General features: G+C 49.4%; 40 protein-coding genes (1 of these 40 running past the window's edge). 21 read left to right on the top strand and 19 right to left on the bottom strand.

Annotation, left to right across the window (positions count from 1 at the left end):
* On the top strand, positions 1-1,853 hold a 1,853-nt coding region (locus ACO0LD_RS04290; protein WP_423004093.1), incomplete at its 5' end, for a beta strand repeat-containing protein.
* A 167-nt stretch (positions 1,854-2,020) separates the two neighbouring features.
* Here ACO0LD_RS04290 and ACO0LD_RS04295 read toward each other — a convergent pair.
* The 4 genes from ACO0LD_RS04295 to ACO0LD_RS04310 form a co-directional block, all read right to left on the bottom strand.
* A complete protein-coding gene (locus ACO0LD_RS04295) occupies positions 2,021-3,187 on the bottom strand; it encodes an IS4 family transposase (RefSeq protein WP_423004095.1) in 1,167 nt (388 codons plus the stop codon).
* A gap of 174 nt (positions 3,188-3,361) precedes the next feature.
* The gene (locus ACO0LD_RS04300; RefSeq protein WP_423004097.1) at positions 3,362-4,321 is read right to left on the bottom strand and encodes a GlxA family transcriptional regulator; all 960 of its coding nucleotides are present in this window, start codon (positions 4,319-4,321) and stop codon (positions 3,362-3,364) included.
* A 23-nt stretch (positions 4,322-4,344) separates the two neighbouring features.
* The gene (locus ACO0LD_RS04305) at positions 4,345-5,256 is read right to left on the bottom strand and encodes an EamA family transporter (protein WP_423004099.1); all 912 of its coding nucleotides are present in this window, start codon (positions 5,254-5,256) and stop codon (positions 4,345-4,347) included.
* A gap of 18 nt (positions 5,257-5,274) precedes the next feature.
* Positions 5,275-5,508 carry a DUF1272 domain-containing protein gene (locus tag ACO0LD_RS04310; protein WP_423004101.1) on the bottom strand — a complete coding sequence of 78 codons (234 nt, stop codon included), beginning with the start codon at positions 5,506-5,508 and terminating at the stop codon, positions 5,275-5,277.
* Between the two features lie 128 nt (positions 5,509-5,636).
* Here ACO0LD_RS04310 and ACO0LD_RS04315 point away from each other — a divergent pair, with 128 nt between their 5' ends.
* Complete coding sequence (locus tag ACO0LD_RS04315) at positions 5,637-6,311, top strand: reverse transcriptase-like protein (protein WP_423004103.1); 675 nt, start codon at positions 5,637-5,639, stop codon at positions 6,309-6,311.
* A 38-nt stretch (positions 6,312-6,349) separates the two neighbouring features.
* On the opposite strand, the gene ACO0LD_RS04320 is transcribed toward ACO0LD_RS04315, so the two are convergent.
* Complete coding sequence (locus tag ACO0LD_RS04320) at positions 6,350-7,213, bottom strand: LysR family transcriptional regulator (protein WP_423004105.1); 864 nt, start codon at positions 7,211-7,213, stop codon at positions 6,350-6,352.
* A 120-nt stretch (positions 7,214-7,333) separates the two neighbouring features.
* Here ACO0LD_RS04320 and ACO0LD_RS04325 point away from each other — a divergent pair, with 120 nt between their 5' ends.
* The 3 genes from ACO0LD_RS04325 (at position 7,334) to ACO0LD_RS04335 (ending at position 9,474) form a co-directional block, all read left to right on the top strand.
* Positions 7,334-7,747 carry a VOC family protein gene (locus ACO0LD_RS04325; protein WP_423004107.1) on the top strand — a complete coding sequence of 138 codons (414 nt, stop codon included), beginning with the start codon at positions 7,334-7,336 and terminating at the stop codon, positions 7,745-7,747.
* Positions 7,744-8,691: a 2-hydroxyacid dehydrogenase gene (locus tag ACO0LD_RS04330; RefSeq protein WP_423004109.1), complete on the top strand. Its 948-nt coding sequence runs from the start codon at positions 7,744-7,746 to the stop codon at positions 8,689-8,691. The genes ACO0LD_RS04325 and ACO0LD_RS04330 overlap by 4 nt, the downstream gene beginning before the upstream one ends.
* Positions 8,692-9,015: 324 nt before the next feature.
* On the top strand, positions 9,016-9,474 hold the full coding sequence (locus ACO0LD_RS04335) for a cache domain-containing protein (protein WP_423004111.1): 459 nt from the start codon (positions 9,016-9,018) through the stop codon (positions 9,472-9,474).
* A gap of 133 nt (positions 9,475-9,607) precedes the next feature.
* On the opposite strand, the gene ACO0LD_RS04340 is transcribed toward ACO0LD_RS04335, so the two are convergent.
* The 8 genes from ACO0LD_RS04340 to ACO0LD_RS04375 form a co-directional block, all read right to left on the bottom strand.
* Complete coding sequence (locus ACO0LD_RS04340; protein ID WP_423004113.1) at positions 9,608-10,984, bottom strand: hypothetical protein; 1,377 nt, start codon at positions 10,982-10,984, stop codon at positions 9,608-9,610.
* 309 nt (positions 10,985-11,293) lie between these two features.
* Complete coding sequence (locus ACO0LD_RS04345) at positions 11,294-11,998, bottom strand: GDSL-type esterase/lipase family protein (RefSeq protein ID WP_423004115.1); 705 nt, start codon at positions 11,996-11,998, stop codon at positions 11,294-11,296.
* Between the two features lie 37 nt (positions 11,999-12,035).
* A complete protein-coding gene (locus ACO0LD_RS04350) occupies positions 12,036-12,902 on the bottom strand; it encodes a rhamnogalacturonan acetylesterase (protein ID WP_423004117.1) in 867 nt (288 codons plus the stop codon).
* Positions 12,903-12,972: 70 nt separating this feature from the next.
* Complete coding sequence (locus ACO0LD_RS04355; RefSeq protein WP_423004119.1) at positions 12,973-14,223, bottom strand: rhamnogalacturonan acetylesterase; 1,251 nt, start codon at positions 14,221-14,223, stop codon at positions 12,973-12,975.
* A 188-nt stretch (positions 14,224-14,411) separates the two neighbouring features.
* Positions 14,412-16,826 (bottom strand): TonB-dependent receptor domain-containing protein, encoded by a 2,415-nt coding sequence (locus ACO0LD_RS04360; RefSeq protein WP_423004121.1) that lies wholly within the window; start codon positions 16,824-16,826, stop codon positions 14,412-14,414.
* Between the two features lie 120 nt (positions 16,827-16,946).
* Positions 16,947-19,730, bottom strand: coding sequence for a Tat pathway signal sequence domain protein (locus ACO0LD_RS04365; RefSeq protein ID WP_423004123.1), 2,784 nt, complete (start codon positions 19,728-19,730; stop codon positions 16,947-16,949).
* A 73-nt stretch (positions 19,731-19,803) separates the two neighbouring features.
* Positions 19,804-21,705 (bottom strand): rhamnogalacturonan lyase, encoded by a 1,902-nt coding sequence (locus ACO0LD_RS04370; protein WP_423004125.1) that lies wholly within the window; start codon positions 21,703-21,705, stop codon positions 19,804-19,806.
* Between the two features lie 22 nt (positions 21,706-21,727).
* Entirely contained in the window at positions 21,728-25,774 is a 4,047-nt protein-coding gene (locus tag ACO0LD_RS04375) for a beta-galactosidase (RefSeq protein WP_423004127.1), read from the bottom strand.
* Positions 25,775-26,254: 480 nt separating this feature from the next.
* Here ACO0LD_RS04375 and ACO0LD_RS04380 point away from each other — a divergent pair, with 480 nt between their 5' ends.
* From ACO0LD_RS04380 to ACO0LD_RS04440, 13 genes are all read left to right on the top strand, one after another.
* Positions 26,255-27,949, top strand: a complete 1,695-nt coding sequence (locus ACO0LD_RS04380) for a rhamnogalacturonidase (RefSeq protein ID WP_423004129.1) — start codon at positions 26,255-26,257, stop codon at positions 27,947-27,949.
* 80 nt (positions 27,950-28,029) lie between these two features.
* Positions 28,030-29,670 carry an alpha-L-fucosidase gene (locus ACO0LD_RS04385; protein ID WP_423004131.1) on the top strand — a complete coding sequence of 547 codons (1,641 nt, stop codon included), beginning with the start codon at positions 28,030-28,032 and terminating at the stop codon, positions 29,668-29,670.
* A 168-nt stretch (positions 29,671-29,838) separates the two neighbouring features.
* Positions 29,839-30,987 (top strand): galactonate dehydratase, encoded by a 1,149-nt coding sequence (dgoD, locus tag ACO0LD_RS04390; protein ID WP_423004133.1) that lies wholly within the window; start codon positions 29,839-29,841, stop codon positions 30,985-30,987.
* An 11-nt stretch (positions 30,988-30,998) separates the two neighbouring features.
* The gene (locus ACO0LD_RS04395; protein ID WP_423004135.1) at positions 30,999-32,000 is read left to right on the top strand and encodes a 2-dehydro-3-deoxygalactonokinase; all 1,002 of its coding nucleotides are present in this window, start codon (positions 30,999-31,001) and stop codon (positions 31,998-32,000) included.
* A 32-nt stretch (positions 32,001-32,032) separates the two neighbouring features.
* The gene (locus ACO0LD_RS04400) at positions 32,033-32,686 is read left to right on the top strand and encodes a 2-dehydro-3-deoxy-6-phosphogalactonate aldolase (RefSeq protein ID WP_423004137.1); all 654 of its coding nucleotides are present in this window, start codon (positions 32,033-32,035) and stop codon (positions 32,684-32,686) included.
* Between the two features lie 218 nt (positions 32,687-32,904).
* Positions 32,905-33,894, top strand: coding sequence for an SMP-30/gluconolactonase/LRE family protein (locus ACO0LD_RS04405; RefSeq protein ID WP_423004139.1), 990 nt, complete (start codon positions 32,905-32,907; stop codon positions 33,892-33,894).
* Positions 33,895-33,896: 2 nt separating this feature from the next.
* A complete protein-coding gene (locus ACO0LD_RS04410) occupies positions 33,897-34,925 on the top strand; it encodes an arabinose ABC transporter substrate-binding protein (RefSeq protein WP_423005021.1) in 1,029 nt (342 codons plus the stop codon).
* Positions 34,926-34,938: 13 nt separating this feature from the next.
* Positions 34,939-36,456, top strand: a complete 1,518-nt coding sequence (gene araG, locus ACO0LD_RS04415) for an L-arabinose ABC transporter ATP-binding protein AraG (protein WP_423004141.1) — start codon at positions 34,939-34,941, stop codon at positions 36,454-36,456.
* An 18-nt stretch (positions 36,457-36,474) separates the two neighbouring features.
* A complete protein-coding gene (araH, locus tag ACO0LD_RS04420) occupies positions 36,475-37,494 on the top strand; it encodes an L-arabinose ABC transporter permease AraH (RefSeq protein WP_423004143.1) in 1,020 nt (339 codons plus the stop codon).
* Positions 37,494-38,294, top strand: a complete 801-nt coding sequence (locus tag ACO0LD_RS04425) for an SDR family oxidoreductase (protein WP_423004145.1) — start codon at positions 37,494-37,496, stop codon at positions 38,292-38,294. The genes araH and ACO0LD_RS04425 overlap by 1 nt, the downstream gene beginning before the upstream one ends.
* Before the next feature lie 23 nt (positions 38,295-38,317).
* A complete protein-coding gene (locus tag ACO0LD_RS04430) occupies positions 38,318-39,265 on the top strand; it encodes a LysR substrate-binding domain-containing protein (protein WP_423004147.1) in 948 nt (315 codons plus the stop codon).
* 405 nt (positions 39,266-39,670) lie between these two features.
* Entirely contained in the window at positions 39,671-42,841 is a 3,171-nt protein-coding gene (locus ACO0LD_RS04435; protein ID WP_423004149.1) for a TonB-dependent receptor, read from the top strand.
* 154 nt (positions 42,842-42,995) lie between these two features.
* Complete coding sequence (locus ACO0LD_RS04440; protein ID WP_423004151.1) at positions 42,996-44,921, top strand: family 43 glycosylhydrolase; 1,926 nt, start codon at positions 42,996-42,998, stop codon at positions 44,919-44,921.
* A gap of 81 nt (positions 44,922-45,002) precedes the next feature.
* Here the strand turns inward: ACO0LD_RS04440 and ACO0LD_RS04445 are convergent, their stop codons facing one another.
* The 6 genes from ACO0LD_RS04445 to ACO0LD_RS04470 all read right to left on the bottom strand — a co-directional run bounded on the left by ACO0LD_RS04445 (position 45,003) and on the right by ACO0LD_RS04470 (position 52,055).
* Entirely contained in the window at positions 45,003-46,406 is a 1,404-nt protein-coding gene (locus ACO0LD_RS04445) for an FGGY-family carbohydrate kinase (protein ID WP_423004153.1), read from the bottom strand.
* A 17-nt stretch (positions 46,407-46,423) separates the two neighbouring features.
* Positions 46,424-47,440: an ABC transporter permease gene (locus ACO0LD_RS04450; protein ID WP_423004155.1), complete on the bottom strand. Its 1,017-nt coding sequence runs from the start codon at positions 47,438-47,440 to the stop codon at positions 46,424-46,426.
* Positions 47,437-48,444, bottom strand: a complete 1,008-nt coding sequence (locus ACO0LD_RS04455) for an ABC transporter permease (protein ID WP_423004157.1) — start codon at positions 48,442-48,444, stop codon at positions 47,437-47,439. The genes ACO0LD_RS04450 and ACO0LD_RS04455 overlap by 4 nt, the downstream gene beginning before the upstream one ends.
* Complete coding sequence (locus tag ACO0LD_RS04460; RefSeq protein WP_423004159.1) at positions 48,441-50,012, bottom strand: sugar ABC transporter ATP-binding protein; 1,572 nt, start codon at positions 50,010-50,012, stop codon at positions 48,441-48,443. Before ACO0LD_RS04460 ends, ACO0LD_RS04455 begins: the two co-directional genes overlap by 4 nt.
* Before the next feature lie 175 nt (positions 50,013-50,187).
* Positions 50,188-51,192 carry a rhamnose ABC transporter substrate-binding protein gene (gene rhaS, locus ACO0LD_RS04465; RefSeq protein WP_423004161.1) on the bottom strand — a complete coding sequence of 335 codons (1,005 nt, stop codon included), beginning with the start codon at positions 51,190-51,192 and terminating at the stop codon, positions 50,188-50,190.
* Entirely contained in the window at positions 51,192-52,055 is an 864-nt protein-coding gene (locus ACO0LD_RS04470) for a DeoR/GlpR family DNA-binding transcription regulator (protein WP_423004163.1), read from the bottom strand. The genes rhaS and ACO0LD_RS04470 overlap by 1 nt, the downstream gene beginning before the upstream one ends.
* Before the next feature lie 386 nt (positions 52,056-52,441).
* Between ACO0LD_RS04470 and ACO0LD_RS04475 the strand changes: the two genes are divergently transcribed.
* From ACO0LD_RS04475 to ACO0LD_RS04485, 3 genes are all read left to right on the top strand, one after another.
* Entirely contained in the window at positions 52,442-54,550 is a 2,109-nt protein-coding gene (locus ACO0LD_RS04475; protein ID WP_423004165.1) for a bifunctional rhamnulose-1-phosphate aldolase/short-chain dehydrogenase, read from the top strand.
* Positions 54,551-54,617: 67 nt separating this feature from the next.
* Positions 54,618-55,913: an L-rhamnose catabolism isomerase gene (gene rhaI, locus ACO0LD_RS04480; protein ID WP_423004167.1), complete on the top strand. Its 1,296-nt coding sequence runs from the start codon at positions 54,618-54,620 to the stop codon at positions 55,911-55,913.
* Between the two features lie 165 nt (positions 55,914-56,078).
* Positions 56,079-57,671: the 5' portion of a glycosyl hydrolase gene (locus ACO0LD_RS04485; RefSeq protein ID WP_423004169.1), read on the top strand. The gene runs 1,188 nt beyond the window's last position; only the first 1,593 of its 2,781 coding nucleotides appear in the window; its start codon is at positions 56,079-56,081; its stop codon lies off the right edge, out of view.

Consider the following 57,671-nt stretch of genomic DNA (forward strand, 5'->3'; position numbering starts at 1 on the left):
CACGCGTTGTAACAGACACGATCAACCTGGGTACAGGTAACGATACACTGGTTACTTACGGTGCGATCAACCTGGCTGGTGCACAATTGTCTGGTATTGAAAACATCACAGCGAACTCCGCTGTTGTAATCACTGCTTCCCAATACGCTGCTCTGGTTGCTGCCCGTGCTGCTCTGTCCCTGAGCACACCAGTGATCACATTCACAGGCAATGTTCCACATCAACTGACTATCGTTGATGACATCGCTGGCGCAAACAACATCGATCTGTCCTTGATCTCTGTTACTAGCGGCACATTGGTGATCGACACAACGTCTTCTTCCAATGCAACTGGTGGTGGCGTGAACAACACGACAACATCCAATGCAGTGACAGTATCTGGCGGCGCAACAGTAACAACAGGTGTTGTTGGTACATCCCCAATCAACGGTGGCGGTTCTGCTTTGTCTCCAACAGCATTCACTGCTGGCGGTACATTCACTAGCGCAGTAGGTGTGAACGACAACTTCACAGGTACAGTTGCTAACCTGAGCGGTACTACTATCAATGGTAATGTTGGCGATCAAGACACTATCAGCCTGACTGGTAACTCTACTGTTGTTATTAATAACGGTACAACTGGCGGTATTATCAGCAACATCAAGTCTTTGATCACTGATAACACTGGTGGCAGCGTCAGCTTCTTTAACGCTACTTCTGGTATCACTACAGTTACTGGCGGTACAGGTGTTGATAACGTTGATCTGACAGGTGCTGGTACTTCCTTCCTGGCTGGTAACGTCAATCTGGGTGCTGGTGCTGGTCAAACATTGACACTGGGCGCATTGGCTTACACTGGTACATTCAGTGCAGGTGCTGGTGTTACTGATACTCTGGCATTGGCAGCTGGTGCTAGTATCGCTGGTGCAAATATCTCTGGCTTTGAAAACCTGACATTGGCAGCAACTGGTAACTACACTCTGACAGCTGCGCAATACAACAGCTTCACAGGTACTATCTCTGCAGGCAATACAGAAACACTGACATTCACTACAGCCGGCACTATCGTTGCTAACGCAGCGATCGAACGTTTCGTATTGGCTAACGGTACTAACACATTCACTGCTGGTACTAACACAGTGAGCGTTGTTGGTGGCACAGGTAACGATACATTCAGCTACACAGCAACACAAATCGCCGGCGCAACAACGCTGGACGGCGGCTTGGGTATAGATACACTGAACATCGGTGCTATCGGTGCTAACTTGAATATCTCTGCTCTGGTAACTGGTGTTGAAACAGTGCAAGTTACTGGCTCTGCAGCAACTGGCTACACTTTCACTAACGAAAACGGTGCTGGTGTAACTCTGAACTACGCTAAAGGCGCAACAGGCGACGTAGTTGTTCTGGGTACAGGCGGCCAAACAGTTAATCTGTTGGGTACAGCTGCTACAGCAGTAACAGTAACAGGCGGCACAGGTGTTGATACAATCAACCTGTCTGCAACTGCAACTGGTGCTGAAACAGTAACTTCTGGTTCTACTATCGGTGCAATCGATACAGTAGCAAACTTCAAAGTTGCTGGCGCTGACGTGTTCAAAACTGGCACAGCAGCAACAACATTGAACTTGTTGTCTATCGCAACTGCTGATGTATCTACTCTGGCAGCAGCAATCGCTACAGCAGCAACTGCAGCTGGCGCGGCTCTGGCAGCTAATACTCAGGCTTACGTTATCACTGTAGCCGCAGGTACAGCAGCTGGTACTTATGCTTTCCAAAACATCGGTGGCACTGTAGGTACTGTTGATGCAACTGACTTTATCGTTAAAATCACTGGCGCAGGTTCCATCGTCGCTGGCGACTTCATCGCTTAATTCAGTAAGCTATGCAGGAAAATGGGTAGCTTGCTACCCATGCAACAGGGAGAGAACATCCTCCCTGCTGTGTAAAAATAAAAAACCCACCTCTGTAAAGCGGTGGGTTTTTTTACATTTCGTTGTTTTTAATTTGTTATAACAACTCACTAGTGTCCCAACGTTTCTCATAGGAGAGACATCTGTTTTGGTTGATTTTCGTCACCTGAATTTTTCGATGACGGCGTAAGTAATTGATTTATTGGTGTTGTTTCAAACATGGTGAGACTGAGGATTTGTAGGATTTCGTAAAGACTGTAAGGCAAATGCAGACGTTTTTTGACGATAGCGATGAGTACATAAGTACAGACCGCGATCCATATTTGCGTCTTCACGGCATTCTCGCTGGTTCCCAGAAAGGTCTTGATACGCAAATGTTGCTTGATCCACTTGAAAAACAATTCGACCTGCCAGCGCTGCTTGTAAAGTGCCGCAATCATCTCTGGTTTGAGAGCGAAATTGTTGGTCAAAAAGATGACGCGTTCCCCAGCGTCGCCCTTGACGACGACACGACGCAAAGTCGCCGGGTAATGCTTGCTTGTGTAGAACAGTGGAAGCACACCAGTTTGATCGCAGATAACGTTGCTCGTCGCCCGATCGACCGGATGCGAGTACCGACGCTTGAACTTGGTATTGCTTTTTGCTTTGGTGACAAAGAAGGCGCCCGTCGAATGCAAGTTGTACAGCCGGGCGAAGTCCAGATAACCGCGATCCATCAGGTAATAAGCTCCTGGCTCGATGACCAGATCGTCGAGAATATTGACCTCGTGGGTCTTGCCGTCGGTGATGTGAATGAAACTGGGAATAGAGCCGCGCAGGTCCAGCAAGGTATGCAATTTGATGGCAGCCTTGGCGGACCGGAAAGGTGCCCACGGATAAACCGACAAACACAGATCGATAGTAGTGGCATCGAACGCATAGACCGTTGCATCGAGGTCCACGCCAAATGGTTCGCTGACGTACAACGGGCGTGCTATCGCAATCAGGTGCTGCGCCAGATCGGCATAGATTTGCCAGGGGCGCGTGGCATTTGCACTGGCCAGCGTATTGCGGGAAATCGTCGCACAACGAAATCCCATGTGATACAGCCGATGGGCTTGGGCGCGCAGATTGACTTCGATATCGCGCAACGACTCCCGATAGGTCAACTGCGCAAAGGCCATGGCGAAGAATTGATCCAGACAGGAAAAATCCTTGACCTTGTGATCGCCCCTGTGGGCTGCTACACATCGTCGAAAGGTGGTCAGTGGCAAATACGTCATGACCTGCGAGAAAACGAGTTTGCCCTGATGCATAGGAGCCTTTGGCGGATATCCGCAAAAAGCTCCAATTCTGCGCCTCGACGTTCAAATCGAGACCAGATAAAAACATCATTTTATGCAAACAAATCATTGACTTACGAGCCTCTGACGTGAAAACGTTGGGACACTAGTGATAACAACTATGTTTGAAAGAAGATGTGAAAACTACTATCTAAATTGTTCAGCCGAAGGCGGCGCAGAAAAGTGTGTATTCCAGATCCGTCTGAATTGCCTTGCTGAGCCGAAACCCGATGCCTCAGCAATTCGTTCTATGGACCAATCAGTATTCGCCAGAAATTTTGTCGCCAGCGATAAGCGAAGTGATGTCAAGTAGGCTTGTATTGAAACTTCAGCGTGTAACTTGAACAACCTGGTGACATGTCGCGTGCTGCTACAGGCAATATTCGCCAGTTCAGTCAGGTTCCAGGGGTGAGCCGGATCTTTGACCATGGCATCCTGTATCTTATGAACGACGGGGTGCAAGTGATTACGGTATTTCAGCCAGGGGGATAATTGCGGGTCATTGCCCGAGCGACGCATGTACACCACAAGGTTACGGGCCACCGCACTCGCTGCCAAAGGGCTGGTGAGTTCGCTGACCAGGTGCAGTGCCAGGTCTATGCCCGCAGTGACACCAGCACTTGTGCTGATGCGCCCATCTTCAACGAAAATGCGGTTTTCTTCTATTTTGATAGAACTGTCTATTTCAGCTAGTTCGCAATAGTGATTATGATGTGTAGTTGCCTTGTGCCCACTTAATAAACCAGCGTGAGCCGCTAACAGGGCACCTGAACAAATGCATACCACCCGATGCTTGGTGTGCACATGTTGTGACAACCATTTGATGGCAATTTGCGCATCTGGCAATGTGTAAACTTCATTGCCACCGATCAGACCTGGCAAGATCAGGATGCTATCTTCAGCAAGCTGTGCAGGCAAGGGCTGCAATGGCCCTAACTGCAAACCGACAGAAGAGTTGACGCTCTCCTGAGGACTGATAAAGCATATTTCAAAACGCACTTCATCCTGATAGCGATTAGCGAATAAAAGCGCATCTGCTGGCCCTGCTATATCCAGTAGCAGGGTGTCTGGCAACAATAGAAAGTAAACTGATTGTATTCGGGGCATGATCAATTACGGGGCATAGTCAATCAGGCGAATATATTGCGTAAATTGTGAGCCAGTTTTGATCCGAACACATTAATGAACAAGCCAGTCATGACTGTCGCAGCACCCAATAACTGGGTTTGACTCAGTGCCTCATCAAGTATCAGCCATGCTGCTGTCAGGCCAACTACTGGCACCATCAATGTCAATGGCGCTACCAGGTGGGTAGGTAAGCTGGCCAGCAATTTGCCCCATAAGGTATAACCGATCAGCGTTGCCGCAACTGCCAGGTAAACGATAGTCAGGCCAGACGACAAACTCATATTGCTCAGACTATGCAAAATAACATCGCCACCTTCAAAAAGGTAGGAGAGCAAAAAAAACGGCAGTATAGGTACCAAAGCACTCCAGGACACCAGGCTCAACACATTTGTCACACCTATCTTTTTATTGATGACATTACCACTCGCCCATGAAAATGCAGCGCATAAAGTGAGTGCAAAGCCAGCCAAAGTCACTTGACTGGCTGAGCTGGCAATACTTGCGCTGCCCAGCAGTATGAGACCTGCGCTAGCCACCAGCATGCCAAGTAAATTGCTGGGCCGTAGCTTGTCGCCAAACACCATGGCTGACAAGCCCACGGTAAAGAAAGCCTGTGCCTGCAAAACCAGCGACGCCAAACCGGCAGGCATACCAACCGCCATCGCTGAAAACAGGAAGGCAAATTGTCCAAGGCTGATGAACATGGCATACGCCAACAATAATTTGAAAGGCACTTTGGGGCGTGGCAAAAAGAAAATCGCCGGGAATGCCACCAACATAAAGCGCAATGCACCCATCAGGAAGGGGGGTATGCCTTTCAAGCCTATTTTGATCACCACAAAATTCATCCCCCACAGCAGAATGACTATGGCAGCGATCAGAATATGGCGCGTGCTAAGGACAGATTTGGACATAGGCTACCAGCATAAAGATTAATTCGTTTTTGCATGTACGCGTTTGGTCGACGCAGGATTGTTAAGCAGTTTATTTGACGGCCTGATTGGTCTGGGAACGAAATTCCCGCCACAATTCGGACACACGCCTTGCAACGGGCCATCAACACAATCGCTACAGAATGTGCACTCAAAAGTGCAGATGCGGGCCTTGACAGAATCTGCTGGCAAATCACAGTCACAGCGCTCGCAATTCGGTCTGAGTTCAAGCATGATACATTTCCTTTCTGTTGTGGGTGAATATCAAGCAGAATATCAGTTTGAATATTACATGCCAGCATAAATCGCGACCTATGTCGGTCAGATCAGGACATGTGCCCAAGTCTAAATCATAAAGCTTTATGTCTCTCAATTTTACTTATCAACAACTGATCAATATTGCTACGCGCAAAGAGCATGCACTGAGTCGTCAATTGGCAAAACAGGAAAAGCTGCCGCCCGAACAAGCGCTTTTCAACTTGCTGGAACGAGCAGCGCAGAACGCTGGCCTGCAGGATATCGCAGAGCTGGCACGACAGCGCGATGCTGCAAAAATGGCCAGTGCTGCTCAAAAACTGGCAAAGAAAGCTGCAAAGCAGGATGAAAGAAAAATTCAGCAATTTGCCATAATGCCCTTAAATACCTGGCTGGCCTGGTTCGATGGTTCAGCTGTGCCTAACCCCGGAAAATGTCAGATTGCCTGCATACTCAAGGCCCCGGATGGCCAAAGTTTTGAATACATAGAGCATATGGAATATGGTGACAGCTGTGATGCAGAGTACAGCGGTTTGATACTGGTATTGCAGCAGGCACGCCAGCATCAGATAGTGAACTTGCTTGTACACGGCGACAGCCAGGTAATCATTGATGACTTTAATCAAATCAAGGTCAGTGGCTTGTTACGTATGCAGCAATATCGCCAGCAAGCACAGCAATTGTCCTCAGTTTTTGAGCAACTCCAGGTTCGCTGGATTCCACGTCACAAAAATCACATGGCTGATACGCTTACTCAAATCCGTTCAAAAGAGAGCAAATGAAATCGGCTCTTGGTCAGATCGGATCGGATTCGGTCAGATCAAGACTTGATTTTCAAAGCCTGAGCTAACAGGTTCAACATCGCAGGCCGTGAATGTAGCGTTTTCCTGAGTAAAACCAATTCGCGTGCATAAGCGGGATTGGAGATGCTGGTTAAGGCACAATGTCTTGTCAGTTTCTCCAGACCTGACCAATGCGGTATCAAACTGATGCCGACATCATCTGCCACTAACATAGCGATTGTTTCGAGTGCATCAAGGTCGCACATTGCTTGCAGTTTCAAACCCTGGTCTTTAAGGTATTTTTCAGCGTAACGCCCGCCCCATGCCGTTGGATCATAACGCAGATACGGTTTTGATTGCAGCGTAGATTGAATATCAGCCTGTGGCGCATGCCTGGAAAGTAAAATCAGGTTCTCCGTCTTGATGCGGTATGCCGTCAGACTTTTGGGTAGTTCAAATGCAGGTGCAACCAGTATCGCTGCATCTATTTCTTCATCCAGTACAGCCTGATATAAGGAACGGGATGTACCTGGCACGATACCCGGCTTCAGATGTGGAGCATGCCTGGTCAAATGGCGCAATACAGCAGGCAACATACCTGTCATTGCGGTAGAAATGGCACCGATCTTTATGGTGCCGGTTAAGCCATCTGTGTCTGCGTCTCCAGCCAATAAGCCAATTTCACGCACTATATTGCGCGCCCGTGGCAGCAAATACAGGCATGCTTCGGTCGGTCTTGCTGCATGGCCTTGCCTCAATAATAAGGGAAAACCTAACTCCCTTTCCAAAGCCTGAATTCTTTGGCTGATAGCTGCTGCGGTCAGGTTTTCGACCCTTGCCGCTTCGGCGATGGAACCATGTTCTATCGTAGCAATCAGGCTTTGCAAATATCGGCTATCCATAAAAAATTCTTTCGAATTCAATAAAAATAATATGCTATCTCTTTCGAATAAATGGCGCTAGCATTTCATTCTTGCTCAATAATCATGCGAGCAACGATAATTCAACAAGGAGTTAAGTGCATGAAAGCTTTATTTCACCTTGCCTATCACGTACACGACCTGGATCAGGCCAGGCAATTTTATGCAGGCATGCTGGGTTGCAGCGAAGGGCGTAGTACCGCCACCTGGGTAGACTTTGATTTCTTTGGACATCAGATTTCCCTGCATCTGGGTACGCCATTTGCAACGACTAACACAGGCAGGGTAGGGGATCATATGGTGCCCATGCCCCATTTAGGCGTGATCTTGACGATGCTTGATTGGCAGAATCTGGCTGAGCATTTACGCAGTCATGGCCTGACATTTGTGATGGAACCAGCGATACGCTTTGCTGGTCAGTCAGGTGAGCAAGCGACCATGTTTTTTCTTGATCCCTCAGGCAATCCGATAGAAATCAAAGGTTTCAATAATCTTGAAAGTGTTTACGAAAAATGAGATCAAATGTAATTCCATTCCTGGCTGCGCCTGGTTACGCCCATATTCAGGCCTGGGTAGAAGCGCTGCAAAAAGCCATGCCTGATGAGCAGATTCTCGCTTTTGATGCCATGAGTGATGAGGATAAGGCTACTTGTAAAGTCGCCATTGTCGCCAATCCCAATCCAGATCAGCTAAAGCAATTGCCGCAACTGCAGTGGGTGCATAGTGTATGGGCCGGGGTGGAGCGTCTGGTCGCAGACCTGGGTGATACGGAATTAAAAATAGTACGCCTGATTGATCCGCAACTTGCCAGCACCATGGCAGAAGCGGTCTTGACATGGGTGCTTTACCTGCATCGTGAAATACCTGCTTATGCCAGGCAGCAGGCGCAAGAACTATGGCAGCCACGCACTTATACGCGGGCCCAACAAAGGACGGTAAGTCTGCTTGGTTTGGGTGCCTTGGGGGAAGCAGCCGCCCAAAGTTTGTTGAGGGCAGGGTTTAAGGTTTGTGGCTGGAGCCGTAGTGAGAAATCTGTTACTGGCATTGAATGTTTTGCTGGCGAGAGTCAATTGCCTGCCATGCTGGCGAAAACCAATATCCTGGTTTGTCTATTGCCCTTGACACCTGATACTACGGGGCTGATCAATGCCGGAGTGCTGGCACAATTGCCGCAGGGCGCATCTGTGATTAATTTTGCCCGAGGTGCCGTCATCAACGATGAAGATTTGCATGCAGCCCTTGATAATGAACACATTTCTCATGCAGTTCTTGATGTATTTGAAACTGAACCGCTGCCAGTGTCAGAATGGCATTGGCAACATCCATGTGTATCGGTATTGCCACATTGTGCTGCACCGACAGATAGAGCAACTGCCTCGTTGATCGTTGCAGAAAATATACGGCATTATCGAAATACTGGCGAGTTACCGCAGACCGTAGATATTGTCAGAGGTTACTGATGTGCCACAGTTATTTCCTCTGCAAGGCTTCGTTTGCTTCCCATGAGAACGCGGAAGGCGCAATATTATGAGGCGAGCCCTTTTCTTATGTAATGGGAGGAGGGGAAATTGCCTGTTAATTGGCACAGTAGTTTGCCAAGACTGTTCTGGACAGTCTTACTGTCCAACAATATACTGATTTTTCATATGAGTTCCTGATGTTATTCGTGTCTCATACGGCTTAGTTCAAGGAAACTGACTACCTTCTCAATGCCTTAATTTCATATTCAGACTTACAGTTTCGACGTTCTCAAAAATAAATTTTATTTCTTAAGGAGACGCACCATGAAGAAACTTTTCTCACTGATCTTGTTTGCATTTTTATCCTTGGCGCTACAAGGTTTTACACATGCGGCCGAAAATAGCAGCAGCGATCAGGCCAAGGCGATGGTTAAAAAAGCGATTACCTATTACAAGGCAAATGGTAAAGACAAGACCTTTGAGGCCGTGAACGACACTGCAGGCCCTTTCAATGAGCGCGATCTGTATGTTGTGGCATATGATCTGACAGGCACCGTTGTTGCACATGGGGCCAACAAGAAACTGATAGGCAAGAACATCATTGACCTAAAAGATTCTGATGGTGTAATGATCATGAAAGAACAATTATTGGCAGCGAAGGGTAAGAACGCCGGTTGGGTTAATTATAAGTGGCCGCATCCCTTGACCAAGGAAATGACGCAAAAATCCATGTATAACGAAATCGTTGATGACGTTATGTTTGCCAGTGGCGTTTATAAATAGCACGCTGGAGATTTATCCAAAATAAGGAAATATGCGTCTATTTTGCGGTTACAGGCGGGAGTGCTAAACACTCCCGTCATATTTATTTCATCTGATCATTTCATTTGATTATTTCGTTTGATCGTCAGGTAGTTTAAAACCCAAGCAAACCTTTTAACACATCCGTAGCCTTGACCTTGGGTTCTTCTTTTTGCTCAGGTTTTTGTTGTTGCTCTGCTTGTGATGAATTATTGGATCTGCGTCCGCCCATATCACCCATGCCGCCGAGTATGGAGCTATAAGTCGACTTCATGCGCAGCTTGGTTTGCCAGTCTGGTTCCCAAGCGATTTTGGGATCGCTGGGGCGAGGCGGGTAGGCAAAATAAGCATCTGAACCATAGGCGATCATGCGCAGCATGCCAGCGCCTTGTTCACCAAAAATGCCCTTGGGGACATCGCATTTGGTCGTGTTAGCAGGCAGGATGACTTTTTCATTGAGCCATTTGTCGACGTCTGCATTGGCTTGATAATCTACCAGGCCAAAACCAAAGTCTGGCAATTCGCTGGATGTCCAGACCACGACTTCGGGGTTGTCGCCACCGCCAGGCTGGCCACCCATGACGCTGATGAAATAACCACGTGCATTTGGCACTGGTTTCCATTCCAGGCCAACGCCGCCAGCCTTCTTGGTTTGTGCCAGTTCAATTGCTGCCATTAAATCATTGTTTGAAGCAAGATTGAGTTTGAAACTTTCAGGCATGCCATTACCTACAAACTGATGTTGACCAACCAGTGAAGCCGTGTCCGGCACTTTCCTGTCATCATTCTTGTTTGGCCATGCCGGGTTTCCTGGCTGTGAACGCGCACCCTTGGTGACCTTGCCGCGCATGGTGAAGAATTTTGCATAATCTTCTGGGGATGCTTTGGCGGCATCCAGTGTGCGCGGCTGTCCCGGTCTTACTGTCTCACCACAACCCCAGTAAATCGAGATTTTACCCTTTGGTTTTTCATAATTGGGCTCTGATGGTGTTTCTTCAGAGGGAGTGTATTGCACGGGTTTTTCTGGAGCAGGCGCTACTAGCTTCAGGCTGTCACCCAGGTTCATGCCAGTGGGTATCATTTGATTGGCATCTGTCAGCGAGGTATTCTTGTTTGTGAAAACTGATACATCCATGAATCTACCACTGGCAAAACCCATGGAATGGGTATTGCCGAATACATTCCCCCGGTCATTATTACCCGTCCCGCCGCGAGCCATACCTCCCAATGCACCAAAAAATCCACCAGATTGTGCACCCTGCATGGCACCGCCCATCATGCCACCAGGCATGTCACTGGCATTGGTCGCCAGATCGATATACGCAAAAGCAATTGGCGCCTTAACTGCTTGTGTTCCAGTTTTTGTAGTGGAGGCTTTGCCTTGGGTACTGGCAGTGGGTTTGGTTTGTGATGTTGCGATCAGAGGGGTGGCTAATAAACTGCAAGTTATGAGTGCTGTCTTTTGAAGAGCTTTGCTGCATTTCGTTGTCATAAAAATCTTCATGGAATAACTCCTGTTATCTATCAGTTGCTGAAAGAGAAAAAACCAGAAAAATTTTGACAATGAGGATGTTCTGGCTAAGGTCCTTGAAAGGAGCTTATCTTAGCGCAAAATAATCGCAAAAATAGAAGTTTGACTTAAACTTTTGATTCAAGAATTTATTTTCCTTGCAGTTTGGTGATCAATATTTATTTTTCGTGTAGATGTACTTAACAAAAGCCCAAAAAAAGACGTAGCACTTGTTTGCAAGTGCTACGTCAGTAATGAAAGAAACAAATTGAACTTACCTGCGATGACCAATTACTTTTGGTTCACAATTGTTGAAAGCAGAGGTTCAAGAGCGTTCGCCCATATTTCATAGCCTTCAACAGATAAATGCAACTTGTCTTTACTCATGCCTTTCCAGTTATCACCTACAGGTGGAAGTTGTGCTGCGAGATCGAGATAGTAGATGTTTTTCTGGTCGCTCAGCGGGGTCAGTAATGTATTGGTTGTTGCCATTTTTTCTGTCGCACGGGCATTAGGTAAAATACTTAACAAAACAATTTTAATTCCAGAGAACTTCTTTTGAGTTGCCGCGATAACGGCCTTTACACCATCAGCAATTTCTTCTGGCGTATCTTGTACATTATTTGTGCCAATCAGGATGATAGCGACTTGGGGCGCAAAGGCAGAAAGATCGATATTTTCAAGGCGCCAGAGTGTATGTTGGGTTCTGTCCGAACCTAGTCCAAAGTCGATAGCGCGTTCTTCAAAATGTTTTTTCCAAACGGGGGAACCAACTCCCCAGCGCCATTGCTCTGTAATAGAGTCCCCGATGAAAATCAGGTCGGCCGGGCGATTCTTTCTGAGCGTTATATAGTCATTGAAGTAGACTTGATAAGCCAATTTTGGACTGTAATTCTGATCGCTTGCAATGGTAGTTGGCTGCTTGACCGGCAGCGAACTCACTTGCGCATTACAAAGGGATGTGAACAGAAGAGCAGATAAAAGTAAGCGTTTCATGAGGTACTCATTGGTGAGGGTAGTTCGTCAAAAAAATTCACTCTGGCAGTGGAGATATGAGGCCAGCTTTGAGTGAAAGATAATTGTTCAAGCCACTTGCTGATAAACCCTTGATGCCAGCAACGACGGATTCTGCATTGATCCTCGCACCAGCAATGTTGGTATGGGTGCGTTGATCGCTAAATAAGGTGTCGACTTTTTCCTTGCCCAAAACATCATAGGTTTTACCAGTAATGGCGGTGACATCAATCAAGGCTACCTGCGTTTCGTTCGCTACTGTGCTTGCCAGTTTGCGATGTTCGGCAAAATCATTGACCCAGTCCTTGTGAGGCACTGGCGTGGCGATGATGATGGAAATACCTTTTGCTCTGGCATCGTGTATGTATTTCTTTAAATACCAACCGTAGCTATGGACGATTTCAATACTGCCATCTGGTTTGTTGATGATTTCGGTATCTTCACCTGTACTGCGCAAGGAACCCCGGAATTTACCTCGGGCATCCACAGGACCAACATCATTATGACCAAACTGCACCAGCAAAAAATCACCGGCTTTCATTTCCCCCAATACCTTCTCCCAGCGACCTTCCTGGATATAGGTGCGACTACTGCGGCCACCTATGGCGCGATTGATGACATTGATCTTGCTGAGGTCAAAGTAGGGCGCAATTTCATCAGCCCAACCACGCATGGGGGCGTCGCTACGGGCGGTAGAGTCACCGACGATAAAGAAAGAGGGCAGTTTGGGATCAATCGCTTGCTTGACCACCTGCTTACTTTCGTCTACGACTGGCCTGTCATCTTCTTTGGTCGTCTGTGCTGAGGCTATGCCGGTAACCGCCAGGAGGAGCCCGATTTGTATGGCCTTGCACCAGAAGGGAGTAATTGCGCTGTATATAATCATGAAAAATCCTGTAAGCGGTGTAATGACAATCATTAGTCAAACTGATTATAAGACGCGCATCAATGAGAACTCAACTACCATCCGGCTTCTTTATGCTGACGATATTGGGGCTGGCTGGTATGAAAAACCTGTCAGGCGCATCCGGCTTGGCTGGATCGAAGCGCTCTGATTGAGTGAGGATAGATTTTGCCAGAGGTAATTTGGCCTGACGCACGCCTTCAACTACGCACCTTGCCAGTTCATAAGCGCCATAGGCGTTGTGATGCGTACCGTCGCCGGGTTTAAATGCCAGCAACGATTTCTCTGGCCCCAGCGCTTCATAAAAGACCTTGCTCATGACGTGCAGATCAATCAGGGGCAAGCCTTCTTCTTTTGCCACTTCACGTACGGCATCTGGATAGCCCTTGTGTGAATTGGTGATAGTCCCGCCTTCAAACGTCCGGCGTTGCACCTGCGTGACCAGAATCACTTGCACATGCTTTTCAGCCAGTGCCGCTGTATAAATCTTCAGATTGTTTTTGTAGGTGGCTACATCTACCGCCTTCATGTCATTGTGCCCAAATTGTATGAACACGTAGTCGTAAGGCTTGACCAGGCTGAGTACTTTATCCAGCCGGCGTGCTGACCTGGAAGAGGCCAGCGATTCTCCAGATTGCGCATAATTGGCAACACTGACATCGGATGAAAAAAAGCGCGGCAACATCTGACCCCAACTGGCATACGGCTCGCCAGGCTGATCTGTGACGGTAGAGTCTCCCAGCAAATAAAGAGTAGGGATGTTGTCGACACGTTCTATCTCGATTGCTTCAAGGCTGGGGTGTGCGCCGTTGAATTCCAGCGTCAGTTTCTCATCCCAGGTAAATTGTTCTTCAGCTGTTTCGCGCGGCTTTAGTTTTACTTCACCACCACCGGAAATTGCCGGACGACGGACATTGACGACAAAGCTTCTCTCCGTCCGCTCACCTTTTTGAGTGCTCACTTTCTCCAGCATCAGACGGCGTGTCTCGGCTTTCACTGTGGTTTCAGAAGCATCATCAGCGTCGCCTAGTGTGACTTTGACGCGATAATTTCCTTCCGGTACCGCCACCGAGAACAGGAAGGGGCTGGTGCTGCTGATACCAGTGCTGGTGTTAAGGATTTGTGCACCGTTCTCAAAGCCATATCCAGTATCTGCCATATAGATAGTGCCGGGTTTTACAGCCTTGGACTTAGCTGCTGGCTTGGCGTTGAAATCAAATGAATATGTCTGCGCATACAGCATGCCGCTAAATGCAGCGCCGTTAAAAAAAATAAATGCGTTTAAAAGAGGCAGTATCTTCATAAGTGAATGTGGTAAATGAGTGCGTAGGAGCCAAATATGAGCAAACAAATTATCAAGGTATTTTAGGGTAGCCATGTAGCAAAATGCATCACCAGGAAAAACAATCAAGGCTATGATTAACAGTATGAAATGCAAACAGCCTGCTGATTGCTATCAGCAGGCTGTTTAAATGTGATGAAAGCTGCAATTCAGCTTGGTGGGCGGCGCATTTCAGGGCGATTATTGCCCGGTCCGCTTGGTGTGAAACCGCCAAACCGATACGACAGTCCAACATAAATCAGGCGACCATCATACCGTCGGATATTACGTTCTTTGAGCGCGTCAGTATCAACTATCGTTTCTGTTTTGTTGGAATTGAATATATCAGTGACATTCAATACCAGATTCAGATTCTGCGTAATATTGTGACGCAGGCTGAAATTCGCAGTTGAGTTGGGTTGGCGGTATCCTTCGCCTGACAGGGTTTTTCCTTGTGTGTTCAGACTCAATTGCAGATGATCCTGATCACTAAGCTGATAATTGAAACGTCCCCGTAAACTCAGTGAGGATGCCGAGCGCTTTATTTCCTGGCCAGATGTGGTCAGGATAGTTTGCTCTGTAAATAAAAGATTGCCGCTGGTGTTGATGGAAAACTTGGGCGTCACCTTGCCACTGAGCGTGAATTCTATACCGCTGGAATGATTGCCACCGCCATTGTCCAATGTCGTCAGTAATACTGTGTCAGTAATGAAGGTACGGCGATAAAGTATGCTGTCACTTTCTTTGCGATAGTATCCCCTGATATTCATGTCCAGCCCCATCGCTCTGGTTTCATAGGCGAGTTCAAAGGAGTCCGTCTGGGTAGGTTTTAATTTTGGGTTGCCGCTCGATACATTCAATTCATCGCGGTACACAACAAAAGGGTTCAGTTCATTCGCATTGGCGCGACGTATGCGATGGGCATAACTAAAACGTATGGTGGTGTCGTCGCTGGCTTTGTAGCTGACAAAGAAGCTGGGAATATAATTAATATAGTGATTGGTGGCTCCAATTTGTGCAGTCAATTGTTGAATATCAATATGCGTATATTCAGTCCTTAAACCCGCCAGCACGCCCCATTTTTCATTCAGGCGTAACTGGTACGAGCCATACAGGGCAATGTTTGCTTCATCCAGATTATAGTGATTGGTACGCGATGGGTTAATCGTCGCAATGCCACTGGCTGGATCAACATTAAAATATCCTGTATCAAAATCGCTTTTGTTATTGGCTATTTTATAGCCCATTTTCAAAATCCCTTGGTCGTCAGGACGCTCATAGTCACCAGTAAAATCGACGATCTTGATATTGTTGACGTTATTTTGCCTGCTGTGAATGTCGTTGAAGAAACCAGGATTAACCGCATACACATTTGAATAGTTATTTTCGCTGGCATTATCAGACCCGGATACACGTAGGTCCAGACGCATCAGTTCACCATTGATGTCGCCTTTGTGGTCATAGCGCCCACCCCAGCTATAGTTGGTACTTTCCCCATTGCGCAGAGTGGAGCGCACATAGTCACTATAAGGGCTATTATTTTGATCAATTGTGAGGTAATGATCGGTCGACTTTTGATCATTGCTGCGTCTGGCATAAGAAAAATTGGCGCCCAGGGTATCTTTGGTGCCGAGGTTGTAAGTGACTGTCGCATTGATGCCAGATGAATCATTCAGCCCTGCAGAATTGGATGACTGGGTGCTATGCTGGCTGATACCGGTGAATGCATCAGTGCGGTCGCGGACTGCTTCACCTACTGAATTCCGGCCATCGTGACGGAAGTTGATACCACCCTGTATGCCAAATGGACCTTCATGATAGCTGCCAGATAATGCAGTGTTAAAACGACCTGCTGAACCGGCATTGGCATTGATCACACCGAAGCCGCCAGGTTGACGATTGCGTCGCATCACCAGATTGATGATGGGACCGCCGCCACCTTCATTGCCGAATTGCGCTCCAGGGTTGTTAATGACTTCCACTGACTCTATATCATGCGAGGGCATCGCATTTAATGATGCTCCGCGGTTATCACCTTGCATCATGGCAGATGGTTTGCCATCGATCAAAATTTGTACTTTTGTACTGCCACGCAGGCTGACCGTGCCATCTGGATCAACCGATACTGATGGCACATTATTGAGTGCGTCTGCTGCCGTCCCATTGGTGCTGGCAACATCTGATTTAACGTCGTAAACCTGACGGTCTATGCGATTGCTAGGGCGTTCTGCCTGTACGGTAACGGATGGAATATCAGCATTGCTGGGAACGGCTTGTTCCGGTGTAGCGGGTTTGACTTCTGTCTTGCCGACAGTACCAGGCTTATCATCAACTTCTTCCGGTTTGCCGTCGCCGGTTTTTGCTGGCACTGTTGTAGATGCCTTTGTGGGAGTTGCTGGGGTAACCGGTGCGACAGGTGTGGCAGGTAAGACTGGTTTCACCGGGGGCTGGGCGTAAGCTGCGCGACCCATGCATAAGGCCTCAGTGATCAGCGCACCTAGTATCAGCTTGCGCGTGGTCTTGCCACCATGACTGACAAATTGCGTTACAGTTGCTGCGCATCTTTTTTTACGGTGTGTAGTCATGATTTAGGTTTAATTGAGCACCAATGAATGAAATTGCCAACACTATGACGTAAAAATGCTTGCGTGGTTCAACTTGCTTTGTATCAGTTTGTTGTCAGCAGACTCCCTTGTTTCATCCGTTTATTCAGCGTCGGTAGCATCCATTTTTTTCAGGTCCGCTATCGAAGGAATATACTCGCCGATCAGTGCCAGGTTTTGTATCGCAGCCAAGCCCCACTGTGCAGTGTCGTTGGTACTGATCCAGGGCACTTCATCGACCGGATTCAGGCTGTTGACGCCCTGTACGCGTGTGGTTTTCAGCAATGGGCCGGGTACGCCACGGTTGCCAAAAAACTCGTGCCAGGCGCGTTGTGCCAATGCAGGGTTTTTGTTTTTCCAGGCAACGTAGGCAGTGAGTCTGGAGTGGCCGTTACGCAAGGCATTGCCCGCACCGTGCGGCATGCCCAGTGCATTGATCTGCTCCTGTTTACCAGCATTGAAGAGTTCACAATACTGTAGCCATGCCTGCACAAACCTGGGTTCGTCAGTCAGGGTCACCAGTTCTGCAAAAATCTCTACTGCACCAAAGACCGCATTCAAATGGCTGGCCGATGCCCGGTTGCCAAAGACATTGATCAGGTGGCTGGTATCGGCATCATAAGCAAAACTGTTGCCATTGAAAAAGCCGTGGGGCATGCCGGCGATATCTCGCATGCCAGTCAATATCTTGTCACGGTACTTGATGTCACCGCTGCGTTCCCATTCGGTCAGCCAGTTACCGGCGAGTGAACCCCAGTCTGTGCCAAAACCGGCATGTGCCTTGATCTTGCTTATATCTTCTTTGGGTTTGAGCTTGCGCGCAGGATCCGTGCTTTCCAGTTTTTTGTCGGCATCTATCAGTGAATGCATGATGTCGCCTATGCGTTCATCTGCTGTCAGGTAATAATAAAAGCGGCGATAGATGGCAGCGCTGATGCGCAGCTGTTTTGCGCTACAGCCCCAGTGCTGTACATTATGGCGCGAACCCAGACCAGCAAACTGCCCCAGGTGATGGGTATCGACTTCGCTGGTATGCCTGACCATGGCTTCGGCAAAACGGAAGATGTCAGCCCGTCCGGTGCGCAGGAAAGAGTACCAAAGCCATAGATCAGGCGAGAGTTCGGAATTATCCCAGGCAAAACCGCCGACGTCATAACGCCATTCATGCCGGTCCAGATCATAAGTATGGCGGATGTCGCCATAATCCCAGAATCCATACCAGTGGCGCTGTTCAACCTGTTCCTTGTAAAAATTGAAGCGAAAATCGAGCTGATCTTCAAGCGCCGCTTTTACCGTATGCGAGCGATCTGGCAAGCTCCACAGTCCGCCGAACACGCCAGTCGCCAGGAAATGACTGGGCTTCGCTACCAGTTGAGGAGGTGTCTGTATGGCATCAGCAAACTGCACCAGCTTTTCCCTCGAAGGGGTGGCGCCACATACCCATAAGGTGATTTCGCTGCTGCGGGCCACACCCATGGGGCTGCCAAATCCTTTTTCATAATCTTCGTAGGTGATCTCCAGGCCTTCGCGTTCCTGATCATGGGTTTCCATACCCATGCCATCATGATAAAAGCGCAGGTCCATGGCCGGGGCATCCGGGGACCACATCCAGACGGTGACCTGGGCGGTGTCTGTATGCGCCTGCCGGATATCCAGTTGGGTAGGATGGCGCTGCCAGAAATCGCGCAAGCCAAAAGCAACGCCGCCACTGACGCCGCCTATATAACCGGTGCCGGGCGATCTGTGTCCCCAGGCTGCTTCCACCCAGCCATAACCGGACTTGGTACGTTTGCGTATCTTGAAACCATCTGCCGATTGTTGTGACAGGGTGTAATCACCCCATGCCGGTACCAGATGGATCAGGCGCTGTATCACTTCAGGAAACTGTGCCAGTGGCGGGCAGGCGAGCCCAGCCAGTTGGGCATTGCGTACTGCGGGGCCTGGGTCACGGCGCAGGCCGGTCATATTGCGCACACCTTCAGCCCACAAGCCGGCATTTTCACCGGCAAAGCGCACATGCCTGTCATATAGCGCATCACGCATGGCGACATCGAAGCGCAAGCCTATGCCACGCAAGAAATCGCGCTGCTCATCGCCGTCATAAACAAAGCTGTGCATGACGCGTATGGTATCTGCGCCAGCGTAGAAATACAGTCTGAGCACGAAAGGCAGCCAGGCCCGCTTGGCATCCTTGTGCATGCCTTCCACCTTCAGCACTGCACGTACCGGGCCTTGTTGCTCAAGACTGACCTGGCTGATATTGCTGATGTAATTGTGCTGGCGGGTAGTGCCGCTTTCGCCGTCCGGTTGGTCATCGGTGATGACTACCAGGTGGCCGTTGCGCATGACGTCTTTGCCATCACGCTGTACGCTGCGGATAAACTGTGCTCCATGAGTGGCAACATCGCACACCATCACGCCGGTATCTATCAGATACCCGTCTTTGCTTTGCCTGACACTGACGATGTTTTCAGATGGCAGGACGGTTTTTGCTACAGGCTTGATCTGCAATTCGGAACCAAGGCTGACGCCGGCGGCTACGGCATGTGCGGTCCACTTCAACGTACCATCGGGCCAGTATGCCAAAGGCCAGCTTTGGGTAGGCAGGTCTTTGCCATCCTGATTAATCAATTGAAATTGCTGGCTTTTGGTGATCTTGCCGCGTGGCCAGGGCACGCCTACTGTTGTGCCTGTCAATACTTGCGGAGTTTTGGCTTCCAGCCAGTTCAGGCGTATGAACTCGTCTGCTTTTACTGTGGCACCTGCGGTACCTGCATTCCCCACATCACCAGCAGACAGATTTTGCGCTTGCAGGGATGGTATTTGACTGGCAAGTGCACTAGCTGCAGTTGTTTTGATGAAGCTGCGACGCGTTAATTTAAACATTATTCATTACTTTGCATATCTGAAAATAGCTGTACTTGTTCTTGATCACTGACGATGAAAGAGTAAGGGTGTATCAAGGTGTGTAAATGGCCTCAGGCTTGGTCACAGTCATGCCATCACCCAGGTAAAAGCTGGGGTGAGGGGGCTGGTTGTAACCGGCATTTTGCCCTGCCACCTGCATCCTGTATTGCGGATTGTGCATCAGGCTGGTGATGCGATGTGGTGTTGGTATGGTGGTGCTGAATACCAGCAGGGCGGTGTCGTCACTATTGCGCCAGACGACTTCCTCGCGCCAGTCGCCAAACAAGTCCGCCGACAGCACAGGTGTAGATTTGGTGCCATTGTTGGATGCGGCATTATAAGTTGCACCATTGAGCAAACGTTCGAAGGCGAAGGCTTTTGGATTCCATTTTTCTATCAGGGTGCCATCCAGCGATTCACGCAACAGATCGCCATCCCACCAGACAGCGAAGTTGACGCGACGCGGATGCTGGGGTGAAATTTCGACGCCGCCAGCACTCATCAAACCACCGACTGATCCCCAGCATTCTTCACCAGGGTAAGCCGGATCTATGTCCATGCAGACGCCACGACCGACATCGGCGCCTTTGCCATCTACACTCCAGAGTATCTTTCCGGTAGCGGCATCATGCATTTCCAGTCCGTGTGCGCCATAGCAGCTTGGCGTTTCATGTACCATGTAAATTTGCTGTCCCGGGCGATTGGGATCAAGTTTGCCTACATGCAGGGCATCACCATGGCACAGACCCGTGCTGTACAGCATTTTGCCGTTACTGCCTACAGTGGCAGCACCATAGATGAGGTCGTCCTTGCCATCGCCGTCTACATCGGCCACCGACATCCAGTGTGCACCCTGGTGATTGACCGGGCCACCTTCTATATCGCTGTCAAATGTCCAGCGGCTAGTGAGTTTGCCGTCGCGCCAGTCCCAGGCCGCAATCACTGCACGGGTGTAGTAGCCACGCGAAAAGACAGCGCTTGGACGTTCTCCATCCAGAAACGCTACCGTTCCGAGAAAACGGTCTACCCGGTTCCCATAAGCATCACCCCAGGCAGCAACATCACCGCGTGCAGGGATATAGTTGGTGCTGGCCATGGCGGCACCGGTCATGCCATTGAAGACAGTCAGGTATTCAGGGCCGGATAAAATGTATCCCTTGTTATTGCGATAGTCAGCAGCGGCATTGCCGATGACTTTGCCCTTGCCATCTATGGTGCCATCTGCAGTTTTCATCATGACTTCTGCTTTGCCATCACCATCGAAGTCGTACGCGAGGAAGGTGGTGTAATGCGCACCCGCACGGATGTTCTTGCCCAGATCGATGCGCCACAACAATTTGCCATCGAGCTTGTAGGCATCCACATAGGTATTGCCGGTGTAGCCAGCCTGGGAATTATCCTTGGCGTTAGTAGGCTGCCATTTGACGATGAGCTCATACTCGCCATCACCGTCAAGATCGGCTGCAGAACCATCATTCAGTGCATAGCTGTAACTTGATCCATCAGGGGTAATGCCGTCGGCCGGTTTTTGTACGGGTATGGTTTTATACAAATTGCTCCATGTGCTTTTGGGCGCATCTGCCAGCAATTCAGCACCGTCAATGACCGGGCGTATGGTGTAGCTGCTAGCTGATGTACCTGCATCGTCGGTGAAATTGGTGAGTTTTTGGGGCACGCGATTTAATTTCTCTGACCCACGATAAATATTGAAACTGATATTGTCAGGATCGGTTCCCAGCAGACGCCAACTGATGAAATTGCTTTTACCGGTATTGATGGCGACGACACCGCGATCCAGTTTTTCCATCTGCTTGCCACGCGGCGACGCGCTGGCAAGGCTTATGGCTTTTGCTTTAACAGCGGCAGTGGTCGCTTCGGCCTGCACCTGACTGCTGCAAACACCAGCCAGGCTGGCGAATACCAAGACACTGGTCAATACATGATTGATTTTCATATTTGCAGATTTCCGTTTGTCATTAGCGTTGCAGGTTGGAAGGGCTTGGCACCAGCTCCAGCGGCGCACCGCCACGGGCTGCGCGTATCTTGACCAATTCCAGCGGCTCCAGCGCATTCGCAGCTTTGCCATCAGTACTGACGGCCAATGTAAGCGTATTTTCACCATTCGGATTCAATATGCCCGGTGGCAAAATGAAAAGACGTTGTGGACCTATATGAGAAATGAAATTCCCTATATTCCAGCCATTGACAAAAATCAGGACGCGATTTCTGCGGTCAGAGCGTGGCTGACTGGTATCACCTATGGCCAGACCCAGTTGTACATCATGGCCTGCCGGCATATCCAGGGTGAAATTGGTACGCAACCAGTAAGTACCTGCCGCTGGTGGCGCGGCGTCGGGACTGGTTTTCTCCCAGCCGCTATTATTTTTCTCGGCATCAGGCTTCGCACCAACCGGCAAATACCAGCCTGCACGTTCACCATAGAGGCCGCCGTTATTCATGGGGCCACGTACCAGGTCAGCAATTTCTTCACCACCTTTATTGCCCTGGATTTTCCAGTTGATAGGTGTAGCAAATTTCTCTTTGATGTCATGCGTCAGCGACGCACTGATCAAGCCACGTGCGACTTTATGTTCGTCATCCGCTGCCAGGTCCCAGTTGTGGGAATTATTTCTGACCATGACCGACAGTACATGTTCGTCTGCATGCAATGCTTCGGCGGGCAGTTTGAAGCTGGCCGTGCCCCAGTTGTCTGGCTTGGGTTTCCCTGTCGGCATTTCATTTTCGCCGATGTAGACACCATCCAGCCAAAGTTGCATGAAACCTGCACCACCGCCGCCATAGCTTATTTTCAATTGTTCAGGCAGTGGTTTACCAGCCTGGACCTTGAAATTGCCACGGTACCAGACATCGCCATGGTGAAAGCCATAATCACTCATGCTGAGTATGGGTTGACCAGCAGGAGGTGTGGTCTTCACGGTAGCCGCAGTTGTAGTCAGGTCAGTCTTGCGCCATTTGCTGTCGTCGAAGACTTTGGCTGCCTCTGGCGAATCCATGCGGCGCATCCATGTCTGTTGCATCAGTTTTGGCAAAACAATGTCAGCAGGACCAGTCAGGGGCTCAGTCGACAAACTGCCATCAACATTCTTGTTGCTGGCGATGGCGACTGTATTCCAGGTGATGTGCGTGACGGCTTTTGGTGCCCATATCTCCAGCTTACTACTTTCGTGAGTATCTCCACTCAGGTGCAAAGTGCTGCCTTGCACGCTGGCCTGACGCACCAGTGCTGGCGAACGCTCAAGGACAGGGCCGTGTGCGGTTTCCTGACGCCAGAAGTTGCGGCCAGTTTCGTCATCCGCCAGCAAGAGCAGTAAATCTGCTTTGCCACCACCACTGATGCGCACACGTATCAAATCCTTGTGTACATAATTTAATCGCAGATCGCCCGTTTGCTGATCAAATACTGCATTGGCTGCACCTTCCAGTACTTCGACCTTTGGCGCTGATTGATAACGCAGTACGGTTTCGCCATCCTCGCCCTTGCGGCCATACAGCAAGGCGATATCGCGCTCACTTTGTTGCAGGTGGGTCTGGGTATCGGATGTGGTGTAGACCAGATGCTGACGCTCCATTGCATAGTCAGACAACAGCAGTTTGACGTTCTGGTCCTTGATGCGCAAAGTACCTGCCTGTGGGATCTGGTAGCTGCCATCGCGTGTGCTGAGCTTGAAGCTGAACAATTCTTCTGTGGTTGAATCGGTCTTGGTATGAATGGCGAAAATCAGGTGTGCCTTATTGACGGGGCTGATATTGTGATACAGCCTGACCGCAGGATTGGAGGCGGTGATTGCTTCACCTTTATCCATGGCGCTCAGCACAGATTTGGCGGCATCCACAAAGTGTCCCATCTGCTTCAGTGTCAGGGCTTTTTCGCGCAAGCCACGGCCTTCGTCGATTGCTGCGCCATAATCGTAGGACGTATACACCACCTGCGCTGGCAACCAGCCCCAGGATGTGCCGCCATACATCATGTAGATAGAATGGATGGAAATGCCATTGATCAGATTTGCACCATAGAAGGTGCGTACATAATTCGATCCTGTGCGTTGCGCGGTGCAATCATAGGTGCCGACGCTACCCCAGAAATCAAACCAGCCGCCGCCCATTTCTGCCGCAAAACCTGGTGTATTCGGCGAGGCGAGGGCACCAATCTTGACTGGCCCGGTTCCGGTATAGGCAGGAATTTCGCCGTACATGCCCCAGTTGGGCACGACATTCGGTTTACCAATTTCCTTGGTATTGGTACAGCCACCACCCGGATAACCGTCAAAACTGTACAAATCGGTGGGGCCAGGCACTGCATAGGGCGCGCTGGAATTGGGTGGCGTCCAGTTAGGCAGGCGACCTGCAGAATTGTGGAACAGTGGCACGCTGATGCCATCGGCCCTGGCTTTGTCTGCCAGATGCTGCATGTAGCGCTTATGCGTATCCGAGGTATTTGATAATTCGTTTTCCAGCTGATAGGCAATCACGGTGCCGCCACCTGTGGTGATTTGGTGGCGCGCGATAATCGCATCAATCTGGGTCAGCCATTCGTCAGCAGACTGCATATATTCAGCTGCATCGGTACGGGCAATTGCCTTTTGCCTGGACAGATAACCGGGGAAGCCGCCCAGTGTCAGCTCCGCATTCACATACGGGCCGGGGCGGGCAATGACATACATGCCTTCCTGTTCTGCCATTTCTATCGCCAGTTCTACATTGCGTATGCTGGAAAAATCATATTGATTCGGGCGTGACGAGTGATAACCCCAGTCAAAGTAAATCGCCACAGTGTTGAGTCCGGTGGCTTTCATTTTTTGTATGACATCACGCCACAGTGAGGGATTGGGTAACCTGAAAGGGTGAAATTCACCTGCCCAGATCATTTCCCTTTTGCCGTCTATCATCAGCGAGTGTTTATCCCAGGTGATCTTTTTCGCTGGCGATTTTGCGGCAGTGGCCTGTTCCAGGACTTTGGTAGGTTCACTGATGACAGTGAAGTGACGTACCGCACCCGACACACCACCCAGTTCCTGCTTGGTTGTCCAGGTTTTGAAATTGTCCTTGCTGTCAGAATACCAGTAATGCTTGGTCGTATAGTCGTCAAAGTAAATGCGCCAGCCGCCATTTTTCAGCTTGACCAGGGCCTGACCTTCCGAGGGCTTGCCCCAGCCTGCCCAGTCGCCAGTTTTTTCCACTTTCCAAGGGCCAGTAAGGGCAGGGGCAGTCGCCATCTCTATGTATTTGCTGGTTTCATTTTTAGTGAAAACCACATAGCGTGACCCGTCCTTGACGGGGAAGGTATCAATATAATTATTTTGCAGGCCTGCCATGGCCTGGGCTTGTGAGAAATTGGCATACGTCTTGTCCAGCGCATGCAGTACATAGGCTCCAAAGGGGCCCTTGGTTCCCTGAGTTGATACTGAGACGACGATGTGGACAGTGCCATCACTGTCGGTAAACCATTCTGGTGCCCAGACATTGCTGACTTTGGCATTCGCGTCTGGCAATTGCAGACGTACGTCACGCACGTGCTGCCAGTGGCGCAGGTCGCGGCTTTTGGCGACACCAAAGGTATCGCCAGTCCAGCCGGTCGTGTAAATCACATAATAATAGCCATCATCTGCATGCAAAATCGATGGATCACGCAGCAGGCCCTGTGGTGGTGTATACGCTTCTGAGGCAAGTGGTGCAAAGCTGGTGCCGTCGTAAGAAGTGAACAGGCTGAGCTTGTTTTGTGATGTAGAAGGAAAGGCCGACATCAGGAAGCTGGTGTCACCCTTGAGCGGAATCACTTTTGGGTTGGCATTCGGTGGCGCAACCGTACTGTTGGTCTGAACCTTGTTGGTACTGGTCAGCCCGAAACTGTCCATCAGGGCATCACCGGTGACGGGGGAACTTTGTGGCGGATTTTGAGGCTGCACTGTATTTTGTGCCTGCGCATGTACCAAGCTTACGCTGCACGTCAATGCCAGCATAGTTAATCGTAATCGTACTACTGAGCGTACTACTGAATTCATCATTTTCCTTCTGACCATAGTCAAACAAAGAATTGGTAATGAGTAGATGAATGCCCACACCGGGCGATGAGCCATGTCCATCTGGCCTGGGAACTTGATTTTCTTGGACTTGGTGTGAGATGTCTCTGTTTTTTATGGCTACATTAATTTAAGACTGCAGCTTATTATTTCGAGTATCAATTTGGCGGTAAAGCATGTCAACAGCAAGAAGTGATGTAATCACGCTGATGAGCAATAGCAGATTACTTTCGCTTTATTCAAGCAATTCAGTGTGCGCAATATCTTATCCACCAGATCAGGTCAGGATAATTGATGCTTTTCATGCGAATTGCTCAGGGACTTGCTCACCATTAATCATCAAGTTGAACATTTTGACCAGATGTCCCCTCGTTTTTTAATGGTAATCTCGATTGATATTTTGCATGGATAAAAAGAAAAATGCCGTGTCAAATCCATTAAAAAGATCAGTTGGAGACAAGAAGATTGAATAAACAGACATCATCGCCATTACGACGTGGTCTTTTGCGCATGTTTGGCACAGGAGCCTTAGTTGCTACGTTGCCCATGTATGCGCTGCCAGTGATGGCGCAAGGGAAAGCTACTGCCAACACCAATCAGCTGGGTAATTTTAATGTCAGGGGTTTCGGTGCCAGCGGCAATGGCAAGAAGCTTGATACTGATGCTATTAACCGCGCGATTAAAGCTGCTGCGGCAGCGGGAGGTGGAACAGTATACTTCCCGGCTGGTAAATACCTGAGTTTTTCGATTCGCCTGCAAAGCCATGTCACTCTGTATCTGGATGCTGGTGCCACCCTGATTGCTGCAGACCCTGCAAAACACGGTGGTAGTTACGATGAGGCAGAACCAAACGAATGGGATGCCTATCAGGATTTTGGGCATAGCCATTGGCACAATAGCCTGATCTGGGGCGAAAATCTTGAACACATCGCTATTTTGGGTAGCGGACTCATCTATGGTGCCGGTTTAACTCATGCTGGCCCAGGGCCACGCCGCACCGCCAAGCCAGGTGATATGCCACTCAGTCTTGGTAATAGCGATCCGCATGGTGAGCGTGGTAATGGCAAGGCTTATGGTGCTGATATGGTGGGGAAGGGCAATAAAGCGATTGCCCTTAAAAACTGTAAAAACATTATCTTGCGTGATATCAGTATTTTCAACGGTGGCCACTTCGCCTTGCTGGCAACAGCTGCCGACAATATGACGATAGATAATTTGAAGGTGGATACCGACCGAGATGGTTTTGACATAGATTGTTGCCGCAATGTGCATATCTCAAATTGCAGTATCAATTCTCCCAATGATGACGCGATATGCCTGAAAAGTTCATACGCACTGGGTTATAAACGTTTTACCGAAAATATCAGCATCACTAATTGCCAGGTATCCGGTTTTGACCTGGGTACTTTTCTTGATGGCAGTTTCCAGCGCAAGCAGGAATTTGCGCCCGATAAAGAAGGCGTGGCTGGGCGCATCAAACTGGGTACAGAATCAAACGGTGGTTTCCGGAATATTGCAATTTCAAATTGCGTTTTTGAACGTTGCCGTGGGCTGGCCATAGAAAGTGTGGACGGTGCCATCATAGAGGATATCAGTGTCAACAATCTGACCATGCGTGATTTGACCAATCCACCGATATTCATTCGCCTTGGCAGTCGCTTGCGAGCCCCTGATGGTGCAACAACGGGTGCCATACGACGCATCAATATCAGCAATGTCACAGTGTCGGGCGCTGATTCACGCTATGCATCCATCATCAGCGGCGTGCCTGGTTATCCTATAGAAGACGTGCGTATCAGTAACCTGCATGTCTTGCATCAGGGTGGTGGTGACCTTGGCAAAGCAACTGCCAATCCGCCAGAAAATGCAGGTAGTTATCCCGAACCCAGCATGTTTGGTCTAAGTCCTGCACACGCATTGTTTGCCCGTCATGTCAATAACCTGGAGTTGCATCATGTCGATATTAAATATGCGCAGCCAGACAGCAGGCCAGCCTTTGTTTTGCATGATGTGAGTCGTGCTTATTTTGGTCAGGTGAATTTCCCTCAGCAATCTGGCACGTCAGGTTTTAACCTGCAGGACGTGAAGGACTTCTCTGTCAAAGATTGTAGTGGCATGGCAGATATCCAGCGTAAAAAGGTAGAGCGCGAGATTCTGTAGTTGTACATCACTGGTTGTGCGTTACTGGCCGCGCATTACTGCGGCAGGCTGTCTATATTTTCTCAATTTATATACCTACCATGTCAACATCTCGTGTCTCTCGTCATCAACGCAGGCTTTTGCTGATTTCATCATTTATTGCTGCGACAGTGTCGGCATCAATTGTGTCAGCGAGAGCCGTTGACCAATATGCATCAGGTGGAAATTCGCCAGGCTATGACATGGCACCAGAAACCCGGCTGGAAGTGGTAGAAGCTGCCGTTGCCGCACTGCCAGTCAGCAATGTGCGCGGGCCATTTCAGGCAAACTGGGATTCATTGAAGAAAAATTACCAGGTCCCTGCCTGGTTCAATGAAGCCAAGTTTGGTATTTTCATGCACTGGGGCCTGTATTCTGTTCCTGCGCATCACAATGAGTGGTACGAAAAGCATATGTATGGCGCTGACAGGCAATGGCATGCCAGTCATTTTGGTGAACAGGAAAAATTCGGCTACAAGGATTTTATTCCCATGTTCAAACAGGAGAAATTCGATCCTGATGCGTGGGCAAGCTTGCTCAAAAAATCGGGTGCCAGGTTTGTTGTGCCTAGTGCACAGCACCATGATAATTTTGCGATGTGGGATAGCGCTGTCACGCATTTCAATGCCAGGCAGATGGGCCCGGGCCGTGACCTGATCGGTGAATTAGCCAAGTCGGTGCGTGCGCAGGGCTTGAAGTTCGGGGTTTCCAACCATGGCATAGAGAATTTCCAGTTCATCAATCCTCCTGCTGATCTGGCCGCCAGGTTGAAAGCAAAAAAAGCTGATCTGTATGATCCTGAATGGGCTGATTTTTATCATGTTGCTGACCGCAGTGACGAGGCGTGCAAGAAGTTTTTGGTTGACTGGTATTTGCGCAATGTGGAGCTGATAGATAAATATCAGCCAGACATGCTGTGGTTTGACAATGGTGTTGACCAACGCTATCTTGATCCGCTCAAATTGCAGATTGCCGCTTATTATTACAATCGTGCCAGTCAGTGGGGCAGGGAAGTCTCACTGAGCACCAAGAAAGCAGCCTATTCGCCAAGCAATCAAAATACCGAGACCATAGGCTCCATCATTGATTTTGAGAAAATCGGTGAAAGATCGCCTTCCGGCATTCGCCCCGGTGCCTGGCAGGTGGATGAGCCCATAGGCAGCACCTGGGGCTATACCGATGGCATGAAGATCGCCACTCCGGCCAGCATTATTGCCAAACTGGCCGACACCGTCAGTAAAAATGGTACTTTACTGTTGAATATTTCACCCAAGGCAGATGGCACTATTCCACAAGAACAGCAAGAGACCTTGCTAGCCATTGGTCAATGGCTGGAGGTGAATGGTGAGGCGATTTACGGCACGCATAGCTGGAGCAGTTTTGGTATAGGTGGTGGCCGTAATGAAGCAGGCCCACATATTCGATTTACCGTAAAAGCAGATAGCCTGTATGCCATCGTCATTGGTGCAAAACCGGGAGCAGAGTTGTTGATTGCGCCATTGGCTCCCGCGAAAGCACCAGGAAAAATCACGCAAGTCAATTTGCTGGGTGCTGCAGAAAACCTGACATTCGTGCATGACCAGGCCGGTTTGAAGCTGCAATTGCCGCAAAAACTGCCAACCTCATCTGCTTACACACTGAAAATCACTGGCTTGAAGATGAATCCGTCCAGCACAACACGCTCTGGCAATCCGGCCTGGTAATCAACGTGCTGGCAATCCGGCCTGGTAATCAACGTGCTGGCACAGGTTTTCCTCATCTGCTCATGTCAGAAGCTATGCCAAATTCATATACTTTGGGGTAGTTAATTCATATTTCTTATCATGAGTGCCCATCTACACTCATGACTTCATTTGCTTAGCCATTGCGTCATGAAAATAACAAAACTGACTACTTACCGTGTCCCGCCAAGGTGGATGTTACTCAAAATAGAAACCGATGAGGGCATCGTTGGTTGGGGCGAGCCAGTCATTGAAGGACGGGCACGTACTGTAGAAACAGCTGTGCAGGAATTTGCTCACTATCTGATAGGGCAAGACCCGGCCCGCATCAACGACCTCTGGCAAGTCATGTATCGCGGCAGTTTTTATCGCGGTGGTGCCATTCTCATGAGCGCCATGGCCGGTATTGATCAGGCTTTGTGGGATATCAAGGGCAAAGCTCTTGGCGTGCCGGTATATCAATTGCTGGGTGGCCTGGTGCGTGACCGCATGAAGACCTATAGTTGGGTCGGCGGTGATAGACCTGCTGACGTGATTGCTGATATACACCGGTTGCGTGAAGCGGGCTTTGATACCTTCAAGATGAACGGTACGGAAGAATTTGGCATCATCGACAGCGCGGCGGCAGTTGATGCAGCGGTGGGGCGTATTGCTGAAATTCGCGGTGCCTTTGGTAATCAGATTGAATTCGGTATTGATTTTCATGGCCGTGTTGCAGCACCCATGGCCAAGGTCTTGTTGCGTGCTCTGGAACCATATCGTCCCTTGTTTGTGGAAGAGCCAGTGCTGGCGGAGCAGGCGGAATATTATCCACGCCTGGCAGAAAGTACCTCAATACCGCTGGCCGCAGGCGAACGCATGTATTCACGCTTTGAATTCAAACGGGTGTTTCAGGAGGGCGGCATCGCCATCGTCCAGCCTGATCTGTCACACGCGGGTGGAATTTCTGAATGCCATAAAATTGCCGCCATGGCAGAAGCCTATGACATTGCCCTGGCACCACATTGCCCCTTGGGGCCGATTGCGCTTGCGGCATGTTTGCAACTTGACTTTGTAGCCCATAACGCAGTCTTGCAAGAGCAGAGCATGGGCATCCATTACAACAAGGATGCAGAGCTGCTTGACTACGTCATCAATCGTGAAGATTTGCGCATTACCGATGGCTATATTGCGGCCTTGCCGAAGCCTGGCTTGGGCGTGGAAATTGATGAAGAACGCGTAAAAGAAGCCAGCCTGCGTGCCCCTGACTGGCGCAATCCGCTATGGCGCCATCCTGATGGCAGTGTTGCGGAATGGTAAGAATGGTACAAATGAATACCGCGCAAGGCAAGGCAGTTCTGCCTTTGGACGCGAAAGAAAATGTCAGCCTGATCGGTATTGACTGGGGTAGTACAGGCTTGCGGATTTTCTTGATCGGACAGAATGGGCAGCTTATCGATAGCCGGGAAGCGGCTTCTGGTATCTCTGTCATGCAGGGCGGGCAAGCGGCTTATGTGCAGGTACTGCAGGAACTGGCGGGTGACTGGCTGATGAGTTGGCCTGATGCTCCTTTGCTGGCTTGTGGCATGGTCGGCAGCAAGCATGGCTGGCAAGAGGTGTCGTATGTGCAAAGTCCGGCGGACGCACGGGATATTGCTATCAATATCCTATCTATGGATGCAGGAGATTTGCGCTCTGTGCCTTCACGCCTGGGTATTGTGCCGGGTTTGTTATATCGCGGCGATGCACCTGACGTCATGCGTGGCGAAGAAACCCAGATTGTCGGTGCACTGCAAGGGCAGCCAGACTGGGCTAGCCAGTCATGCATAGTCATGCCGGGTACGCATTCGAAATGGGCCAGTATCGTAGACGGAAAGGTGCATGCTTTTGCCACGCATATGACAGGTGAATTGTTTGCCGTGCTCAAGCAGCATTCAGTCCTTGGCCGACTGATGCCTTTGGAGCATGGTGGAATTGATGATGCCAGCTTCATTGCTGGCCTGGATGCTGCCCGCAAGATGATGGGCCAGGGTTTGAGTCATCAATTGTTCAGTGTGCGCACGCTGGGTTTGATGGGTGACATGTCGCCTGGTGGACTGGCTGACTATCTGTCTGGCTTGTTGATCGCCAACGAATTATTGGTCGGTTTGCATTGGCGCTCAGAACGTGGCCTGGCACATGCACCACTGATAGTAATAGGCGATGCCTCTCTTTGCGCACGTTATGTCCTGGCTTTTTCACGCCTGGGTGTCAAACCAGATGCAGTGCTGGCCAATACCGCACCAGCGGGTTTATGGCATCTGGCGGTTACGGCTGGCATGCTGCAACCCTGAATGTGGACATCCACGCTATCCGGAAGAATTTCATGAAAACCATCCCCGCCACATTCGATCAGGCCTTTGCTGATTTGCCCTTGATTGCCATCTTGCGTGGCATACAGCCCGAAGAAGTGAAAGCACTATCCATAGATTTATATGAAGCCGGTTTTCGTATCATAGAAGTCCCGTTGAATTCACCCTCTGCGCTCGAATCCATAGGCATATTGAGCCGTTGCCTGCCAGCAGATGCCCTGGTGGGAGCTGGTACGGTATTGAGTACGGATGCCGTGCGTCAGGTGCGTGATGCTGGCGGGCGATTGATCGTCATGCCGCATGCCGATGTCCAGGTCATCAAGGAGGCTAAAACCCAGGGCCTTTATTGCGTGCCAGGTGCCAGTTCGTTGACGGAGGCATTTGCTGCCATGTACGCAGGTGCAGATGCGGTCAAGCTCTTCCCCGCTGAACTGGTCACGCCACCGATAGTACGTGCCATGCGCGCAGTCTTGCCAGCCAGTTTGCGTCTATTGCCTGTGGGCGGGATTACTCCTGACAATATGCAGCCTTACCTGAAGGCTGGTGTCAGTGGATTTGGTCTGGGGTCTGCCCTGTATAAACCGGGCATGGATGCTGCAGCAGTAAGAACACAGGCACGCAGTTTTGTCAGGGCGATCAGGGAAGGCGTGGAGAAAAATCTCTCCTGAGGCTTAAATTGAGAGCTATGCCAAATTCATATACATAAAACGCAAATTCACACTTGTTCAGGATAGCTGAAATTGTTATTTTACTGTCTGTACTGAAAAGAATTTGCTGGTATAAAGATCCCCAGCATGTAAGTGCCTAGTAGCAATATATAGAATTTATTTACAGAATAGCTATGGAAGTCATGCCACTTTCTCACATTGCATCCTCGGGCCATAAAATGAGCAGCCTGCAACAGGCTGTAGCACATTCAGCCACTTTGGGGGAGGGCCTGAGCTGGCATGGTAGTTCAGAAAGCTGGTGGTGGACCGATATTGAGGCCGCAAGCTTGCAAAGCTGGAAGCCTGATCAAGCTGTGGTTACTTACAGATTGCCAGATCGCCTGGGTTCTTTTGCGCATTGCCGTTCTGGTCGTATTTTACTTGGTCTGGCAAAACGCCTGTGTTTTGCCAGCTTGCCTAAAAATACATCAGGGTCTGCTTCATCTGCACAGTTGACGACAAGTGCTACTGCGGCAGTCCAGTTGGCGGTGCAGTCGCTGGTTGCGGTTGATCCGGCAGAAGCGCGCACACGTGTGAATGATGGGCGTACCGACAGGCGCGGTTATTTCGTATTTGGCACCATGAATGAAGCGCCAGAAAAACGTCCTATTGCCAGTTTTTACCAGTTTTCCATACCTTATGGTTTGCGCCGGCTGGCTTTGCCTGCCGTAGCGATTGCCAACAGTATTTGCTTCAGCCTTGATGGCAAGACCATGTACTTTACCGACACATTAACCCGCCGCATACAACAATGTGACTATGACGCTGAGACTGCCACCGTGCGTAATGTACGCTTGTTCGCCATACCGGAAAGTGATAAAGCCTATCCGGACGGTTCTGTCATTGATCGCAATGGATGCTTGTGGAATGCAGAGTGGGGCGCTGGCAGTGTCGCCCAGTACGCACCTGATGGGCGTTGTCTGCAGCGAATATCAGTGCCGGCCAAAAACCCTACCTGTCCTGCATTTGGCGGCGTCAATGGCGACTATCTCATGGTCAGCAGCGCACGCCAGGAAATGAGTACCGAAGAATTATCACGCATGCCAGCAGCTGGCAGCTTGTTCGCGATGCAGATGGATGCGCCGCTGGCAGTAGCCGATGCCTTATTTGATGACAGTGATGCTGGCTCAGTATTGCCCTTAGTCCCCAAAACAATAAAGAGACAATGATGATGAAAAACGCAATAAGAAATGTATGTGCGCAGCTCTTGAGTGCCACTGGTTTCACCTTATTTACCTTAGCTGCTGGCTGTTTCAGTCTTGCAGCAGTACCTGCAGCACAGGCAGCCGATTCAGTAAAAATAGGTTTCCTGGTGAAACAGGCTGAAGAACCCTGGTTCCAGGATGAATGGCGCTATGCAGAGCAGGCGGCCAAGGAAAAAGGATTTTCCCTGGTGAAAATAGGTGTGGCTAATGGTGAAAAGATGATGGCTGCCATAGACAATCTGGCTGCGCAAAAAGCCCAGGGCTTTGTGATTTGTGCGCCGGATGTCAAACTGGGTATGGCGGTTGAACGTGCCGCCAAAAGAAATAACCTGAAAGTGATGTCGGTCGATGACCAGCTTGTTGATGGCAGTGGCAAGCCAATAGCATCTATCCCGCACATGGGTATTTCTGCCTATGAAATTGGCAAACAGGTTGGTCAGGGGCTGATAGAAGAAATGAAATCACGTGGCTGGAACATGGCCGAAGTTGGTGCCATGCGCATGGCCTTTGATCAACTGCCTACGGCTCGAGAACGTACTCAGGGTGCACTGGATGCGCTAAAGGCTGCAGGTTTTCCGGCTGCCAATATTGTTGATGCAGCACAGGCAAAAACGGATACGGAAAGTGCCTTCAATGCTGCCAATATCGCTTTGACCAAACAAACAAAATTTAAACGATGGCTAGTATTTGGCATGAATGATGAAGCTGTTCTTGGCACAGTGCGTGCAGCCGAGGGCAGAGGCTTGCGTAGTGATGCCGTGATAGGGATAGGCATAGGCGGCAGCAAAACTGCATTAAATGAATTTGCCAAGCCCAGCCCAACTGGATTTTATGGCACGGTATTGATCAGCCCTAAGCGTCATGGTTATGAAACTTCAGTGAACATGTATAAATGGATAGCTGAAAACAAGGCTCCTGCGCCATTGACACTGACTACCGGTGTCTTGATGACACGTCGCAATCAGGGCGATGTACGTGCAGAATTCGGACTTTAGGATACAGTCGCTCATGTCATCATCTCAGGCCCCATCTCTTCAGTTTGAAGATGTGTGTAAATATTTCCCGGGTGTGAAAGCACTCAATGGCGTCAGCTTTGAAGCCCATGCAGGTACAGTGCATGGTTTGCTTGGTGAAAATGGCGCAGGTAAATCGACACTATTGAAAATACTGGGTGGTCAGTACAAACCGGATGGCGGGCGCTTGTTGTTGAATGGACGCGCTTGTCATTTCTCGTCTGCCGGTGATGCCATCGCAGCGGGCATAGCCGTCATTCATCAGGAATTGCAATATGTTCCTGAACTGACGGTAGCAGAAAATCTGTTATTGGGGCGCTTGCCGCAAAAACTGGGTTTTGTGAACAGGGTTGAAGCGCGGCGCCAGGTAAGCCAACGCCTGCAACAAATGGGTGTGGATCTTGATCCGGATGCCCGGCTCTGCGATTTGTCGATAGCACAAAGGCAAATGGCAGAAATATGCAAGGCCTTGCTGCAGGATGCACAGGTCATTGCCTTCGATGAACCTACCAGCAGTTTGTCTTATCGCGAAAGCGAAATTCTGTTCCGTCTTATACGCGATTTGCGCACAGCGGGTCGCACCATCATCTATATTTCTCACAGACTGGAAGAGTTATACGCGCTCTGCGATACCTGCACGATTTTTCGCGATGGTCAAAAAATCGTCACCCATCCTGTGATGGCCGATGTGCCACGCGATGTACTCATCAACGATATGGTGGGACGTGAACTCAGCGATATTTACGATTACCGGCCACGCCAGCTCCAGTCTGAAAGGCTGGTGGTAAGACAGTTGAGAGGCGAGACGCTTAAGGTTGCTCAAAATTTCAGTGTGCGCGGTGGCGAAGTGCTTGGTTTCTTTGGCCTGGTTGGCGCTGGCCGTACAGAGTTGATGCGTCTGTTATATGGCGCAGACAAGAAAGACGCTGGTTGCAGTGTGGTGCTGGATGGTGTCAATGTACCTGATCATGGGCCAGCTGCCGCGATCGAGGCAGGCATAGTATTGTGTCCTGAAGACCGCAAAGAGCAAGGTATTCTGGCAGAAGCATCTGTCGCAGAAAACATCAATATCAGTTGTCGTCGTCATGGCCTGTTGGCAGGTCTTTTTTTGAGACATAAACATGAAGCAGAATTGGCTGATCGCTTTATTCAAAGATTGAAAATAAAGACGCCGAATCGCGAACAAGAAATTCGCTTGCTTTCAGGTGGCAATCAGCAAAAAGTTATTCTTGCGCGCTGGCTGGCGGAGCCGGGTTTGAAAGTGCTGATACTGGACGAACCAACGCGTGGCATCGATGTGGGCGCAAAAAATGAAATCTATCGCATCATTCATGAAGTCGCTGAGCGCGGTTGCTGTGTGATTGTGGTGTCGAGTGAATTGCCTGAAGTATTAGGGATTTGTGATCGCATCGTAGTCATGCGTGAAGGACAGATCAGCGGTGAACTTGAGCGTAGCCAGGCGAATGAAGCAGCAGTTCTGCAATTGGCACTGCCTGATTTGCAAGCAGCATAATTTTTACAGGAATTTTTCATGTCTTCCCTTAATCCTGCACAGACAGTTGATGAAACAGTAGTTCAGCAAATAAAACAGAGACAAAACAACAGTATGAAAACGACACAGCACTGGCTGCATGAACAGAGTATGCCATTGGCATATACCTTACTTTTTATTGTGCTTTCCTTCACAGTAGAAAATTTTTTCTCAAGTACCAATATTGTTGGATTGATGCTCTCTGTAGCGCAGATAGGCATGGTCGCCTGCACAATGATGATGTGTCTTGCTTCACGTGATTTTGATTTATCCATAGGATCGACCATTGCCTTCACTGGCGTGCTGGGCGCGATCATCCTTGAGCGTACAGGCAGCATCACACTTGCGGTTGGTGGCGGTTTGCTGGCTGGTGCATTGATAGGCGCAGGCAATGGCGTGTTGATTGCCTATTTGCGGGTGAATGCCCTGATTGCGACGCTGGCGACCATGTTGATGGTTCGTGGTCTGGCATTCATTGTTTCGAAAGGCCAGGCCGTGGGTATTTCCAATGAGACTTTCATCAGCTTTGGTGATGGTCGTATTTTTGGTTTACCATTTCCGGTGCTGGTTGTCGCGGCCTGTTTTTTGATATTTGGTATTCTGCTCAATCACACGGTGTTTGGTAGAAATACCTTGGCTATTGGTGGTAATCCAGATGCAGCACGCCTTGCAGGGATCCGGGTTGAACGCTTGCGTATCTGGATATTTCTGTTGCAGGGGCTGGTGACTGCATTGGCCGGCCTGATACTCGCATCCCGCATCACCAGTGGACAGCCAAATTCGGCGCAGGGCTTTGAGCTTGATGTCATCTCCGCCTGCGTATTGGGTGGCGTATCCCTGCAAGGTGGAAAAGCCAGAATAACCGGGGTACTGGTGGGTGTGCTGATTATGGGCACGGTAGAGAATGTCATGAACTTGCTGGATGTAGACGCTTTCTATCAATACCTGATGCGCGGCTTCATTCTGTTGGCTGCAGTATTGTTGGATCAGTTAAAAAGCCGGTCTGCGCGCAAATCATAATGTCCTCAACAGTCAATAATACTCAGGTGCCTGGAAGATTGCATGGCAAAGTCGCTATCATCACTGGCTCTACATTGGGCATAGGCGCAGCTATCGCACGCCTTTTTGTGCTGCAAGGCGCACGCGTTGTAGTGAATAGTCATAATCATGATGCCGCTGCGGAGCGTATCTCGTCTGAACTGGGGCCAGAGCATAGTCTTTTTGTTCAGGCAGATGTCTCTGATGCCAGTGCCATGCGAGCCTTGGTGGACCAGGCGATAGCCAGATTCGGTAAAGTGGACGTGCTGGTCAACAATGCAGGCATGAATGTATTTTCAGATCCCTTGCAAATGACAGATGAAGAATGGCAACGTTGTTTTTCTGTCGATCTGGAAGGTGCCTGGAATACTACCCGCGCCGTCTTGCCGTTCATGCTTGAGCAGGCTGCTGGCAGCATCATCAATATCGCTTCCGTGCATGGGCATAAAATCATACCAGGATGCTTTCCTTACCCGGTAGCCAAGCACGCTTTGATAGGTTTGACGCGGTCCTTGGGTATAGAGTACGCAGCGCGCGGGATACGGGTCAATTCCATTTCACCTGGTTTGATATTGACCGAAGCCATACAATCCTGGTTTGCCAGTTGTCCCGATCCCATAGCAGAACAACAACGACAAGCCTCTTTATTGCCTTGCCGTCGCATAGGTGAGCCAGACGAAGTCGCTTATACGGCTGTTTTTCTCGCCAGTGACGAAGCACGTTTCATCAATGCTACCGATATCTTGATTGATGGGGGTCGTTCACAGTTGTATCATGATTGATCTTAGTCTTTACTGTTGACGCCATGAGCAATTCCAGTCCTGATCGTTTTGTCCGTACTCATCTGAAAACACGCCACCTGGTGTTATTGGTTGAGTTGGGACGTCATGGCTCCATTTTCCATGCGGCAGAGGCAGCGCATCTGACTCAGCCTGCTGCATCCAAATTGTTGACCGAACTGGAATATGCTCTGGGTGTGCAATTGTTTGAGCGCTTGCCACGTGGGATATCACCGACCTGGTATGGCGAGATCATGATACGCAGGGCAGGTGCGGCGCTGGCAGAAATGAATGCCGCCCATCAGGAAGTCATGGAGTTGTTGTCAGGCTTAAGTGGCTTTGTCTCCATAGGCTCAGTCATGACTCCTTCGACGAACCTTATTCCACAAGCAGTAAGCCTGCTTAAATCACGCCATACGCGCTTGCATGTTGCCATACAAGTGGACACCAGCAAAATACTGATACAGCGCCTGCGTGCAGGTGAGCTGGACATGGTGATAGGACGCATTCTTGATTCTGAATCTGCTGCAGAATTAAATTTTGAACCCTTAACTGATGAGCCACACAGCCTGATTGCACGCAGCAAACATGCGCTTGCCCAGCGTAAAAAACTGACGCTGAATGATCTTGCTAAAGAAGCCTGGATACTTCCACCAAGTGGCAGTATTTTGCGAGATCGCCTGACCTCGCTGTTCTTATCTCATGGCCTTGATCAGCCGATAGAAACGGTAGAGACTTTGTCGCTGCCAGTGATAACCAGTTTATTGATGGCCAGTGATATGGTGGCCGCTTTGCCAGAAGATTTAATTCGCACCTATCTCGATTCCGAGTTGTTAACCGTGCTTCCATTTGATCTGGGATTGCGCATGGATGCCTATGGTATTGTCACCAGAAAGCAACATCGTTTGTCACCAGGGGCACAAGCCATGCTTGATATCTTGCGTGAGTTGGCAGTGCAAGGTGCTGGCAAGTAAGTAAAGAGGTGTTTCAACTATTCGTTTCCTGCATTTATAAATGAGGAAAGTTGAATGCCTTACCTGGCCTTGCTCTCAAGGCGATGACAAACTCCAGCCCATTTCCAGTATTGTTTTTTTTGATCTGTTTTTATTTCCAATATTGCATGTTGCATCGCATGAAAATGAGTTCAGAATCTGCAATCAGTTTTAATCATTTTTTCATCTTCTCGTCTGAAACGATCAAATTTCTGCTTAAAAACCAATCACTTTCTTGATTCTTTTTTTTATGAACGTAATTGGAATTCATCATCACTTAAAATCTTTTTCATTGAATGAGCTGGATTTAACGACGTACCAAATCTGATAGTCGAAATGCAGCTAATAACACAGGCCATACATGGCCGATAAATGGAGGAGACAATTGTGTTAAACAATCGCAGCAAAAAAGAATTTTTCAATCCTAAACTCAAAGGTACAGCCTTGGCTGTATTGTCCGTTTTGGCTGCCAATTCAGGCATGGCACAAGACGCAAAAAAACCGGCAGAAACTAAAGAACAGGCAGATCATGTTGTCGTTGTTTCTGGAACACGCAAATCAGTTGCCTCGGCAATTGACAGAAAACTGCGTGCAGATACAGTAGCTGATTCCATTGTTGCTGAAGATATCGGGCAATTCCCGGACAAAAACGTTGGTGAAGCACTTTCGCGTGTTACTGGTGTGCAGCTGGAACGCTCGTTTGGCGAAGGTACCAGTGTCTCCATCCGTGGTGTTGAACCAGATTTGAACCGTATTGAAATCAACGGCGTATCGATACTGAGTACTACCGGCACGGCTGGTCGTGGTGCCGACTTGCGTGAGTTACCTGCAGAATTGATTTCTTCCATCGACGTCATCAAAGGTGTAACAGCCAATATGACCGAGGGCGGTATTGGCGGGTCGGTACAAATTACGACACGCAAGCCACTCGATTTCAAAAAGATGACTATCGTTGGCAGTATCGCCGGTGAACAGGCACCACAACGCGGTGGGATACAACCACGCGCCAACCTTTTTATCACAGATAAATTCTTTGATAACCGTCTTGGGCTGATGGCGAACGTCATTTACGACAAGGTATTAACGCGCGGTGATTTTTCGCGAAATACTTCTTGGCGTTATTTCCGTGACTGGGATTTTTCGGCGCAAAAAACAGTGCCCAGTATTGATCCGGTATTGGCAGGTGTTGGTTCCAAAGCTGATTGTTCCAATTTGAACAGTCCGGCGAATGCAACGCAGACGGCAGCTGTGGCTACAGCTGCCCTGCAAGCGAGTTGCGTTTCACAATGGAATGACTACTCACCACAGATTGCCCGTTATGGTATCTGGGAACGTGATCATGAAAGAACTTCAGCTGAACTGACGGCGCAATACAAATTTACTGACCGCCTGAATGCCTGGGTAAGTTACCAGACCAATATCCAGAATCAAAAACTGAGGGATTACAACTACGGTACAGACTTCAGTGCAGTAACACGCTTGTCCAGCACAGGTACTTTACCTACCTATGCCGCAACGACTGCCGTACCTACTGGTGGTTCATGCACGCCGATTTCAACAACCACGACGCCAGCTGGCATGATTGTGGAAAATCATATCGTTACTCAATATGTATTGGGTAACTGCCTGGTACCCGGTAGCGCAGCTTCGCCAAATGGCGGACAGGCAGGCTTTAGTACATCTTTGCGTGATTTTGCATTGAAAATTGATTCGAAATATACGACAGCCGGATTTACCTATAAAGGCGAGAGCCTTGATGTGGAAGGCTTGGCTTCATCTGCCAAAGCTACTTACAGCAGTGATTCGAATAACCTGATATTGACGCAGAATGCTCCGGGATTACAGGTGAATCTTGATTCTTCCGGATTGCCACGTTTCACTTTCCCGTCTGGCTATAACCCTTCGAATCCCAACTCTTATGTTTCTGCCCAATTGCAGTATCGTCCTTCAGAAACGATCAACAAAGAAGACCAGCTCAAACTTGATTTTAAATATAAGCTGAAGACTGATTTCTTGTCACGCATCTGGTTTGGCGTGCAGTCGCAGCAGGCAAAATCCAGTCAATACAATGGTGGCGGTTACGCTGCAAGTGCAGGCAATGACTTGAACAGTACTGCAGATGACGTGTATGTACAGACAGCAAACATTAATCAGACTTATAGCTACGACCCATTGAATACCACCAATACGGTGCGTGCAACAGTGGGCCCGATAAATCTTACAGATGTGAATGCCTGGACCAAGTCACTCAACGGCTCTGCCATGGCTGCGCTGGCGCAATCTGTATTCTCGACTTCACCTGGTACTTTCTTCAAAGGTTATAGTGGCATCAGCAATGTACCTGCTAACTGGGTTGCTCCATCATTTGCAAATGTTGGTTCAAATTTCGATCTGACGCACTTTAATCATGATTACCTGTATAACGCACCTGGTACCGACGGTAAAATGTATCCACAGATTCCTGCTTACATTGTCGACGAAAAAGTTAAATCCACGTATTTGCGTGCGGACTTTGACACGGAATTATTTGGCAAGGATATCTTCGGTAATATCGGTATCCGTTATACGCAAACGCGCGATGTTTCTCAAGGCTTATTCAAACAACAGATCAATGTTGAAAAAACGCCTGGTTCAACTACTTTCAACACGTTTGTTCTGTCGAATTCCATTGTCAGCATAGACAATACTTACTCGAACGTATTGCCAAGCTTTAATGCAGGTGCATGGTTGATACCAAATCAATTCCTGGTACGTGTGGGCTGGGGTAAGGTCATGGCTCGCCCAAGGATTGTAGATATAGTCCCGAATGCGACATGTACCAAGAATAGTGGTGCTGCACAGTTTGGTGGCGACGGCACGGATGATTGCACGGCTGGTAATCCTGCCTTGAAACCATTCCAGGCAAGTAATACAGATCTGAGCCTGGAATATTATCCAAATGCTGATAGTCAGCTCAGCCTGGCTTTGTTCCGTAAAAACATCACTGTCGGTAATAGTGTATCGACAAACGTGAAAAATGTTGACCTGTTCAAAGACGGTACCCTGTGGGACGTCAAGATGCCTATCAATTACCCTGGTGCTGTGACGCGCGGTATAGAACTTGCTGGCAGAACAGCGTTGACTTTCTTGCCTGGTTTCCTCAGCGGTTTTGGTGTTGATGCCAACTATACCCGTATGAACTTTACCTATGCGCCAGGAACGGAACGTTTGAATCCACTGGATAATTCGATCTTGCCATATGCTGGCATGTCAAAAAACGCCTATAACCTGGGTTTGTGGTATGACAAGGACAAGTTTAATGCGCGCCTTGCCTATCACTACCGTGATCGTTATTACTCTGGTACCAATGATGTATCTGGCAATCCTAACTTTATCGAGAAAACCGGTTACCTGGATGCGAAATTCCAGTATCGCTACAGCCCGTTTATTACCATCTCGTTCGAAGGCAAGAACCTGACTGATCAGGCAAATATCACGGATGCAGGTGATCTGTCACGTCCGAATGAATTGGCATGGTCTGGTCGTCGTTATTTCATCGGTGTATCGATCAAGAATTAATCAGTAAGGCTTTTTGTTAATCGCAGTACTTGACCCAGCCATGCTAGTGCAGATGGCTGGTTTTTTATTGCATGCTCTAATTTTTAAACTATTCCTTATGACTTCACATGCAAAGTGCCGGATCGCCATCCTTAGCCTGATATGGATAGTATTAATGTCTGTTGGTAGCGCACTGTCTGCTCAGCCTGTCTTTAATAATCCTTTAGTGAAGAATCGGGCAGATCCACAGATATTTCTACACTCAGATGGCTATTATTACTTTACTGCCACAGCGCCAGAATATGATCGTATCGAGTTGAGGCGTGCACGCAGCATCAATGAACTTGGTGCTGCAGATACGAAAGTCATCTGGCGCAAACATGTCAGCGGCCCCATGAGTCATCACATCTGGGCACCAGAATTACATTTTATTGATGGAAAGTGGTATTTATATTTTACTGCTGGCAGGGTTGATGCTATCTGGGATATACGTCTGTATGCACTGGAAAGCAGTGCGGTCAATCCTCTTGAAGGAGAGTGGATAGAGCGAGGTCAGATCAAGACAGGGTGGGAATCATTTGCTCTGGACGCGACGACGTTCGCCCATGCTGGCCAGCGTTATCTGGTATGGACACAGCGTGACCCTGCGCCGGATAAAAAGAATACCAATATCTATCTGGCGAAAATGGATACCCCTTTGTCCATTACCGGGCCTGCCACTTTATTGTCGCGCCCCGATTATGATTGGGAGAAGCGTAAATACGAAGTCAATGAAGCGCCAGCGGTATTGATCAGGAATGATCGCATATTTATCACCTATTCCGCCAGTGCCACCGATGAAAACTATTGCATGGGTTTATTGACGGCACCGGCAAACGCAAACCTGCTTGATGCGAAGGTATGGAGCAAATCTGCGCAACCTGTATTCATGAGTCATGCCGCAACTGCTCAATATGGGCCTGGGCATAATTCGTTCACGACTACTGTAGATGGCAAGACAGATGTGCTGGTATATCACGCACGTGATTACCGTGAAATCAAGGGTAATGCGCTGAATGACCCGAACAGACATGTTCGTGCACAGACATTCGGCTGGAACGTGGACGGTACACCGGATTTTGGCCAGCCTGGTGCGCCCATGATTAATCAGGGCAAACTGGCCGCCAAGCCTTTGTTCAGAGACCCCATCATGGATGGAGCTGCAGATCCTGTGTTGGTGCGTAATACCGCACTAGGGAAATGGTGGATGTTTTACACCAACCGGCGGGCAAATGCTGGAGATGCATCTGGTGTCGCCTGGGTGCACGGGACGCGCATAGGCATAGCTGAATCAGATGACGAAGGAGCCAACTGGCATTACATAGGTGAGGCAGACATAGAGTTGCCGCCATCCATGGGCGGGGTTGAGTCTACTCATTGGGCGCCGGATATCATCCGGGCTGATGATGGCAGCTATCATATGTTCCTGACCGTGGTACCCGGCATTTTTAATGACTGGAAGCACCCCCGCCATATGGTGCATCTGCGCAGCCAGGATTTACGCCACTGGCGTAACGCCCAGGTATTGCAACTTGCTTCTGACAGGGTGATTGATGCCACGGTGCTGCGTTTGCCGGAAGGTGGATATCGCATGTGGTACAACAATGAAGTGGACAAGAAATCCATTTACTATGCTGACAGTGTTGACCTGGAAAAATGGACAGACAAAGGCAAGGCCGTCGGCGATCAAAGCGGGGAAGGGCCGAAAGTTTTTCGCTGGAAAGAGCAATGGTGGATGATTACAGATGTGTGGCGCGGGCTGGCCGTTTATCATTCAGATGACTTGTTGAGCTGGAAACGCCAGGTAGGTGGCAATTTGCTTGAAATGCCGGGGCATGGTGAAGATGATGGCGTCATCGGCGGGCATCCTGACGTTGTCGTGAATGGTGGCAGGGCATTTTTATTTTATTTCACCCATCCAGGAAAACGTGGTGCAGATCAGAAAAAAGATGGTAAGGAACAGAGACGCAGCTCCTTGCAAGTAGTCGAGTTATTGCTGACTGAGCAGGGCATGCAGGTTGATCGCGATGCACCTGCTTATATTCGTTTATCAAACGAATAGTTTCTGAATTAATGCAAATGGGAGAGCCTGTTGACAGGCACTTCCCATTTGCATTAATGAGTTACAGAAATCGATAGAGACTTATCTGGACATGACCAGTTCGCGCCACTTTGCTTTATATGCGAGCAATCCAGGCAGCGTCAGTTTACTCACTGGATTTACTTGCTCATTCAAATCTGGTAATTGTTCCCAGTGATGCAGCATCCAGGCTCCGTAAGTGGTGCCGCTGGTGTCATTTGACAGCATGATGTTTTGCTGTGGCCGTAAACTGGCCAGCAATGCTGCCAGGTAGGGATTGTTGGTGAAACTTCCCTCAATAATGATATCACCTTCGGACCCCAGTTTTTCCAGGCAATAATCAGTCATGAGTACGCAATACAGAGTGGCGAGTGCATATCTTTCCTGCATGTTTTCTGGCGCTTGTCCTGATATTCTGGCCAATTGTCCTGAAAACGGACCACCTGATTCGGCAAAACAGGGCAGGGCAAAGGTGTTTTGGGCGATCAGTTTATTGATGTCGTACGGCGCGCAAGTCACAGGTTTCTGACCTGCCAGAGTGGCAAATTCTCGCCCGCCCATGAACCGCATGCAAGAAACCGCCTCACCAAGCACATTGGTGTTGGCCAGCATGTCTGCATGCTCGTCCAACCGCTCCTGATCTGCACCCAGGACGGCTGCGATCGTCCAGGTGCCGGTCGATAGTACTGTGCGATTTTTGGCTTTGCCTGCATGTTGCAGATGACGCAGCAGAGATGCGTTGCTGTCATGGATGCCACATACGATCTGGCAATCTGCTGGTAAACCGGTTTCCATTGCCAATGTGGGACGTATTGTTGCCAGCCTGGACCATGCTTTTTTCATGGGTGGGAAAAGAGAACCCCATCCTTTTTTCTCTACCAAGGAAGAGTATTTTTGCAGGTGAGTGTTCCACAAATCGGTATGGCAACCTAGTGAGCTGACTTCAGTTGCAGCAACACCGGACAAGCGCCATGCCCAATACTGTGGATACATCAGTATATGCGAGGCTTTGGCAAATTCAGCTGGATAGCTGTTTTGCAGCCAGGCCAGTTGGCGACCCAGATTGAGACCCGCTGGCAAATCAGGAGAGTAGCTTTGCTTATATGGCGGGCGCAGCGGCTGATATTGATTATTATCTTGTTCAGGTAATTCTGATTCATAGTCCAGAATTGGCAAAACCAGACCCTTGTCGTTCACCAGTGCAGCAGTCGCACCATGGGTCACAGGAATGATTGCTGACACCTTGGCAATGCGGGAAAACTCACTGAAAACATGCAGCATCCGCGACCATATTCTATCGGTATCGTGATGTGGATAGATACCATCCTGGACGATATTATTAGGACAGCGTTGCTCGGCCAAAGTATTTGCCTGCGCATCGAGCAAGCTGAGTTTTACATTGGTCTTGCCTATATCAAGGACGATACTCGCATTTTGTTTTATTTGCTCTTTGTCGCTGCCGTACATATTATTTTCTCTACTGATTATTTTCTTTGTTTCTTGCGATTCATCAGGCGGGGCAGGGCAATGGTGATCAGCAGCAGGATGCCGACGATGATGGTCATGATAATGCCAGGAATATTTGCTAATGCCATACCGTAATTGACGATGCCCAATGTCAATACAGCCAGGAACACGCCGATAATGGTTCCAGCGCCACCAGCGATGCTGACACCGCCTAAAATCACCATGGTAATGATTTCCAGTTCCCATCCCGTGGCAATATTCGGGCGCGTACTACCGATACGCCCCGTCAGGAAAAATGCAGCGAGGCCAGCCATGGCGCCGGTTAACGTGAAAAGCATGAAGCGATATTTATCGACTGCCACACCAGAAAATCTGGCAGCAACAGGGTTGTTGCCAATCGCATATATACGGCGCCCCCAACTGGTTGCATGCAACAAGATCGCGAACAGTACGACGAAGAACAACAGGACGATGAATTGTCTGGGAATAAGATCAAAGAAGTAACCCTGGCCCCAGTCGATTAATAATTGCGGATATGAAGTAAATGCCTGGTCGCCAAGAACCACGCTGGCCAGACCGCGAAACAGTGACACACTGCCTATCGTCACGACGATGGAAGGCAGGGCAAAGCGAGTCACCAGCAAGCCATTCAAGCTGCCACAGGCAGCGCCAGTAAATATGGCGATGAACAATAAAGTGTAAGCAGGAAAACCGTGTGAATTCGCCAGCCCCATGGCAACGGAACACAATGCCAATATGCCAGACACAGAAATATCAATCTCGCGGCAGATAATCAATAAGGCCATGGGCAAGGCGATCAATGCTTTTTCACTGAAGTTGAAAGTGCCGTCAGCCAGATTGTGCAAGTCAAAAAAATTCGGTAATACCAGGCTGTTGACAATAAACGCTGTGACAAACAGCAGGGCCAGCAGGGTTTCCCAATGAGAGAAGATTTTCTTTAACTGAAAATCTTCGCGGTCGCGTATGGTGTAGCGTGAGCTGTTGTTTGATGGTGTCATGGTAGTTGTGTTCACGTACTGCTCCTGTTTGCATTTTTTTGCAGCAGTTGCAAAGGCAAAATTTGGCGGCTGCTTTTCTTATTGCTACGTGCATTGATCATGACTGCGGTAAGTATCACAACGCCGGTCAGCGCACTTTGCCAGAATGGAGAAATCTTCATGATAGGCAAGGCGTTATTGATGACTGCCAAAAACAGCGAGCCCAGTACGGCCCCAGATACTGTACCCGCACCACCTGCAATGTTGATGCCGCCAATGACACAGGCTGCAATGACGGTAAATTCGAAGCCATAGGCAATTTCCGTATAAGCTACCGCGTAACGTGCCACCCACAGATAACCACACAAGCCAGCCATCAACCCCGATAAGCCATATGTCCAGAACAAGCGGCGTGGGGTAGGGATACCTATGTAGTTGGCAGCATTCGGTTGATTGCCAATAGCATACAAGTCCCTGCCAAAATGCGTATAACGGGCGATGTACCACATCACGGCAACGACAATGGCGGCAATCCAGACCAGGTGCGTAATTCCCAGTAACTGACTGAGCGGAAAGGCGATGAAGGCGGCAGGCATCTGGTGCGACGATACCCAGGCACCACCAGACAATACAAATACCAGGCCGCGGTAGACACTCATGGTGCCCAGCGTTACGACAATAGGTGGCAAGCCCAGATAACCGATCAGGTAGCCATTGATCAGGCCCAGACCAAGGCCTATGGCCATCGCCACCAATATAATCAGCAACAGGGGCAGGTCAGGGAATTTGGAAGCCAGCAAGGCAGACATCATGCCTGACAGCGCCAGATTGGATGCGACTGACAAATCAATACCGCGTGTAATGATGACAAACATCTGGGTCACCGCCAGCATGATCAACAGCGTGCTGTCCGTTAACAGATTGGACAGGCTGGATACACCGAGAAAAACTGGCGCACGAAGTCCAACCAGGCCTATCAGAAAAACAATCATCAGTCCCAGCAATACTTCCCTCTGCTGCAAATACTTCAAGTGCTTCATGCTATTTCCTCTGCCATTTCACCTGCTAATGCGTCGCTGCCAGATGCTGCAGCGACTACGTTTTCTGGCGTGGCATGTGCTCTGTCAAATATTTTTTTGATATGTCCCTGATGCATGACGATAACGCGATCAGACATGCCCAGTACTTCCGGCAATTCGGATGACACCAGAATCACTGACAATCCGGTTGAAACCAGTTCGCTGATGAAACGGTGCACCGCAGCCTTGGAACCAATATCAATACCCTTGGTTGGTTCGTCCAGGATGATGACCTTGGGTTTGGTTGCCAGCCACTTGCCCAGAATGACTTTTTGCTGGTTGCCACCTGACAGCTCGGCGATCAGTTGTGTCAGATGACTCGCTTTCAGCTCCAGCTGCTCACTGTAGTGTCTTGAAATTGCTGCTTCTTCACTGCGCCGCCTTCCTAGCAGGAAGCCTATGCGGTCAAGGATGGGCAAGGTGATATTTTGCTGCACCGACATGGTCAGATGGCCACCTTGATGCTGTCGGTCTTCAGGTACATAGGCGATACCATGGCTTATCGCATCTGTGGCCGATTTGATGGAAAGTGCCTTGCCTTCCAGGCTTACACTGCCACTGACACCATTGCTGAGCCCGAACAGGGCTTGCATGACTTCTGAACGGCCCGCACCCACCAGGCCATAAAACCCCAGGATCTCACCTTTGCGTAAAGAAAAACTGACATTATCAAACTCGGTAGGATGGCAAAAATCCTTTACTTCAAGCAGGGTGTCGCCTATGACCACGTCTTGCTTGGGGAAGGTTTGATGGATGGAACGCCCCACCATGAGAGATACCAGGTCCGGTTCCGAGATATCAGCCAGTGCGCCTTCGGCAACAAAATGACCATCACGTAAAACGGTGTAGCGATCGGCTACGGCATAGATTTCATCAAACTTGTGTGAGATGAAAATCACTGCTGTTCCAGCGGCGCGCAATTGCCTGATGATGCGGTACAACTCTTGAATTTCCCGCTGTGACAGGGATGCGGTCGGCTCATCCATGATGACCACGCGTGCATCTTGCGACAGGGCGCGGGCAATTTCGACAAAGTGACGTTGAGCCACACTCAGGTCCTTGACCTTGGCGCGTACCGGTAGCGACACTTCCAGTCTGGCAAACAGTCTTTCAGACTGCATTTCCATCAACGCCCAGTCTACCCGTGCCGGAAAACCATGCATGGGCTGGCGGCCTATGAAAATATTTTCTGCCACCGTCAATTCATCAAACATCACAGTTTCCTGATGAACAGCAGTAACACCTGCCAGCATGGCATCTTGTGGATTGGCGAAGCGAACTTGCTTGCCAGCGATCTGTATGCTGCCACTATCCGGCTGATAAATGCCAGTCAGGGTTTTTACTAAAGTGGATTTGCCTGCACCGTTTTCTCCTATCAGTGCCATGACTTCGCCTGCACGCACATTGAGTGCAACTTCGTGTAATGCAATGATGCCCTGGAAGCGTTTACAAATACCGGTCAATGCCAGAATAGGTGCAGCGGGTGAACCGTCTGGGGCGATGGGAAACGGGTTGTGCTCGTTCGTCATTAACGTCATTAATATAAGGCAAGGCGATAATAGAAAAGAAGTCAGCTGTCCGCACCAAAAAATAACAAGCGCAAGCATGTACTGCAGGTACAGATTTTTACAAGCAACTGATTTCTATCTGCAGACGGCCCGTTGAAGTGAATCACGGGCCGATACTGAAATTGTGTATCTTTACTTAAAATATCTTGGAGAACTGCTCTACATTCTCTTTGTTATAAGTAAACGGCGGGGCCATCGCTGCCTCACCATTGGCATCAATCGCAATTGTACCCATACGGCCTATGGTGAAACTGCCACCTGCCTTGGCATTTGGGTTCCCTTTGATAAATTCATTGGCGATATAAGTCGCAGCATAACCAAGATCAATAGGATTCCAGATGGCGAATTCCTTCACGGCACCGCTTTTGACGTGTCCCGCCATTTCTGATGGCAAGCCCAGACCGGTAACGAATACCTTGCCAACCAGTTTTTCATCTACGACAGCCTTGCTGGCAGCGTTGATACCAACAGTGGAAGGGGAAATAATGACTTTCAGATTTGGATTGCTGCGCAACAGGCCTATCGCTTCGCGGTAACTTTTATCAGACTGGTCATCACCATACACAGTTGCCACCAGTTTAAGGCCGGCAAACTCGGGCTTTTCCAAGCCTTTTTTCATGACGTTGATCCAGATGTTTTGGTTTGTCGCCTGGGCGGATGCGGACAAGATAGCGATTTCACCCTTGCCACCAGTCGCATTGGATGCCATTTCCAACTGCTTGATACCGATCAATTCTGCATTGGATGGATTGAGCTGCATCAACCGGCCTTCTGGCGCGATCCCGCTATCGAAAGAGATGACCTTGATGCCGCGTTGCATGGCTTTTTTGGTGATCGGTACCAGCGCATTGGCATCATTTGCTGAAATGACAATGGCATTGACCTTTTGACTGATCAGCGAGTTGATGATTTCTATCTGGCCTTCAGCACTGGGTGTGGTCGGGCCTGTATAAATAATTTCTACATTGCCGATTTGTTTGGCCGCTTCTTTGGCACCTTCATGTGCAGCATCAAAAAAACCATTACCCAGATTTTTAACAACGATGGCAATTTTTGTTTTGTCTGATTTTTGTTCGCAACCCTGCAAGGCACCCAGCATGCTTAATGCAATTGCTGCCAGTATTACTTTTCTTCTTTTCATCAAACTGTCTCCGTCTGGAACATGCTTGCAGACTCGGCGTCATAAGCATTTGTAAATTTATTTAATATGTCTTTTGCGGGTAATTCTTCCGGTGCCACGGTAATGACTTTGACACCAGACTGTTCAAGCAATTGTACGGCTGAGTCAGATGCGTAATGATCAGTGATGAGGCAAGATACGCGATTCAGACCGCATAGTATGAGTCCGGCTTTCTTGGCAAATTTGGAACTGTCTGCCAAAACGATCAATTCTTCCGCCTGGCTGATCAAACGTTTTTCAGCCTGTATCAGGAGTGGGTCAACTTCCATCAGGCCCAGCAATGACAGACCATAAACGCTCATGAACATCTTGCCAGCGTAATGATGTTGAGTGATGTCGTTATCAAATGGACTGAGAATGACATTTTGTTCGCGGTACACGCGGCCACCAGGGACGATGATTTCATTTTCACTGGAGACCAGCAGGCGTTCTGCCATCATGAAAGAATTCGTCAGTATCTTGAGCTTTTTATCAACCAGGAACTCAGCCATCATGAAGGTCGTCGTGCCGCCATTGATGATGATGGTTTCGCCGTCGCTGCACATGTTTGCCGCATAGCGTGCAATTGCCCGCTTTCTGTCGGCATAGCATTTGATATTGTTCTGGAAGGTCTCGCTTGTGAGCGCAATTGAGCGCTTCACCTGCTGCAGGTTTTCTGCGCCGCCACGTGTGCGGGTGAGCAGATTACGGGCTGCAAGCCAGCTGATATCGCGCCGGACTGTTGCCGGGGATGCGCTGAGCCAAACAACCAGTTGCTGGACGGTTGCTGAATTATGCTCGGCGAGCAATTTCAGCAAACGCTTACGACGTTTGTGATTTACCATTTTTGTCTCCGTCTGTTGCCGTCTATTATCTTTACTGCGGCATGCACCAGTCATTAATTCGTAATAATTTGCTGGCATATGGCGAGACTAATCACTTAAAAATCGGGCGTCAATCATATATTGATCAAATGATTGATTATTTACCTCCACATTAATCTGGCTCTGGAAATTTCAATCATCATGCTGACTATTGCGACTTCGATCAGCTTCTTGATTGCTTCTGTATTGACACTCAAAGCTGGCTGTTTTCTACTGACTGCCACTGCCAAAACGGACAAAATGCTTCACATGAGCAAGTGATGTGATTGATCCGGTCAGTCCTTGATTACTCAGGGCTTGAGGCTAAGGAATTTGTCATAAAAACACTAATTAATCACGGAGAATGTATGACCTCAACGATGCAAACCGAGCAGAAGAAGCCTATCACTTCACTTTGGGATGATGCATACGCAGCTGGCCTGACTGAGCCAGAATTATTGCTGTATCGCTCAAACCTGCTCGGCTCTGATATGCGCATTACCAACTTTGGCGGTGGCAATACCTCGGCCAAGGTGATGATGCCGGACTACCTGACTGGCGAACAGGTAGAAGTGCTGTGGGTAAAAGGTTCTGGCGGTGATCTGGGTAGCATCAAGATGGATGGCTTCTCGACCCTGTACATGGATAAATTGCACTCCTTGAAAGGCCGCTATCGTGGCCTGGCGCTGGAAGATGAAATGGTGGCTTATTTGCCACACTGCACCTTCAACCTGAACCCACGCGCCGCCAGTATCGATACGCCACTGCATGCGTACATCAATCGCAAGCATGTTGATCACATGCATCCTGATTCAGTCATCGCTATTGCGGCCTGTGCCAACAGCAAGGATTTGACGCAAAAAATATTTGAAGGTGAATTGGGCTGGTTGCCCTGGCAGCGCCCTGGCTATGATCTGGGCTTGAAACTGGAAGCAGTTTCCCAAACCCAGCCTAATCTGAAAGGCATCATCCTTGAAGGCCATGGCCTGTTCACCTGGGGTGATACAGCCAAATCTTGCTATGAAACTACCTTGGCGATCATACAGCGTGCCGAATCATGGCTGGAAGAAAACAGCCGTAAGCCTGCATTTGGCGGTGCCAGATACAGCGCACTGCCAGCCGCAGAGCGTGCCAGCCTGGTTGCCCGCCTGATGCCCGTGCTGCGTGGCAAAATCAGTAAGACAGAATTCAAACTCGGCCATTTTGATGACAGCACAACTGTGCTGGATTTTGTCTGCAGCAAAGACTTGCAGGCACTGGCTGCCTTGGGTACATCTTGCCCTGATCACTTTCTGCGCACCAAGATTCGCCCGTTTGTGATTGATTTCGATCCTGCCAGCCCCAATTTTGATCAACTTTTGAGCGGTCTGGATGAGGGCTTGCGTCAATATCGCGCAGATTATGTTGCTTATTATGATCGTTGCAAACATGATAATAGCCCGGCAGTGCGCGATGCCAACCCGATTATCTACTTGATACCTGGTATCGGCATGCTGTCGTTTGCCAAAGACAAGGCAACTGCCAGGATCGCCGGCGAGTTCTATGTGAATGCCATCAATGTCATGCGCGGTGCGAATGGTGTTGACAGCTATGTTGGTTTGCCAGAGCAGGAAGCCTTTGACATCGAATACTGGTTGCTGGAAGAAGCCAAACTGCAGCGTATGCCCAAGCCCAAGAGTCTGGCTGGTCGCATCGCGTTGGTGACTGGTGCTGCTGGCGGTATCGGCCAGGCTGTGGCACGTCAATTGTTGCAAGAGGGCGCTTGCGTCATGTTGACAGACATCGATGGCGAAGCATTGAGCCAGGCACATCAAGTTTTGTCCAAAGTGGCAGGCAAAGACAATGTAGCCATCATCAGCGCCAATATTACCCGTGAAAGTGATGTCGAAGCCATATTGAGCGAAACTTCATTGCGATTTGGCGGCATCGATTTGCTGATCTCGAATGCCGGTATCGCATCGTCTGCACCGCTGGATGAAACGACGCTGGAAATCTGGGAACGTAATCAGGATATTCTGGTCAAGGGTTACTTCCTGGTCAGCCGCAGTGCATTCCGCATCATGAAGCAGCAGCAAATTGGTGGCAGCATGGTGTTTGTGGCGAGCAAAAATGGCCTGGTTGCTTCCGCTGGTGCATCTGCATATTGCACGGCAAAAGCGGCCGAAATCCATCTGGCACGTTGTATCGCCCTCGAAGGTGCTGCCCACGGCATACGCGTCAATGTGGTCAACCCGGATGCAGTGATCCGCGGTTCCCGTATCTGGGATGGCAAATGGAAAGAAGAGCGTGCTGTCTCGAATAAAATCGATGCAGATGATATCGAAGAATTCTACCGTCAGCGTAGCATGCTGAAACTCAGCGTATTGCCTGAAGATATCGCAGAAGCAGTGTACTTCCTGGCCAGTGACAAGTCTGCCAAGAGCACAGGTAACATCATCAACGTAGATGCAGGCAATGCTGCTGCATTCACGCGCTAAAATATAAAAAGTAGATTGACCTGGATCAAATATCTGATTCAGGTCAGCAATGAGACGGAGACACAAGATGGATAAAGTAATTGATCACGGCCAGGTAGCAGAACACAACGCCAGACTGCAACAGAATCTGGATGCCGACTATGCTGCCCTGGGTAGCATGCTGGCCAGACGCGGGCAGGATATTGAGCAACTGACTGCCAAAGCACAGACCTTTGCCGTCGCCTTGCCAAGCTGGGGTGTTGGGACCGGTGGCACCCGCTTTGCACGTTTCCCAGGCAAGGGTGAGCCACGTGATGTCATGGAAAAACTGGAAGACTGCGCTGTCATCCATCAACTGACACAGGCTACACCTACCGTATCCTTGCATTTCCCTTGGGATAAAAGCAGCGATCTGGCGGCCATGCGTGAATTTGCCAGCAAACATGGCCTGGGATTTGATACCGTTAATTCGAACACTTTCCAGGATCAGGCCAATCAGGAACAGACCTATAAATTCGGCAGCCTGACAGCCAATGCCAAAGCCGTGCGTGAACAGGCAGTAGCACACAATATCGAATGCATAGAACTCGGTCGTGCACTGGGCTCCAAAGGTTTGACCGTATGGGTGGGCGATGGAGCCAACTTCCCGGGCCAGCATAATTTGCGCGGCGCGCTTGAACGTTATCTCGACAGCATGCGCGACATCTACAAGGCCTTGCCTGCAGACTGGCTGATGTATATCGAACACAAGCTGTTTGAGCCAGCATTTTATGCCACCACGATTGCTGACTGGGGCACCAGTTACGCCTGTGCTAATGAGTTGGGCCCTAAGGCAAAATGCCTGGTTGATCTTGGTCACCATGCACCAAATACCAACATAGAAATGATCGTTGCCCGCCTTGCGCAATTTGGCAAACTGGGTGGCTTCCATTTCAATGACAGCAAATATGGCGATGACGATCTGGATTCCGGCAGTATCAATCCTTTCCAGCTGTTCCTGATCTTCAATGAACTGGCCGATGTAGCACAGCGTGACGGTGATGCCTTTAAACCATCCTACATGCTGGATCAGTCACACAATGTGACTGATCCTATAGAAAGCCTGATGTCCAGTGCTATCGAAGTACAACGTTCTTTCGTACAGTCCGCACTGGTAGACCGCAAGGCATTGAGCGCATATCAGGAAAACAATGATGTGCTGCTGGCAGCACAAACACTGAAGCAGGCTTTCCGCACTGATGTCAGTCCTATCCTTGCCATGGCACGCGCCCGTTCTGGTGCGGCTATTGATCCGGTGGCCTGCTATCGTGCAACTGGTTATCGTGAAAAACAGGCGACACTCCGTCCAGCCAAGGCTGGTGCCAGTGGTAGCGGTATAGTCTGATTCAGTTCCCTCTGAAGCATGTTCGCTGCTGCGTTTTTTCGCACTGCTGATCGGCTTCAGGGGGATTTTTCATAGCCATGTCTCCATATGGAATAGGCTTAGCAATAAGCCGACCTCCATTCAGGATAGACGCCTGCTCTCTGTTTGCCTGGACTATCATTTTCTATGACTAAGCCCGCCTTGTTCGTTTTTACGTTGCCCGCATTTACCGTTCTTGAATTGCGCGCCTCCATCCTGTTTTCTATTGCCATGCTGTGCGTTGCACCGGCAATGGCACAAACCGGGGCCGCAGCGAATCTCCCATCTGTTAAGGAAGTCGTCAAAGCCTTTGCCACACCGCCCGATGATGCACGCCCTATGGTGCGCTGGTGGTGGTTTGGACCGTCCGTGGAAAAGAAGCAATTGGAACGCGAAATACTGGACATGAAGGCAGGCGGTTTTGGTGGCTTTGAGATTCAGGCCGTCTACCCCATGGAACTGGATGATGCGGCCAAAGGTACACACAATTATCCGTATTTGTCGAAGCAATTTCTTGAACACGTCAGTTTTGCCAATGACAAGGCACGTGCCAACAAACTCAGGGTTGATATTACGCTAGGCAGTGGCTGGCCATACGGCGGTCCACATGTCACTGCAGGTGATGCTGCCGGTCGTTTGCGGGTAGCTGTGATTGAGCTGCCAGCCGGTAATGAGAGTTTTGCCTTGCCAGCCATCATGAATGGAGAAAAATTATTGGCCAGCTTCGTGGCCGATGGTACGCCAAAACAGTTAGATAGCAGCAAATTGCAATTATTTGAGCCCCAGCTGCTGGCAAGTAAAAGTGGTCGTGCAGGCGTCAAGGCTGCAGCCGCTGACCGCGTAGTGGTGTGCTATATCGCCAGCCGTACCGGCCAACAGGTTAAACGTGCAGCTTTAGGGGCAGAAGGTTTTGTACTTGACCATCTGAGCCGCAACGCCATTGATCATCACCTGAAAACCGTGGCTGAACCACTGTTGAAGGCTTTTGGAAAAAATCCACCATATGCCGTATTTTCTGACAGCCTGGAAGCCTATGGTACCGACTGGACCGGTGATTTCCTGGCCGAATTCCAGCGTCGCCGTGGCTATGACCTGAAACCACACCTGCCAAAAATTGAATATGGCATTGGCGCCGATGCCGCCGCCATACGGCATGACTGGGCATTGACACAGACCGAACTGGCAAATGAGCGCTATCTGGTACCAGTGAATCAATGGGCAAAAGCTCACGGTACTCGTTTCCGCTCCCAAACCTATGGCGAGCCGGCTGTGACCATGTCCAGTAATAAGTTGGTCGATTTGCCTGAAGGCGAAGGCTATCAGTTCCGCCAATTTTCATTTACGCGCTGGGCGACGTCCGCTGGTCACCTGTATGGTCGTCCCGTCATTTCTGCGGAAACCTGGACCTGGCTGCATTCACCCGCGTTCAGCGCGACACCGCTGGACATGAAGGCGGAAGCTGACCGCATGCTGTTGCAGGGCGTTAATCAGTTCGTTGGCCATGGCTGGCCCTATACACCACCGGGGACGCTGGAACCAGGCTATGCATTCTATGCGGCCGCGGTATTCAATACCCATCTGCCATGGTGGAATGTCATGCCTGACGTCAATGGTTATCTGCAAAGAATGAGTTACCTGATGCGCCAGGGTAAGCCAGCAAACCAGATTGCTGTATTCCTGCCTGTGGACGACGTGTACGCGACCCTGTCTTTGGGAAAGGTGTCGGTGTCGGCAGAAATG

Source organism: Undibacterium sp. Ji83W (assembly GCF_049340385.1).
Lineage (GTDB): Bacteria > Pseudomonadota > Gammaproteobacteria > Burkholderiales > Burkholderiaceae_D > Undibacterium.

Excerpts from the sequence above, each read along its gene's own strand:
- ACO0LD_RS04295 (WP_423004095.1), bottom strand. The coding sequence starts at position 3,187 with ATGCATCAGGGCAAACTCGTTTTCTCGCAGGTCATGACGTATTTGCCA.
- ACO0LD_RS04300 (WP_423004097.1), bottom strand. The coding sequence starts at position 4,321 with ATGCCCCGAATACAATCAGTTTACTTTCTATTGTTGCCAGACACCCTG.
- ACO0LD_RS04305 (WP_423004099.1), bottom strand. The coding sequence starts at position 5,256 with ATGTCCAAATCTGTCCTTAGCACGCGCCATATTCTGATCGCTGCCATA.
- ACO0LD_RS04310 (WP_423004101.1), bottom strand. The coding sequence starts at position 5,508 with ATGCTTGAACTCAGACCGAATTGCGAGCGCTGTGACTGTGATTTGCCA.
- ACO0LD_RS04315 (WP_423004103.1), top strand. The coding sequence starts at position 5,637 with ATGTCTCTCAATTTTACTTATCAACAACTGATCAATATTGCTACGCGC.
- ACO0LD_RS04320 (WP_423004105.1), bottom strand. The coding sequence starts at position 7,213 with ATGGATAGCCGATATTTGCAAAGCCTGATTGCTACGATAGAACATGGT.
- ACO0LD_RS04325 (WP_423004107.1), top strand. The coding sequence starts at position 7,334 with ATGAAAGCTTTATTTCACCTTGCCTATCACGTACACGACCTGGATCAG.
- ACO0LD_RS04330 (WP_423004109.1), top strand. The coding sequence starts at position 7,744 with ATGAGATCAAATGTAATTCCATTCCTGGCTGCGCCTGGTTACGCCCAT.
- ACO0LD_RS04335 (WP_423004111.1), top strand. The coding sequence starts at position 9,016 with ATGAAGAAACTTTTCTCACTGATCTTGTTTGCATTTTTATCCTTGGCG.
- ACO0LD_RS04340 (WP_423004113.1), bottom strand. The coding sequence starts at position 10,984 with ATGACAACGAAATGCAGCAAAGCTCTTCAAAAGACAGCACTCATAACT.
- ACO0LD_RS04345 (WP_423004115.1), bottom strand. The coding sequence starts at position 11,998 with ATGAAACGCTTACTTTTATCTGCTCTTCTGTTCACATCCCTTTGTAAT.
- ACO0LD_RS04350 (WP_423004117.1), bottom strand. The coding sequence starts at position 12,902 with ATGATTATATACAGCGCAATTACTCCCTTCTGGTGCAAGGCCATACAA.
- ACO0LD_RS04355 (WP_423004119.1), bottom strand. The coding sequence starts at position 14,223 with ATGAAGATACTGCCTCTTTTAAACGCATTTATTTTTTTTAACGGCGCT.
- ACO0LD_RS04360 (WP_423004121.1), bottom strand. The coding sequence starts at position 16,826 with ATGACTACACACCGTAAAAAAAGATGCGCAGCAACTGTAACGCAATTT.
- ACO0LD_RS04365 (WP_423004123.1), bottom strand. The coding sequence starts at position 19,730 with ATGTTTAAATTAACGCGTCGCAGCTTCATCAAAACAACTGCAGCTAGT.
- ACO0LD_RS04370 (WP_423004125.1), bottom strand. The coding sequence starts at position 21,705 with ATGAAAATCAATCATGTATTGACCAGTGTCTTGGTATTCGCCAGCCTG.
- ACO0LD_RS04375 (WP_423004127.1), bottom strand. The coding sequence starts at position 25,774 with ATGATGAATTCAGTAGTACGCTCAGTAGTACGATTACGATTAACTATG.
- ACO0LD_RS04385 (WP_423004131.1), top strand. The coding sequence starts at position 28,030 with ATGTCAACATCTCGTGTCTCTCGTCATCAACGCAGGCTTTTGCTGATT.
- dgoD (WP_423004133.1), top strand. The coding sequence starts at position 29,839 with ATGAAAATAACAAAACTGACTACTTACCGTGTCCCGCCAAGGTGGATG.
- ACO0LD_RS04395 (WP_423004135.1), top strand. The coding sequence starts at position 30,999 with ATGAATACCGCGCAAGGCAAGGCAGTTCTGCCTTTGGACGCGAAAGAA.
- ACO0LD_RS04400 (WP_423004137.1), top strand. The coding sequence starts at position 32,033 with ATGAAAACCATCCCCGCCACATTCGATCAGGCCTTTGCTGATTTGCCC.
- ACO0LD_RS04405 (WP_423004139.1), top strand. The coding sequence starts at position 32,905 with ATGAGCAGCCTGCAACAGGCTGTAGCACATTCAGCCACTTTGGGGGAG.
- ACO0LD_RS04410 (WP_423005021.1), top strand. The coding sequence starts at position 33,897 with ATGAAAAACGCAATAAGAAATGTATGTGCGCAGCTCTTGAGTGCCACT.
- araG (WP_423004141.1), top strand. The coding sequence starts at position 34,939 with ATGTCATCATCTCAGGCCCCATCTCTTCAGTTTGAAGATGTGTGTAAA.
- araH (WP_423004143.1), top strand. The coding sequence starts at position 36,475 with ATGTCTTCCCTTAATCCTGCACAGACAGTTGATGAAACAGTAGTTCAG.
- ACO0LD_RS04425 (WP_423004145.1), top strand. The coding sequence starts at position 37,494 with ATGTCCTCAACAGTCAATAATACTCAGGTGCCTGGAAGATTGCATGGC.
- ACO0LD_RS04430 (WP_423004147.1), top strand. The coding sequence starts at position 38,318 with ATGAGCAATTCCAGTCCTGATCGTTTTGTCCGTACTCATCTGAAAACA.
- ACO0LD_RS04440 (WP_423004151.1), top strand. The coding sequence starts at position 42,996 with ATGTCTGTTGGTAGCGCACTGTCTGCTCAGCCTGTCTTTAATAATCCT.
- ACO0LD_RS04445 (WP_423004153.1), bottom strand. The coding sequence starts at position 46,406 with ATGTACGGCAGCGACAAAGAGCAAATAAAACAAAATGCGAGTATCGTC.
- ACO0LD_RS04455 (WP_423004157.1), bottom strand. The coding sequence starts at position 48,444 with ATGAAGCACTTGAAGTATTTGCAGCAGAGGGAAGTATTGCTGGGACTG.
- ACO0LD_RS04460 (WP_423004159.1), bottom strand. The coding sequence starts at position 50,012 with ATGACGAACGAGCACAACCCGTTTCCCATCGCCCCAGACGGTTCACCC.
- rhaS (WP_423004161.1), bottom strand. The coding sequence starts at position 51,192 with ATGAAAAGAAGAAAAGTAATACTGGCAGCAATTGCATTAAGCATGCTG.
- ACO0LD_RS04470 (WP_423004163.1), bottom strand. The coding sequence starts at position 52,055 with ATGGTAAATCACAAACGTCGTAAGCGTTTGCTGAAATTGCTCGCCGAG.
- ACO0LD_RS04475 (WP_423004165.1), top strand. The coding sequence starts at position 52,442 with ATGACCTCAACGATGCAAACCGAGCAGAAGAAGCCTATCACTTCACTT.
- rhaI (WP_423004167.1), top strand. The coding sequence starts at position 54,618 with ATGGATAAAGTAATTGATCACGGCCAGGTAGCAGAACACAACGCCAGA.